This is a genomic window from Pseudomonas taiwanensis (assembly GCF_013393345.1).
GTDB classification, from domain to species: Bacteria; Pseudomonadota; Gammaproteobacteria; order Pseudomonadales; family Pseudomonadaceae; genus Metapseudomonas; species Metapseudomonas resinovorans_C.
Map to the genome: position 1 here is coordinate 1 of NZ_QJRF01000028.1, position 56,554 is coordinate 56,554.

At 62.8% G+C, this 56,554-nt stretch carries 51 protein-coding genes and 1 pseudogene (1 of these 52 cut by a window edge); 23 read left to right on the forward strand and 29 right to left on the reverse strand.

Annotated elements, in window-relative coordinates; all coding sequences use genetic code 11:
- Window positions 1-9: 9 nt before the first annotated feature.
- From DM872_RS00145 to DM872_RS00165, 5 genes are all read right to left on the reverse strand, one after another.
- Entirely contained in the window at window positions 10-1,191 is a 1,182-nt protein-coding gene (locus tag DM872_RS00145) for a CaiB/BaiF CoA transferase family protein (RefSeq protein ID WP_179057558.1), read from the reverse strand.
- Between the two features lie 29 nt (window positions 1,192-1,220).
- The gene (locus DM872_RS00150) at window positions 1,221-2,858 is read right to left on the reverse strand and encodes an AMP-binding protein (protein ID WP_179057559.1); all 1,638 of its coding nucleotides are present in this window, start codon (window positions 2,856-2,858) and stop codon (window positions 1,221-1,223) included.
- Between the two features lie 53 nt (window positions 2,859-2,911).
- Window positions 2,912-3,742, reverse strand: coding sequence for an amidohydrolase family protein (locus tag DM872_RS00155; protein WP_179057560.1), 831 nt, complete (start codon window positions 3,740-3,742; stop codon window positions 2,912-2,914).
- An 82-nt stretch (window positions 3,743-3,824) separates the two neighbouring features.
- Window positions 3,825-4,964: an acyl-CoA dehydrogenase family protein gene (locus DM872_RS00160; RefSeq protein ID WP_179057561.1), complete on the reverse strand. Its 1,140-nt coding sequence runs from the start codon at window positions 4,962-4,964 to the stop codon at window positions 3,825-3,827.
- A gap of 286 nt (window positions 4,965-5,250) precedes the next feature.
- Complete coding sequence (locus DM872_RS00165; protein WP_179057562.1) at window positions 5,251-6,546, reverse strand: dicarboxylate/amino acid:cation symporter; 1,296 nt, start codon at window positions 6,544-6,546, stop codon at window positions 5,251-5,253.
- 323 nt (window positions 6,547-6,869) lie between these two features.
- Between DM872_RS00165 and DM872_RS00170 the strand changes: the two genes are divergently transcribed.
- Window positions 6,870-7,868, forward strand: coding sequence for an AraC family transcriptional regulator (locus DM872_RS00170; protein ID WP_179057563.1), 999 nt, complete (start codon window positions 6,870-6,872; stop codon window positions 7,866-7,868).
- Window positions 7,869-8,050: 182 nt separating this feature from the next.
- Here DM872_RS00170 and DM872_RS00175 read toward each other — a convergent pair whose 3' ends face one another.
- The 3 genes from DM872_RS00175 to DM872_RS00185 form a co-directional block, all read right to left on the reverse strand.
- Entirely contained in the window at window positions 8,051-9,430 is a 1,380-nt protein-coding gene (locus DM872_RS00175) for an ATP-binding protein (protein WP_373273667.1), read from the reverse strand.
- Window positions 9,427-10,104 carry a response regulator gene (locus DM872_RS00180; protein WP_179057564.1) on the reverse strand — a complete coding sequence of 226 codons (678 nt, stop codon included), beginning with the start codon at window positions 10,102-10,104 and terminating at the stop codon, window positions 9,427-9,429. Before DM872_RS00180 ends, DM872_RS00175 begins: the two co-directional genes overlap by 4 nt.
- Before the next feature lie 61 nt (window positions 10,105-10,165).
- Window positions 10,166-10,771 (reverse strand): outer membrane beta-barrel protein, encoded by a 606-nt coding sequence (locus DM872_RS00185; protein ID WP_179057565.1) that lies wholly within the window; start codon window positions 10,769-10,771, stop codon window positions 10,166-10,168.
- Window positions 10,772-11,160: 389 nt separating this feature from the next.
- Here DM872_RS00185 and DM872_RS00190 point away from each other — a divergent pair, with 389 nt between their 5' ends.
- Window positions 11,161-11,877 carry a 4'-phosphopantetheinyl transferase family protein gene (locus DM872_RS00190; RefSeq protein ID WP_179057566.1) on the forward strand — a complete coding sequence of 239 codons (717 nt, stop codon included), beginning with the start codon at window positions 11,161-11,163 and terminating at the stop codon, window positions 11,875-11,877.
- Window positions 11,878-12,200: 323 nt separating this feature from the next.
- Here DM872_RS00190 and DM872_RS00195 read toward each other — a convergent pair whose 3' ends face one another.
- Both DM872_RS00195 and DM872_RS00200 read right to left on the reverse strand, forming a co-directional pair.
- Entirely contained in the window at window positions 12,201-13,817 is a 1,617-nt protein-coding gene (locus tag DM872_RS00195; protein WP_179057567.1) for an ATP-binding protein, read from the reverse strand.
- A 32-nt stretch (window positions 13,818-13,849) separates the two neighbouring features.
- Complete coding sequence (locus DM872_RS00200) at window positions 13,850-14,575, reverse strand: response regulator (RefSeq protein WP_179057568.1); 726 nt, start codon at window positions 14,573-14,575, stop codon at window positions 13,850-13,852.
- 711 nt (window positions 14,576-15,286) lie between these two features.
- Between DM872_RS00200 and DM872_RS00205 the strand changes: the two genes are divergently transcribed.
- From DM872_RS00205 to DM872_RS00225, 5 genes are all read left to right on the forward strand, one after another.
- The gene (locus DM872_RS00205; RefSeq protein WP_179057569.1) at window positions 15,287-18,178 is read left to right on the forward strand and encodes a ribonucleoside-diphosphate reductase subunit alpha; all 2,892 of its coding nucleotides are present in this window, start codon (window positions 15,287-15,289) and stop codon (window positions 18,176-18,178) included.
- A 250-nt stretch (window positions 18,179-18,428) separates the two neighbouring features.
- Complete coding sequence (locus DM872_RS00210; protein WP_077525522.1) at window positions 18,429-19,676, forward strand: ribonucleotide-diphosphate reductase subunit beta; 1,248 nt, start codon at window positions 18,429-18,431, stop codon at window positions 19,674-19,676.
- Between the two features lie 116 nt (window positions 19,677-19,792).
- Window positions 19,793-20,725 carry a 5'-nucleotidase gene (locus DM872_RS00215; protein WP_179057570.1) on the forward strand — a complete coding sequence of 311 codons (933 nt, stop codon included), beginning with the start codon at window positions 19,793-19,795 and terminating at the stop codon, window positions 20,723-20,725.
- A gap of 109 nt (window positions 20,726-20,834) precedes the next feature.
- Window positions 20,835-21,368, forward strand: coding sequence for an REP-associated tyrosine transposase (locus DM872_RS00220; protein WP_179057571.1), 534 nt, complete (start codon window positions 20,835-20,837; stop codon window positions 21,366-21,368).
- 361 nt (window positions 21,369-21,729) lie between these two features.
- On the forward strand, window positions 21,730-22,239 hold the full coding sequence (locus tag DM872_RS00225; RefSeq protein WP_256873257.1) for a BRO-N domain-containing protein: 510 nt from the start codon (window positions 21,730-21,732) through the stop codon (window positions 22,237-22,239).
- Window positions 22,240-22,350: 111 nt separating this feature from the next.
- Here the strand turns inward: DM872_RS00225 and DM872_RS00230 are convergent, their stop codons facing one another.
- The 6 genes from DM872_RS00230 to DM872_RS00255 form a co-directional block, all read right to left on the reverse strand.
- Complete coding sequence (locus DM872_RS00230) at window positions 22,351-22,755, reverse strand: hypothetical protein (RefSeq protein ID WP_179057573.1); 405 nt, start codon at window positions 22,753-22,755, stop codon at window positions 22,351-22,353.
- Between the two features lie 438 nt (window positions 22,756-23,193).
- Complete coding sequence (locus DM872_RS00235; RefSeq protein ID WP_179057574.1) at window positions 23,194-24,759, reverse strand: methyl-accepting chemotaxis protein; 1,566 nt, start codon at window positions 24,757-24,759, stop codon at window positions 23,194-23,196.
- Between the two features lie 268 nt (window positions 24,760-25,027).
- Window positions 25,028-25,693 (reverse strand): thiaminase II, encoded by a 666-nt coding sequence (tenA, locus tag DM872_RS00240; RefSeq protein ID WP_179057575.1) that lies wholly within the window; start codon window positions 25,691-25,693, stop codon window positions 25,028-25,030.
- Between the two features lie 347 nt (window positions 25,694-26,040).
- Window positions 26,041-26,919, reverse strand: coding sequence for an alpha/beta hydrolase family protein (locus DM872_RS00245; RefSeq protein WP_179057576.1), 879 nt, complete (start codon window positions 26,917-26,919; stop codon window positions 26,041-26,043).
- A 268-nt stretch (window positions 26,920-27,187) separates the two neighbouring features.
- Window positions 27,188-27,943 carry a TIGR01458 family HAD-type hydrolase gene (locus tag DM872_RS00250; RefSeq protein ID WP_179057577.1) on the reverse strand — a complete coding sequence of 252 codons (756 nt, stop codon included), beginning with the start codon at window positions 27,941-27,943 and terminating at the stop codon, window positions 27,188-27,190.
- A gap of 3 nt (window positions 27,944-27,946) precedes the next feature.
- On the reverse strand, window positions 27,947-28,606 hold the full coding sequence (locus tag DM872_RS00255; protein WP_179057578.1) for a dioxygenase family protein: 660 nt from the start codon (window positions 28,604-28,606) through the stop codon (window positions 27,947-27,949).
- Window positions 28,607-28,803: 197 nt separating this feature from the next.
- Between DM872_RS00255 and DM872_RS00260 the strand changes: the two genes are divergently transcribed.
- Window positions 28,804-30,570, forward strand: coding sequence for a SulP family inorganic anion transporter (locus DM872_RS00260; protein ID WP_179057579.1), 1,767 nt, complete (start codon window positions 28,804-28,806; stop codon window positions 30,568-30,570).
- 102 nt (window positions 30,571-30,672) lie between these two features.
- A complete protein-coding gene (locus tag DM872_RS00265) occupies window positions 30,673-30,903 on the forward strand; it encodes a hypothetical protein (RefSeq protein WP_077526438.1) in 231 nt (76 codons plus the stop codon).
- On the opposite strand, the gene DM872_RS00270 is transcribed toward DM872_RS00265, so the two are convergent.
- Window positions 30,898-31,629 carry a hypothetical protein gene (locus DM872_RS00270; protein WP_179057580.1) on the reverse strand — a complete coding sequence of 244 codons (732 nt, stop codon included), beginning with the start codon at window positions 31,627-31,629 and terminating at the stop codon, window positions 30,898-30,900. The genes DM872_RS00265 and DM872_RS00270 overlap by 6 nt on opposite strands.
- Window positions 31,630-31,996: 367 nt before the next feature.
- Between DM872_RS00270 and DM872_RS00275 the strand changes: the two genes are divergently transcribed.
- From DM872_RS00275 to DM872_RS00285, 3 genes are all read left to right on the forward strand, one after another.
- Window positions 31,997-32,506 carry a YkgB family protein gene (locus DM872_RS00275; protein ID WP_179057581.1) on the forward strand — a complete coding sequence of 170 codons (510 nt, stop codon included), beginning with the start codon at window positions 31,997-31,999 and terminating at the stop codon, window positions 32,504-32,506.
- Between the two features lie 134 nt (window positions 32,507-32,640).
- Window positions 32,641-33,525 (forward strand): LysR family transcriptional regulator, encoded by an 885-nt coding sequence (locus DM872_RS00280; protein ID WP_179057582.1) that lies wholly within the window; start codon window positions 32,641-32,643, stop codon window positions 33,523-33,525.
- Window positions 33,526-33,711: 186 nt separating this feature from the next.
- Window positions 33,712-34,548, forward strand: coding sequence for a bifunctional allantoicase/(S)-ureidoglycine aminohydrolase (locus tag DM872_RS00285; RefSeq protein ID WP_179057583.1), 837 nt, complete (start codon window positions 33,712-33,714; stop codon window positions 34,546-34,548).
- Between the two features lie 131 nt (window positions 34,549-34,679).
- Here the strand turns inward: DM872_RS00285 and DM872_RS30670 are convergent.
- Window positions 34,680-34,789: pseudogene (locus DM872_RS30670) on the reverse strand (LysR family transcriptional regulator); the annotation flags it as partial.
- A 75-nt stretch (window positions 34,790-34,864) separates the two neighbouring features.
- A complete protein-coding gene (locus DM872_RS00290; protein WP_179057584.1) occupies window positions 34,865-35,758 on the reverse strand; it encodes a LysR family transcriptional regulator in 894 nt (297 codons plus the stop codon).
- Window positions 35,759-35,844: 86 nt separating this feature from the next.
- Between DM872_RS00290 and DM872_RS00295 the strand changes: the two genes are divergently transcribed.
- Together DM872_RS00295 and DM872_RS00300 are read left to right on the forward strand one after the other, a co-directional pair.
- The gene (locus DM872_RS00295) at window positions 35,845-36,627 is read left to right on the forward strand and encodes an NAD(P)H-dependent oxidoreductase (RefSeq protein WP_179057585.1); all 783 of its coding nucleotides are present in this window, start codon (window positions 35,845-35,847) and stop codon (window positions 36,625-36,627) included.
- Between the two features lie 121 nt (window positions 36,628-36,748).
- Complete coding sequence (locus DM872_RS00300; protein ID WP_179057586.1) at window positions 36,749-38,071, forward strand: hypothetical protein; 1,323 nt, start codon at window positions 36,749-36,751, stop codon at window positions 38,069-38,071.
- Between the two features lie 14 nt (window positions 38,072-38,085).
- On the opposite strand, the gene DM872_RS00305 is transcribed toward DM872_RS00300, so the two are convergent.
- A complete protein-coding gene (locus DM872_RS00305) occupies window positions 38,086-38,937 on the reverse strand; it encodes a CAP domain-containing protein (protein WP_179057587.1) in 852 nt (283 codons plus the stop codon).
- 306 nt (window positions 38,938-39,243) lie between these two features.
- Entirely contained in the window at window positions 39,244-41,004 is a 1,761-nt protein-coding gene (locus tag DM872_RS00310; protein WP_179057588.1) for a sensor domain-containing diguanylate cyclase, read from the reverse strand.
- Between the two features lie 194 nt (window positions 41,005-41,198).
- Here DM872_RS00310 and DM872_RS00315 point away from each other — a divergent pair, with 194 nt between their 5' ends.
- On the forward strand, window positions 41,199-41,903 hold the full coding sequence (locus tag DM872_RS00315; RefSeq protein WP_179057589.1) for a YebC/PmpR family DNA-binding transcriptional regulator: 705 nt from the start codon (window positions 41,199-41,201) through the stop codon (window positions 41,901-41,903).
- Window positions 41,881-42,132: a hypothetical protein gene (locus DM872_RS00320; RefSeq protein ID WP_179057590.1), complete on the forward strand. Its 252-nt coding sequence runs from the start codon at window positions 41,881-41,883 to the stop codon at window positions 42,130-42,132. The genes DM872_RS00315 and DM872_RS00320 overlap by 23 nt, the downstream gene beginning before the upstream one ends.
- A gap of 139 nt (window positions 42,133-42,271) precedes the next feature.
- Here DM872_RS00320 and DM872_RS00325 read toward each other — a convergent pair whose 3' ends face one another.
- Complete coding sequence (locus DM872_RS00325) at window positions 42,272-43,171, reverse strand: DMT family transporter (RefSeq protein WP_179057591.1); 900 nt, start codon at window positions 43,169-43,171, stop codon at window positions 42,272-42,274.
- 131 nt (window positions 43,172-43,302) lie between these two features.
- On the opposite strand from DM872_RS00325, the gene DM872_RS00330 reads away from it, so the two are divergent.
- Together DM872_RS00330 and DM872_RS00335 are read left to right on the forward strand one after the other, a co-directional pair.
- On the forward strand, window positions 43,303-43,740 hold the full coding sequence (locus tag DM872_RS00330; protein WP_077526422.1) for an Lrp/AsnC family transcriptional regulator: 438 nt from the start codon (window positions 43,303-43,305) through the stop codon (window positions 43,738-43,740).
- A 123-nt stretch (window positions 43,741-43,863) separates the two neighbouring features.
- Complete coding sequence (locus DM872_RS00335) at window positions 43,864-45,708, forward strand: ABCB family ABC transporter ATP-binding protein/permease (RefSeq protein WP_179057592.1); 1,845 nt, start codon at window positions 43,864-43,866, stop codon at window positions 45,706-45,708.
- A 206-nt stretch (window positions 45,709-45,914) separates the two neighbouring features.
- Here DM872_RS00335 and DM872_RS00340 read toward each other — a convergent pair whose 3' ends face one another.
- A complete protein-coding gene (locus tag DM872_RS00340; protein ID WP_077526420.1) occupies window positions 45,915-46,238 on the reverse strand; it encodes a carboxymuconolactone decarboxylase family protein in 324 nt (107 codons plus the stop codon).
- A 134-nt stretch (window positions 46,239-46,372) separates the two neighbouring features.
- Between DM872_RS00340 and DM872_RS00345 the strand changes: the two genes are divergently transcribed.
- The gene (locus DM872_RS00345) at window positions 46,373-47,137 is read left to right on the forward strand and encodes an alpha/beta hydrolase (RefSeq protein WP_179057593.1); all 765 of its coding nucleotides are present in this window, start codon (window positions 46,373-46,375) and stop codon (window positions 47,135-47,137) included.
- Between the two features lie 139 nt (window positions 47,138-47,276).
- Here the strand turns inward: DM872_RS00345 and DM872_RS00350 are convergent, their stop codons facing one another.
- A complete protein-coding gene (locus DM872_RS00350; protein ID WP_179057594.1) occupies window positions 47,277-47,591 on the reverse strand; it encodes a putative quinol monooxygenase in 315 nt (104 codons plus the stop codon).
- Window positions 47,592-47,750: 159 nt separating this feature from the next.
- Here DM872_RS00350 and DM872_RS00355 point away from each other — a divergent pair, with 159 nt between their 5' ends.
- Window positions 47,751-48,341, forward strand: a complete 591-nt coding sequence (locus tag DM872_RS00355; RefSeq protein ID WP_179057595.1) for an NAD(P)H-dependent oxidoreductase — start codon at window positions 47,751-47,753, stop codon at window positions 48,339-48,341.
- Between the two features lie 134 nt (window positions 48,342-48,475).
- Here DM872_RS00355 and DM872_RS00360 read toward each other — a convergent pair whose 3' ends face one another.
- The 3 genes from DM872_RS00360 to DM872_RS00370 form a co-directional block, all read right to left on the reverse strand.
- On the reverse strand, window positions 48,476-49,318 hold the full coding sequence (locus tag DM872_RS00360; protein ID WP_179057596.1) for an FHA domain-containing protein: 843 nt from the start codon (window positions 49,316-49,318) through the stop codon (window positions 48,476-48,478).
- Between the two features lie 75 nt (window positions 49,319-49,393).
- Complete coding sequence (locus tag DM872_RS00365; protein WP_179057597.1) at window positions 49,394-50,923, reverse strand: serine/threonine-protein kinase; 1,530 nt, start codon at window positions 50,921-50,923, stop codon at window positions 49,394-49,396.
- Window positions 50,924-50,925: 2 nt separating this feature from the next.
- The gene (locus DM872_RS00370) at window positions 50,926-51,693 is read right to left on the reverse strand and encodes a PP2C family protein-serine/threonine phosphatase (RefSeq protein WP_179057598.1); all 768 of its coding nucleotides are present in this window, start codon (window positions 51,691-51,693) and stop codon (window positions 50,926-50,928) included.
- 253 nt (window positions 51,694-51,946) lie between these two features.
- On the opposite strand from DM872_RS00370, the gene DM872_RS30365 reads away from it, so the two are divergent.
- The gene (locus DM872_RS30365) at window positions 51,947-52,078 is read left to right on the forward strand and encodes a hypothetical protein (protein ID WP_256873258.1); all 132 of its coding nucleotides are present in this window, start codon (window positions 51,947-51,949) and stop codon (window positions 52,076-52,078) included.
- Between the two features lie 56 nt (window positions 52,079-52,134).
- Here DM872_RS30365 and DM872_RS00375 read toward each other — a convergent pair whose 3' ends face one another.
- Window positions 52,135-53,007: a universal stress protein gene (locus tag DM872_RS00375; protein WP_179057599.1), complete on the reverse strand. Its 873-nt coding sequence runs from the start codon at window positions 53,005-53,007 to the stop codon at window positions 52,135-52,137.
- A 387-nt stretch (window positions 53,008-53,394) separates the two neighbouring features.
- Window positions 53,395-54,183 (reverse strand): IclR family transcriptional regulator, encoded by a 789-nt coding sequence (locus DM872_RS00380; RefSeq protein ID WP_179057600.1) that lies wholly within the window; start codon window positions 54,181-54,183, stop codon window positions 53,395-53,397.
- A gap of 102 nt (window positions 54,184-54,285) precedes the next feature.
- Here DM872_RS00380 and hmgA point away from each other — a divergent pair, with 102 nt between their 5' ends.
- Complete coding sequence (gene hmgA / locus DM872_RS00385; RefSeq protein ID WP_179057601.1) at window positions 54,286-55,581, forward strand: homogentisate 1,2-dioxygenase; 1,296 nt, start codon at window positions 54,286-54,288, stop codon at window positions 55,579-55,581.
- 1 nt (window position 55,582) lies between these two features.
- Window positions 55,583-56,554, forward strand: the 5' portion of a protein-coding gene (gene fahA, locus DM872_RS00390; RefSeq protein ID WP_179057602.1) for a fumarylacetoacetase. 333 nt of this gene lie beyond the right edge of the window; only the first 972 of its 1,305 coding nucleotides appear in the window; it begins with the start codon at window positions 55,583-55,585; its stop codon lies beyond the right edge, outside the window.

The following is a 56,554-nucleotide window of genomic DNA, read 5'->3' on the forward strand; positions in this document are numbered from 1 at the left end:
CGAGCCCCCCTACCCCACCACCTTCGCCGTCTTCAGTGCCTCGATCTGTTCGGCGCTCAAGCCCAGTTCGGCCAGTACATCCGCCGTATGGGAACCCACCGGCCCACCGACGTGGCGCGGCGCGGGCAGGCCGGCGGAGAACTTGATCGGGCAGGCGATCTGCTTCTGCGGCGGCAGACCATCGCGCGGCACCTCCACCACCAGGTCGCGGGCCTTGATCTGTGGATGATCCACCGCCTCGGACAGCGGCAGCATCGGCTCCACACAAGCATCCAAAGCGGCGAACACTTCAAGCCATTCGGCGAAGTCGCGCTTTTCGAACTCGACTTCGATGGCGCGCTTCAGCTCCTGCTGGTCCGCCGGCTTCGGTGACAGTCCCCGAACTGCCAGCTCGGGATGGCCGATGGCGGCGCAGAACTGCTGCATGAACTGTGGTTCCAGGCTGCCTACCGAGAACCAGCGGCCGTCGCGGGTGCGGTAGTAGTCGTAGAAGCTGCCACCGTTCAGGGCCTGGTTTTCCATGTCCGGCTCCACACCCGCACCGAGATATCCGGCGCCGGCCATACCGTGCAAGGCAAAGGCGCAGTCGGTCATGCTGACGTCCACATGCTGCCCCTCCCCTGTCGCCTGGCGATGGATCACCGCCGCCAGCAGTCCCATCACCCCGTGCAGGGAGCCACCGCCGATATCCGCCAACTGCACGCCCAAGGGCAGCGGCCCGCTGTCGCGGCGTCCGGTATAGCTGGCGATGCCGGCCAGGGCCAGGTAATTAATGTCGTGTCCAGCACGGTCGCGATACGGGCCGGTCTGGCCATAGCCGGTAATGGAGACGTAGATCAGCTTAGGGTTGATCGCCTTCAGCGCTTCATAGCCCAAGCCCAGCCGCTCCATGACGCCGGGCCGGAATTGTTCCAGGACGATGTCGTACTCCTGCACCAGCTGCCGGACCAGCTCCACCGCGTCCGGCTGTTTCAGGTCCAGGGCGATGCTGCGCTTGTTGCGATTGAGGTAGGCATGGCTGGTGGACTGGCCACCGTCGTGGGGCGGCAGCACGCGCACCAGATCCATGCGCGTGGGCGACTCCACCCGCAGCACGTCGGCGCCCATGTCAGCGAGCAGCAACGAGGCGAACGGCCCCGGCAACAGGGTGGAGAAATCGAGGACTTTCAGCGAAGACAGCGGGCCTTTCATGGCAACTCCTGATGCGTGTGTTCTGGCGGTCATTCCCAATGCAGCGACTGACGCGCATCGAGACGGTCGACCGCCGGGGCGTAACGGGCTTCCAGCACGTTACGGCGAATCTTCATGGTTGGGGTCATGCAGCCGTTATCCACCGTCCAGGGCTCGCGCACCAGCAGCAAGTGGCTGATGCGTTCATGGGGCTGCAGCCTGACGTTGAGTTGTTCGAGGGTAACCAGCAGGTCCGCCTCCACCTGGGCACGCGCCTGCTCGCGCGCTGCCGGGCTCAGCTCGATCAGTGCCAGCGGCTGGTCCAGGCCGCTGCCCATCAGGCACACCTGCTCGACCCAGAGATTCTTCGCGATCTCGCCCTCGATGGGGGCCGGCGCCACGTACTTGCCCTTGCTGGTCTTGAAGATGTCCTTCACCCGGCCGGTGATGCGCAGGTAGCCGTCGTCGTCGACCTGTCCCTTGTCGCCGGTGTGCAACCAGCCATCGCGCAGGGTTTCCGCGCTCTTGTCCGGTTCCAGGTAGTAGCCGGTCATGAGCGACGGGCTGCGGTAGAGGATTTCGCCGTCTTCGGCGATGCGCAGGTCATTGTCCGGCATCACACGGCCCACGGTGCCGAAGCGCACCTGTCCCGGCCGGTTGAAGTTGCCGTAGGCGAAATTCTCGGTCATGCCGTAACCCTCGCAGATGGTCAGGCCGATGCGCCGGTACCATTCCAGCAGCGCCACCGGAATGGGCGCGGCACCGCTCACCAGCACCCGCGCGCGGTCAAGTCCCAGGCCGCGACGGATCTTCCAGGCCACCAGAGAGCCCAACAGCGGAATGGCCAGCAGACGATCGAGTCGTCCCTGCGGCAACCGCTCCAGCACGCCCTGCTGGAAGCGCGTCCACAGGCGCGGCACCGAGAAGAACTGGGTGGGCCGCACCTGGCGCAAGTCCTCAGCGAAGGTTTCCAGGGATTCGACGAAGGCGATTTCACCACCGCAATAGAGGCTGTTGGTTTGCACCAGGAAGCGTTCGGCGGCATGGGAAAGCGGCAGGTAGGAGAAGAACTGGTCGTCCGGCCCCAAGCCCATCTCCCTCACCGATCGGCTGGAGGCGAAGGCGAACGCCCGGGCCGTCTGCATTACGCCCTTGGGCTGGCCGGTGGTGCCGGAGGTATAGAGGATGCTGAGCAACTCGTCCGGGCGCTGTTCATGGATTTCGCGCATAGGCTCGTGGCGCGCCAACAGCTCACCCCAGGCATGGTCGGCACGCAGGGTCGGATAGGGCATGGCAACACGCACAACTTCACTGGGAATGCCCGGTTCCATCCGCTCGGCATCATCCAGCTTGCCGAGAATGATTACCTTGCAAGCGGAATGGCGCAGCACATACTCGATGCTCTCGGCCGATTGCAGCGGGTAGAGCGGCACGCTGACCAGCCCGGCGAGCATGATCGCCATGTCGCTCAGAATCCACTCGGCGCAGTTCTTCGCCAGGATCGCCACCCGGTCGCCCGGCTCGCAGCCCAACGCGCGCAGTGCGCTGGCCAGTCGTCGGGCGCGGTCGTCCGCTTCGCGCCAGGTAATGGGATGCCAGGTCCGCGCCACCGGCTGGCGCAGCCAGACGCGGTCCGGCGTGGTCGCCACCCAATGGGTGAAACGTTGCAACGGCAGTGCTTCACTCATCCTTCGCCCCTCTTATTGTTGTTATCGGCTCGCGGCCCGATGGCCCCGTCACTCTAGAGCCTGAATACCTTTCGTGCGTTGGCGTGCAGGAATTTTTCCTTCACGGCCTCCGGCAGCTCCATCTCATCCACTTGCGCCATGCAGCTCGAAAGCGACAACTGCGGGAAGTTGCTGCCGAACAGCACCTTGTCCTGGCCGTAGGTCTTCATGTAGTGGACCAGGGCCTGCGGGTAGTACCGCGGCAGGTAGGCGGAGGTATCGATATAGATGTTGTCGTGCTTCCAGGCGACGCCGATCATTTCCTCGGTCCAGGGGTGGCCAATGTGCCCGGCGACGATGCGCAGCTCGGGGAAGTCCAGCGCCACTTCATCCAGGTAGGGCACGGGCCGGCCGGTTTCCGAAGGCATCAGCGGACCGGTGTGGCCGACCTGGGTGCAGAACGGGATATCCAGTTCGATGCACTTCGCATAGAGCGGGTAGTAGAGCCGGTGGTTGGGCGGCAGCTTCCACAGCCAGGGCACCACCCGAAGCGCCTTGAAGCCCAGTTCGTTCACCGCCCTGTCCAGCTCGCGCAGGGCAGCCATGGGCTTGCTCATGTCCACCGCAGCCACGCCGACGAAACGGTCAGGGAAGGCACGGGTGTATTCGGCCACTTCGTCGTTGGTGCTGACCCAGCGCTCGGGCCGGCACCAGGCGCTGACCATCAGCTTGTCGATGCCGGCGCGATCCATCTCGGCCACGGTTTCCTCGGGACTCAGTCCCTTGTCGAGCAGGGCGGTGGTCCCGGATTTCTCAAACAGCCTCACCGCCTCGGGTATCAGCTCGCGAGTTCGACCAGTAGCAAGCTGGGCCCAGGCATCGATGGCGCCTTGCGCATGAGTCATGACGTTTGCCTCGCGTGAGTCAGTCGAAGGTACGCACGGCGCACCCACAGGTAGGGTGCGCCGCGCGCACCACGTCTCCGCCTCAGAGCTTCATCCCGCGGCTGATGATCTCTTTCATGATTTCCGAGGTGCCGGCGAAGATGCGCTGGATGCGCGCGTTCGCGTACATCTTGCAGATCGGGTACTCCCACATGTAGCCCCAGCCGCCATGCAGCTGCACACCCTCGTCCACCACCTTGCACAGCAGCTCGGTGGTGAACAGCTTGGCCTCGGCCGCTACTTCGGGGGTGAGCTTTTTCTGGTTGTGGTCCATCACGCAGCGGTCCGTAAACACCTGGGCGACGTCGATCTGGGTTCGCATCTCGGCAAGCTTGAAACGGGTGTTCTGGAAGTGCGCCACCGGTCGGTCGAAGGCCTTGCGCTCCTTCACGTAGTCGATGGTGGTGAGCAGCGCGGCCTCAGCGCCGGCCACTGCACCGCAGGCGTTGGTCAGACGCTCCTGGGCGAGCATGTTCATCAGGTAGAAGAAGCCACCCTTGGCATCGCCCAGCAGGTTTTCCTTCGGCACCTTGACGTTATTGAAGAACAGCTCGGCGGTGTCCTGGCTCTTCATGCCCAGTTTCTTCAGGTTGCGACCTCGCTCGAAACCTTCCATGCCCCGCTCCACCAGGAACAGGCCCATGGCGTGCTTGTTCGAAGGGTCGGTCTTGGCGGCGACGATCACCACGTCCGCCAGCAGGCCGTTGGAGATGAACACCTTGGAACCGTTGAGCAGGAAGTGGTCGCCCTTGTCCACCGCCGTGGTGCGCATGCCGGCCAGGTCGGAACCGGCGGAGGGTTCGGTCATGGCCACCGCGAGGATGCTTTCGCCACGGACGATGCCCGGCAGGAAACGCGCCTTCTGCTCGGCGTTGCCGTACTCGGCGATGTAGGGGCCGCAGAGGGCCGAATGCAGCGGAATCATGAAGCCCGGCTCGTTGATGTAGGCCAGCTCCTCGCACATGATCTGCTCGTAGCGGAAGTCCTTGAGACCGGAACCGCCGTATTCCTCATCCACCCAGGGCAGCAGGAAGCCCATCTCCCCCGCTTTCTTCCACACGCTGCGGTCGACCACGCCGGCCGCTTCCCACTCGTCCTGATGCGGAACCACTTCCTTCTGCAGGAAGGCACGGAAAGCCTCGCGAAACAGATTGTGTTCGGTCTCGAAATGAATGCGCTGCATGGGGTTGCCTCCCTGGGCCGAAGTCGTGCCGCAGGTTAGGCGCCAGCGCCCGGCACCCTCAATGACGCAAGCGCTCAGTGCGAATTGACCCATTCGGCCAGGTTGCCGGCGCACGACGAACCCTTGTAGGAGCGAGCTTGCTCGCGAACAGTCCGAGCACGGCATTTCGCGAGCAAGCTCGCTCCTACATAAAAGAATCCGTGAAGAACCAAAAAAAAGCCCGGCTACGGGGGCCGGGCTTGAGAAAGTCTCCTCACAGGGAGGAGAACGCTGTAGCAGTCGTCGATCAGGCAGCGGTCTGCGGAGCGGCTGGAGCTTCGGACTTGCCGCCGGAAGCCAGCTCGCGCTGCAGGGTGTCTTCGTCCAGTTGTTTGCACCACTTGGCGACCACGATGGTGGCAACGCCGTTGCCGATCAGGTTGGTCAGGGCGCGGGCTTCGGACATGAAGCGGTCGATGCCGAGGATCAGTGCCAGGCCGGCAACCGGCAGGTGGCCAACGGCGGACAGGGTGGCAGCCAGCACGATGAAACCGGAACCGGTGACACCGGCGGCGCCCTTGGAGGCGATCAGCAGCACGGCCAGCAGGGTCAGTTGGTGGGTGAGGTCCATGGGGGTGTCAGTGGCCTGGGCGATGAACACCGCCGCCATGGTCAGGTAGATGGAGGTGCCGTCCAGGTTGAAGGAGTAGCCAGTGGGGATTACCAGGCCGACCACGGACTTCTTGGCACCCAGTTTTTCCATCTTGTTCAGCATGCGCGGCAGGGCCGACTCGGACGACGAGGTGCCGAGCACGATCAGCAGTTCTTCGCGGATGTACTTGATGAAGCGCAGGACGCTGAAGCCGTGGGCACGGGCGATGCCGCCCAGGACCACCAGGATGAAGAACACGCAGGTGATGTAGAAGCACAGCATCAGTTGGCCGAGCTGCACCAGAGAACCCACGCCGTACTGGCCGATGGTGAAGGCCATGGCACCGAAGGCACCGATGGGGGCGACCTTCATGATCATGTTGATGATGCCGAACATGACCTGGGCGATGCGGTCGATGAACTCCAGTACCGGCTTGCCGTGGTCACCCATGCGCTGCAGGGCGAAGGCGAAGATCACGGAGAAGAACAGTACCTGCAGGATGTCGCCCGAGGCGAAGGCGCCGACGATGGTGCTGGGGATGACGTTGAGCAGGAAGGCAATGGTGCTCTGCTGTTCGCCGGCAGCGGCGAAGGCGGCAATGCCCTTGGTGTCCAGGGTGGACGGATCGACGTGCATGCCGACGCCAGGCTGGACGATGTTGACCACTACCAGGCCGATGAGCAGGGCAACAGTAGAAACGATTTCGAAATACAGCAGCGCGTAGCCGCCGGTCTTGCCCACTGCCTTCATGTCCTGCATGCCGGCGATGCCGCTGACCACGGTGCAGAAGATGATGGGCGCGATGGCCATCTTGATCAGTTTGACGAAGCCGTCACCCAGAGGTTTGAGCGCAACGCCCGTCTCCGGATAGAAGTGCCCCAGCAGGATGCCGATGGCGATGGCGACGATGACCTGGACGTACAGGCTCTTGTAGAACGGTTGGCGGGACATGGCAGTGTTCCTTTCAAGTGATCCCGACCTGTTCCGTAAGGCCTGGCGTCACTGTGATCGACGGATCTCCCTGTCTGGGAGACTTTTGTTGTTGTGCGGTCCAGTCGAATGGACGGCACTGTCTCCATAGCAGCCGCTGTGCCAAGTCTTTGAATTTTAATAAATCCTTATATTTCAATAACTTATATATACGCCCAATCTTATCCCATGCGCCCATCGGGCGGATTTCCGCCAGGACCCCAGGGGGATTTCCGCCACCTGCGCCCTTGTGGCCGCCTCCAGCCGCGCCCTAACATCGGCCTCCCCGACCACGGATCAGCCTCATGCGTGAGCGCACCATCGCAAGCCATTTCGTCCGGGCCGCCCTGGGCGGCGCCCTGCGCCATGGCGTGGACTGCACCTCCTTGCTGCGTGCCGCGGGTATCCAGCCCGCCGTGCTGGACGAACCACGGGCGCGAGTGGCGCCCGAGCAGTTCGCGCGGCTGATGCAGGTGCTCTGGGAAGCGCTCGACGACGAGTACATGGGTTTTGGCCGGCAACCCAGCAAGCGCGGCACCTTCGCCATGATGTGCCACGCCATCATCCATTGCCGCAGCCTGGAAAAGGCCCTGGTCAGGGGCACGCTTTTCTATGGACTGTTCCCCGATTCGCCGCGAATCCAGCTGGAACGGGAAGGCGACTTCGCCGTCCTGACAGTGGACGACACGTTGCTCCGCGACCCGGACCACTTCCTGGTGGAAAGCCTGCTGGTCATCTGGCATCGGCTGGGCAGCTGGCTGATCGGCCAACGCATCCGGCTGGAGGAAGCCACTTTCAGCTACGCCAAGCCGGCCCACGCCACCGAGTACGAACTGCTCTTCCCTACCAGCCGCCACTTCGAGACGCCACGTATCAGCCTGCGTTTTCATTCGCGCTACCTGGCCATGCCGCTGCTGCAGGACGAACGCACCCTCAAGCACTTCCTCGAACACTCCCCGGCCGACCTGCTCGCTCGCCCCGACGGCGGCGACAGCCTGACCAGCCAGATCCGCCGCCTGCTCGGCCGCGACTGCCGCACCTGGCCGGACCTGGAAGCAGTCGCCCAGCACCTGCACATCAGTCCGCAGACCCTGCGCCGGCATCTGAGGGAAGAAGGTTCGAGTTTCCAGGAACTGAAGGACCACCTGCGCCGCGACCTGGCCATCTACCACCTCGGCCGGGATGAACTCTCGATCCAGGACATCGCCGAGCAGCTCGGCTTCTCCGAACCCTCGGCATTCCATCGTGCGTTCAAGAAGTGGACGGGGCTGACGCCAGGGGCGTACCGGGCGCAAGAGGCGTGAGCCGAAAACGCTTGGGCAACTGGCAGCGACGTAGGATGGGTGGAGCTTGCGATACCCATCAGCCTTGTCCGCATGGGTATCGCTCCGCTCCACCCATCCTACGGCACTGCCCTGCAACCCCATGGGGCAGCTGCGCTGCCCATCGCGAATAAATTCGCCCCCACAAGGAAATCGGACCGCATTTACAACAACGGAAACCGAATCCTGAACTCCGCCCCGCCCAGCGCGGACTCTTCCAGGAACAGCTCGCCGTCGTAGCTCTCGATGATGTCCTTGACCACCGCCGTACCGATGCCCTGCCCCGGGTGCTGGGCATCCAGGCGTTCGCCGCGCTTGAGGATTCGATCTCGCTGGTCTTCCGGTACGCCGGGGCCATCGTCTTCCACCCTGAGTTCGCAGTGTCCGTCACGCACGTGGGCGCTGACCCTGATCTCCCCCAGGCACAGGCGGAAGGCGTTCTCCAGCAGATTGCCGAGCATTTCCAGCAAGGCGCCCTGCTCCATGGGGATCATCAGGTCCTTGTCGAAATCCCGCTCCACCCGCACGCGCTTCTCTCGATAAACCTTGTCCAGGGCATCGCAGAGGGTGTCCAGCAAGGGCGCCAGGTGCACGCGATGGCGTACCAGGCCACTCTTGCGCAGTGACGCTCGTTGCAACTGATAGCTGATCTGCTGGCTCATGCGCTCGATCTGGCTCTGCAGCACCCGCGCCTGCTGGCGGTCATCGGGCTTGGCGGCGATGTTCTCGCTGACGCCCTGCAGCACGGAGAGCGGTGTCTTCAAGCTGTGGGCAAGGTCGTCCAGTGAATTGCGATAGCGCTCGCGCTGGCGGCGCTCGCTGTCCAGCAGGCGGTTGAGTGATTTGGTCAGGCGCAGCAGTTCGCGGGGGTGTTCGTCACTCAGGCTGTCACGGCTGCCGGATTCCACCTGGTCCAGCTCGGCACTGAGGCCGCGCAGGCTGCGAAAGCCCCAGGTCAGGCCGAACCAGAGCAGCGCGAGCAGCACCAGCAACGCGCCCCCCAGCCAGAGATAGAGCTGCTGGAGGAAGCCGTCGTACATGGACTGGTAGTCGCTCACCGGCTGCATGGTGACGACGCTGTAGGCGGCCCGTTGTCCGCGCAACAGGTCCACCTCCACGTCGTAGACGAAGAACTCGCGCCCCCTGGCATCGGCGACCCGGAGAAACTCGTGGCCCTGGCCGTCGTAACGGGGCCGGTAGGTCACCTGCTCGTCCCGTGAAGACAGCGACTGCCAGACCAGGACGCCTTCGCTGTCGTAGATGTAGCCCAACTGGCTGGCTTCCAGGTTGTCGAACTCCTCGTTCGGCAGCTTGTCGGGCATCTCCAGCTGACCGTTTTCCACCCGGGCCGCGGCGATCAGCGCACTGGCATCGGCCGCCAGGCGCTGTTCGATGGACTGGTCGAGGGCGATCACGAAGGCCCCGCGCAGCGCCGGCAGCAGCGCCAGCATGAACAGCACCGCCATCGCCGCGGCACCGAGCATCAGCCGCAGACGCAGGGACCACCCCATGGGGCGGAAGAAGCGTCGCCATCCCTGGGTCATCGGCAGCGCTCGGTGAACAGGTAACCCTGACCGCGCACGGTGTCGATCGGCTTGAATCCGCTGCCGCCCTCCAACTTGCGGCGCAGGCGCCCCACCAGCACTTCGATCACGTTGGGATCGCGCTCTTCGTCATTCGGATACAGCTGCTCCATCAGCCGCTCCTTGGCCACCACTTGCTGGTGATGCCGCATGAGGTATTCGAGGATGCGGTACTCGTAAGCGGTGAGCGCCACCGGCTCGCCCTCCAGCTGTGCCTGCTTGCGGTTCAGGTCCAGCAGCAGCGGGCCCGCCTCTATCGTCGATTGGACGAACCCCGAAGAGCGCCGCAACAGCGCATTCAGCCGCGCCTCCAGTTCCTCGAACTGGAACGGCTTGACCACATAGTCGTCGGCCCCGGCGGCCAGCCCCTCGACCTTGTCCTGCCAATTGCCACGGGCGGTAAGAATGAGGATGGGGAAACTCTTGCCCTGGCTGCGCAGTTGGCGGATCAGGTCCAGCCCGCTCATGCCAGGAAGCCCGAGATCGACCACGGCCAGGTCATGGTTGTACTCCGCAGCACGATAAAGCGCTTCCTCGGCGTCGGGCACTGCATCCACGACGTGTCCCTGCTCGCCGAGGCGGGTGTAGAGGTGATGGCGCAGCAACGCCTCGTCTTCCACAACCAGCAGTTTCATGGGCCGTTCTCCCTTTCAAAGAGGCGGCCGGGCAATTGCCCGGCCTGTTACATGGAACGCATCAGAACTTGTAGTTGGCGCCCAGGTAAGCCTGGCCGCTGCTGTGCAGGTCCAGGGAGCCCAGGCGCGGACCTCCGTGTTCGCCCATGTCGGTGCTGACGTTGGTACGCAGGTAACGGTAGCCGGCCTCGATCGACGCGTTCTTGCTCAGGTCCTGGAGAATACCGGCCTGCAGGCCAGCAGCGTAGTTGATGTTGCTGTCGCGGCTCATGGCCTTGCTTTCCTGCTCCAGCTTGACCAGGCCGAGGGTCGCGCCGCCGAACAGCTTGGTGTTGTAGTCGCCCACCGGCACAAATACGTCGTAGCTGCCGAGCAGGTTCTGCTGACGCAGCTTGTAGCCGCTATCGCTGTCGGAGAAGTTCTCGTAGGTCATGTAGTAGCGGCCGCCGTCAGTCTGCTGGCCGGCACGTACACCCCAGGTGCCGGTCTTGTGGATGACCTTGTCCAGTTCGGGGTTGTTCAGGTTCGCGTTCAGCGAATCGGACTTCTGGATATTGTTGTTGGTCTGACCCCAGGTCAGGCCGACGAAGTTGTCCGCGGCCTGGGCGCCGGCGGCGGCAAGGGCCAGGGCGGATGCGAGGGCGATACGGCTGAAGGTACGGTTCATGATGTGAATCCTCTTCGAGTGATCGAGTAGTTGCTGAACTCGGAGCTAGATTGCCCATCGACCACTGAACCGCTCCTGAACCCTTCTTGAACCTGAGCTGAACGAAACCTCTTACACCGCCCTAAGACACGTTCAGCCTGCCCTCCCCTGAATCGCAGGCAAAAAAAACGGGAGCCCATCCGGGCTCCCGCACTCAATTCAGAGAAAATGTCCGGAACCGGCACTGCCAGGCTTCCAGACTACAACCTCACCTGCGTTCCAGAAGAAACGCCCGGCTAGTCTGGCAAAAACCGGGGCATGGCTTCCGTTTCGCTTTGTTTGCCATTTGCAAACATATGTAAACGGCTGCTCCGCTGGCCGATTCTGACGACGCCGGGCAGAATGCCGCCATGACTTCGAACCACCCCGCTTGTTGCAGCCCTTTCGACGCCAGCTGGCCCTTTCCTGAGGCCCTGCCGGGCGTGGTCATGCGTTCCTGCCGCTTCGACCCGGCCCTGCTCGGCGCCGACGACTTTCCACGCAGTGCCATTGCCGCACCGGCCAATATCCAGCGCTCGGTGGCCAAGCGGCAGACGGAATTCCTCGCCGGCCGCCTCTGCGCCCGCGCGGCCCTCCTCGCCCTGACCTGCCGCGCCGATGTGCCCGCCCTCGGGGAAGACCGTGCACCGGTCTGGCCGGTTGGTATCACCGGTTCCATCAGTCACAGCCACGGCCTGGCCACCGCCCTGGTCGCCCATGGCAAGCAATGGCGCGGCCTCGGCCTTGACCTGGAAGAACCCATGTCCGCCGAACGCGCCCTGCGCCTCGCGGAAGAAATCCTCACCCCTGCCGAACTGCAACGAATGGACGGTCTCACGCCCGACCAGCAGGCCCGGCGCATCACCCTGACCTTCTCCATCAAGGAAAGCCTGTTCAAGGCCCTCTACCCCATCGTGCAGAAGCGCTTCTACTTCCACGATGCGGAGCTGCTGGATTGCGATGACGCCCGAGCGCGTCTGAGGTTGCTGATCGACCTATCGGCGGAGTGGAAGACCGGGAGTGAGCTGGAAGGCTGGCATTGCGACTTCCAGGGGCGGTTGCTGAGCTTGGTGGCAGTCGCCGCCTGAAACTGGTGGAAATACCTGTGGGGGCGATTTCAATCGCTAATAAACTCGCTCCCACAAGGCATTGATGGGTATCGCTCCGCTCGCGGAGCGCCGCCCGACCCATCCTACGAATTGAATCCGCTGGGAACTCCTGTGGGGGCGAATTCATTCGCTGAGGACAGCGCAGCTGTCCCGAACTCTGCAAGACAGACCATCCCCACAAGTACCCAGCCAACGGGGCGCAATGCACAGCGATATCGGAATCACACCGGCGGTTCGCCTGCCCTTGTGGGAGCGATTTCAATCGCGAATGAATTCGCCCCCACAGAGAAGCGAAGCAGAACCTACAGCGTCTCCGCCTCGCTCTGCCGCCGTGGCCACACCAGGCTGAAGCGCGCGCCACCCAGCGTTTCGCTGCGACTGATCTGCGCGCGACCGGCGTGCCAATAGATGATGCGCCGCACGATGGATAGCCCCAGCCCATGACCGCCAGAGGCGCGGGTGCGGCTGTCATCCAGGCGCATGAAGGGTTTGAAGATCTTTTCCCACTGACTTTCCGGCACGCCGGGGCCATCGTCCTCGACATCGATGCGGCAACGCTTGTGGCCGATCTGGTAATTCAGCTGAACCCGCGACTCGGCATGGCGCATGGCGTTGCTCACCAGATTCTGCAGGGCGCGATGCAGGTAACGCGGTTCAGCCTCGACCCAGGCACCGTCAGTGCCGACGTTCAGACACAGGCCGCGCTCGATGCGAACATTGGCGCGCAGATGGGAAAGCTCGGCGATCACCTGGTCGAACAAGGCATCCAGGTCCACGCGCTGGAAATGCAGGGCCGGCGAGCCCTGTTCCAGGCGCGCGTAAGTCAGCATCTCGTCCACCAGCTTGTCCAGCTCCTGGATGTCGCTGTCCATGCCATCCATGTACTTGCGCCGGGCACCCTCGCTTTCGGCGTCGGCGATCATTTCCAGACCGAAGCGCAGCCGCGCCACCGGGGTGCGCAGTTCATGGGATACGGCGCGGATCAGCTCCCGCTGCAGCATCAACAGGCGCTGCAGCTGCTCGGCCATGCCGTTGAACGCCGCCGCCAGACGCCCTACGGAGTCCGCGCCCCTGGCCGGCACCCGCGCATCCAGCTTGCCCTGGGCGATGTCGGTGGCGGCGCTTTCCAGGCCCATCAGGCGATGTTCCAGCTGCCGCACCAGGAAGTAGACGGTCAGACCGATCAAGGTCAGGCCAAGCAAGCCGATCAGCACCAGCATCTGCGGTGGATAAGGGTTCATCTGGTGCAGCGGCCCCATCTCCAGCACCCAGGGCGTGTCCACCATCCCGGCGAATACACGGATGGAGTCGCCATCCTTGCCCAGAGCCATCACCGTATCGCCCTCATCCACCCGGCGGCGCTGGTCGATGTCGAGATCGGCGCTCCTCAACGGGATCAGACGCAGGTCGAAGCCGAACTGCTTGTTCTCCTTGAGCGACGCCAGACGCTGGGGTTGCTCGTTCACCGGGAAGCGCACCAGCTCATCCATCAATAGATAGACGGTGGCCCGCGCCAACTGCTCGCTGATCTGCTCCACCTCGCCGGTAAGCAACAGGCGTTCGCTCATGCTGATGAGGCCATAAACCCGCGCGGCATGCGGACCGGTCTGCTCAACCAGCACCTGGCCACGCACCAGACGGCTGCGTGCGCTGCTGTCCAGCTTCGAGGCGTCCATGGATTCCAGTTTCAGGGGAATGCCCAGCAGGCGCCCCCAGAGCACTACCGCGCGGCGGCGCTCCACTTCGTTCATGGGTTGGAGATTGTCCGCCATCAGGCGGAAGGTGCCGCGAGCGAGGCTCTCGCGGTACTGGTCGGAGCGCACCTCGTTGACCTGGTGAATGGTGAACGCGCCGAGAAGCGCCACCAGCACCAGCGTCACCAGCATGCCGCCATAGATACGCAGGAAGATCGAATTCATGCCCAACTGCTCAAATGGTGACCGTAGGCGGTTCAGACCAGCCCTTCAGCGGCCTCTCTTACAAATAGATAGCCCTTGCTGCGCACTGTCTTGATCAGGCGCGGGTGCATGGGGTCGTCCCCGATCTTCGGGCGGATGCGCGAAATGCGCACGTCGATGGAGCGGTCCTGGCCGTCGTACTCGATGCCGCGCAGGGAGTTGAAGATCTCCTCGCGGGACAGGATGCGGCCGGCATTCACCGCCAGCAGCCAGAGCAGGTCGAACTCGGCGCTGGTCAGCTCGATGCTGCGCTCACTGAGCCAGGCCTCGCGCATGGCGTTGTCGATGACCAGCGGGCCGAACTCCAGCCGCCGTTGGTTCTCCGCCACCGGCGCTTCGGCCACCACCTCGGTGCGCCGCAACAGCGCACGGATGCGCGCCAACAGCACACGCGGGCGGACCGGCTTGCAGACGTAGTCGTCGGCGCCGAGCTCCAACCCGAGAATCTGGTCCATGTCATCGGTGCGCGCGGTGAGCATCAGGATCGGCCCCTCGTACTGGCCGCGCAGCTTGCGGCAGATGGACAGGCCATCTTCGCCCGGCAGCATCAGGTCCAGCACCACCAGATCGGGGCGTTCCTTGAGAATGCGCGCCACCGCCTGCCCGCCATCGGACTCGATGGCCACCTGCAGGCCGTTGCCTTCCAGGTACTCGCGCGTCAGATCGGCCAGACGCTGATCGTCTTCGACTATGAGGATTCGCCAGGCTTCTTGCTCCACCACACACTCCCGTAGACAGCATCCAGACCATCATGAAAAGGGTCGCATTGTATCAATGCCGGACCGATAGCACAGCGCATGCCAACCAGATACGAAAACACAAGATATTGTGTTAGCTTGCGACGCCATCGACAGCGCCGCCGCACCCCGAAAAACGTCCTTTCGGCGGCGACGAACGGCAGAGCCTAGAGCCACCGGGCCTTTGCTTCCGTTACTCCGCAGTCACCCACAAATCACCCACAAGTTATCCACAGGCTAGATGTTGTGGGTCGCCTTGCAATACCCCCAACAGCGCATTATCTTGTACCCCCATCAAGCCCAGCCCCTACATATTGGGGTGAGGGCGTACCACCGGACACAATTAGAATCAAGCGCTAAAGGCTTTTTCAGGGCCTGACCACCGGTGTGTAACTTGCAGGAATTCACCCACCATCCGCCCCAGGCGAATGGTGCCGGCCCAGGACACAAAGAACGTGACTGGGGGCCGGAAGCCGGTGCGGCGTGAACAGCGCCCACCACTAGGTATTGTGTTTGTCACGGCGCTTTAACACCGTGACGTTTGACTTGTAGGGCCAGGAAGGCACTTGAGTCCTGTCCTTCAGCCTCGTAGCTCCACGTTTCGCGTCCGGCGCATCGCCGTGCGTATCGCGTTGTGAAAAGGAATGAAGGCGACTCGGGCGCCCTTACATAAATCAGAACATGGAGAACCCCATGCAGACCGACACCACTCGCGAGAACCCGCAGGCCGCAGCGCCGCAGGCAGCAGATTCCAATCAGGATCTGGCCGCCACTGCGCCCGGCCAGCTGCGCGTGATCAAACGCAACGGCACCGTCGTCCCGTACACTGACGACAAGATCACCGTTGCCATCACCAAGGCGTTCCTCGCTGTGGAAGGCGGTACTGCCGCAGCTTCTTCGCGTATCCATGAAACCGTCGCCCGCCTGACCGAACAGGTCACCGCGACCTTCAAGCGCCGCATGCCCTCCGGCGGCACCATCCACATCGAAGAAATCCAGGACCAGGTCGAACTGGCCCTGATGCGCGCCGGCGAGCAGAAAGTCGCCCGCGACTACGTGATCTACCGCGAGTCCCGCGCCCAGGAGCGCTCCAAGCGCAGCGCCTCCAGCGACGTCGCCCAACCGCACCCGAGCATCCGCATCACCCGCGCCGATGGCAGCCAGCAGCCGCTGGACATGGGTCGCCTGAACACCATCATCAGCGAAGCCTGCGAAGCCCTGGCCGAAGTCGACGGCTCGCTGATCGAGCGTGAAACCCTGAAGAACCTCTACGACGGCGTAGCCGAGAAGGACGTCAACACCGCCCTGGTGATGACTGCCCGTACCCTGGTAGAGCGCGAGCCGAACTACTCCTACGTCACCGCCCGCCTGCTGATGGACACCCTGCGCGCCGAAGCGCTGGGCTTCCTCGGTGTTGCCGAGAGCGCCACTCACCACGAGATGGCCGATCTCTACGCCAAGGCCCTGCCGGCCTACGTGGAAAAAGGCGTCGAGTTCGAACTGCTCGACCCGCAACTGAAGACCTTCGACCTGGAAAAACTGGGCAAGGCCATCAACCACGAGCGTGACCAGCAGTTCACCTACCTCGGCCTGCAGACCCTGTACGACCGCTACTTCATCCACAAGGACGGCATCCGCTTCGAACTGCCGCAGGTCTTCTTCATGCGCGTGGCCATGGGCCTGGCCATCGAAGAGAAGCAGAAAGAAGAACGCGCCATCGAGTTCTACAACCTGCTGTCCTCCTTCGACTACATGTCGTCGACCCCGACCCTGTTCAACGCCGGCACCCTGCGTCCGCAGCTGTCGTCCTGCTACCTGACCACCGTGCCGGACGACCTGTCGGGCATCTACAGCGCGATCCACGACAACGCCATGCTGTCGAAATTCGCCGGTGGCCTGGGCAACGACTGGACCCCGGTCCGTGCGCTGGGCTCCTACATCAAGGGCACCAACGGCAAGTCCCAGGGCGTGGTTCCGTTCCTGAAAGTGGTGAACGACACCGCCGTCGCCGTTAACCAGGGTGGCAAGCGCAAGGGCGCTGTCTGTGCCTACCTGGAAACCTGGCACCTGGACATCGAAGAGTTCATCGAACTCCGCAAGAACACCGGTGACGACCGCCGCCGTACCCACGACATGAACACCGCGAACTGGATTCCGGACCTGTTCATGAAGCGCGTGTTCGACGATGGCCAGTGGACCCTGTTCTCGCCGTCCGAAGTACCGGACCTGCACGACCTGACCGGCAAGGCCTTCGAAGAGCGCTACGAGTACTACGAAGCCCTGACCCAGTACGGCAAGATCAAGCTGTTCAAGACCATCCAGGCCAAAGACCTGTGGCGCAAGATGCTCTCGATGCTCTTCGAGACCGGCCACCCGTGGCTGACCTTCAAGGACCCGTGCAACCTGCGCAGCCCGCAGCAGCACGTGGGCGTGGTCCACAGCTCGAACCTGTGCACCGAGATCACCCTGAACACCAACAAGGACGAGATCGCGGTCTGCAACCTGGGCTCGATCAACCTGGTCAACCACATCGTCGATGGCAAGCTGGACACCGCCAAGCTCGAGAAGACCGTCAAGACCGCAGTGCGCATGCTCGATAACGTTATCGACATCAACTACTACTCGGTTCCGCAGGCTCGCAACTCGAACCTCAAGCACCGTCCGGTCGGACTCGGCATCATGGGCTTCCAGGACGCTCTGTACCTGCAGCACATCGCCTACGGCTCCGACGCGGCCATCGAGTTCGCCGACAAGTCCATGGAAGCGGTGAGCTACTTCGCCATCCAGGCTTCCTGTGACCTGGCTGACGAGCGCGGCGCCTACGAGACCTTCGACGGCTCCCTGTGGTCCAAAGGCATCCTGCCGCTGGACTCCCAGCAGATCCTGATCGAGGCCCGTGGCCAGAAGTACATCGACGTCGACCTGACCGAGTCCCTGGACTGGGCCCCGGTTCGCGACCGCGTCAAGAAAGGTATTCGTAACTCGAACATCATGGCCATCGCGCCGACCGCGACCATCGCCAACATCACCGGCGTATCGCAGTCCATCGAGCCGACCTACCAGAACCTCTACGTGAAATCGAACCTCTCCGGCGAGTTCACCGTGATCAACCCCTACCTGGTACACGACCTCAAGGCTCGTGGCCTGTGGGACCCGGTCATGGTCAACGACCTGAAGTACTACGACGGTTCCGTGCAGCAGATCGAGCGCATCCCGCAAGACCTGAAAGACCTGTACGCCACCGCGTTCGAAGTCGAAACCAAGTGGATCGTCGACGCCGCCAGCCGCCGTCAGAAGTGGATCGATCAGGCCCAGTCCCTGAACCTCTACATCGCCGGCGCCTCGGGCAAGAAACTGGACGTGACCTACCGCATGGCTTGGTACCGTGGCCTGAAAACCACCTACTACCTCCGCGCCCTGGCCGCTACCAGCACCGAGAAGTCGACCATCAACACCGGCAAGCTGAACGCCGTATCGGCAGGTGGCAGCGACACCCTGCAAGCCGCTCCGGCTGCAGCGCCGGCACCGGCTCCAGTGCCCAGCGCGTGCTCCATCGACAACCCGGATTGCGAAGCCTGCCAATAAGGCATCGCACGGGCCGCCCCCTCTCCCCTGGGAGAGGGCTTTTCCCTCCCCTCTCCCGCTTGCGGGAGAGGGGCCGGGGGAGAGGGTAAAAAGGCAGCACCCAGTTTCAACAAGCCCACCCACAAACCGGGTGTGCACAGGCCAGGGCAATCCACCGCCCCGTCCTTGATCCAACGCTTTCGCGTGCATCCATCCACGCACCCAAACACCCAGGCCGGCACAGACCGGTCCGCAGACCAGGAGAGGAACAATGCTCAGCTGGGACGAATTCGACAAAGAAGACCCCACCGAAGCCAAGGCAGCCACCGCCGTTGCCCAGGCCGCAGCCAAGACCATCGACAAGCTCGACGACGAAGCCGCCGGCTCCGTTGAAGACGCCCGCGCCGTATCGGCCAACGACTCCGACGCCGTCGCCCGCGCCAAGAAGGCCCTGGACGCCCTCGACATCCAGGAAGGCCTGGACGACCTCGAAGGCTCCGCCGCGCGCGTGCAGGTTGGCGACAAGCAGATGATCAACGCCCGCGCCGACCTCAACCAGCTCGTACCCTTCAAGTACGACTGGGCCTGGCAGAAGTATCTGGATGGTTGCGCCAACCACTGGATGCCGCAGGAAGTGAACATGAACGCCGACATTGCTCTGTGGAAGAGCAAGGACGGTCTGTCCGAAGACGAGCGCCGCATCGTGATGCGCAACCTCGGCTTCTTCTCCACCGCCGACTCCCTGGTTGCCAACAACCTGGTGCTGGCCGTGTACCGCCTGATCACCAACCCCGAGTGCCGCCAGTACATCCTGCGCCAGGCCTTCGAAGAGGCGATCCACACCCACGCCTACCAGTACTGCATCGAGTCGCTGGGCATGGATGAAGGCGAGATCTTCAACATGTACCACGAGATCCCGAGCGTCGCGAAAAAAGCGTCCTGGGGCCTCAAGTACACCCGCTCGATCTCCGACCCCGAGTTCAAGACCGGCACCCCGGAGACCGACCGCCAGTTCCTGCGCAACCTGATCGCCTACTACTGCGTTCTGGAAGGCATCTTCTTCTACTGCGGCTTCACCCAGATCCTCTCCATGGGCCGCCGCAACAAGATGACCGGCACTGCCGAGCAGTTCCAGTACATCCTGCGTGACGAGTCCATGCACCTGAACTTCGGCATCGACGTGATCAACCAGATCAAGATCGAGAACCCGCACCTGTGGGATGCCCAGATGAAGGACGAAGCCACCCAGATGATCCTGCAGGGCACCCAGCTGGAAATCGAATACGCTCGCGACACCATGCCGCGCGGCGTACTGGGCATGAACGCCGCGATGATGGAGGACTACCTCAAATTCATCGCCAACCGCCGCCTGACCCAGATCGGCCTGAAAGAGGAATACCCGGGCACCAGCAACCCGTTCCCGTGGATGTCCGAAATCATGGACCTGAAAAAAGAGAAGAACTTCTTCGAAACTCGCGTTATTGAATACCAGACCGGCGGCGCGCTGAGCTGGGATTGAATCCGGGTCAAGACATTAGGAAAACATAAACGCTTTGCCTGAAATGGAAGTTCGGGGTAGCGATAGAAAGACAAAAGCCCCGCCTAGTGCGGGGTTTTTTATTGGAATATCAACACATGCCATATGATCTGGAGAAGCGACTTGTTATTGGACTCGCCTCAAGCGCACTGTTCAACCTAGAGGAGTCTGATGAAGTATTCAGAACAAAGGGAGAAGAAGCATATAGAAAATACCAAAGAGAGAATCAAAATGTTCCACTACCACACGGCGTTGCCTTTTCCTTCATTAGAAGACTCCTATCCCTCAATCAGCTAAATCCATCCGACCCTCCGGTGGAAGTCATACTACTTTCTCGAAACGACCCCGACACTGGGCTCAGAGTGATGAAATCAATTCAGCACAATAGCCTTCCCATGACCAGAGCAGTCTTTCTCCAAGGAAGATCGCCGCAAGCATATATTCCAGCTCTAAAGATCAGTTTGTTCTTGTCCGCTAACGAACTAGATGTCAGGCAGGCGATGCTTGCTGGCTACCCTGCAGGTCAGGTACTCAAGACCTCCGCGTACGATGACCCCCTTGACTCAGAGCTCAGAATAGCCTTCGACTTTGATGGAGTATTAGCAGACGACGAGGCGGAGGCGATATATCAAGAAACTAGGAACCTCACAGACTTCCACGAGCACGAAATAAACTTAGTGGATACGCCGCACAACCCAGGCCCTCTTGCAGAGTTCTTAAAGAAAATTTCAAAAATACAAAAATTGGAGCAGGACAAGAAAAATTCAGAATCATCGTACCAACCAATTCTCAATATCAGCATCGTGACAGCGAGAAATGCCCCCTCCCACGAAAGAGTTATCAATACAATGCGCAATTGGGACATAACGGTAAATGAAGCGTTTTTTCTTGGTGGTGTAGAAAAGAAGTCAGTCTTGGAAGTCCTAAACCCTCACATTTTCTTCGACGATCAGAGGCTACACCTAGACCCCGCAGCATCTACCTTACCGTCGGTGCATATTCCTTTTGGCGTGACGAACCTCAGACAATAACGCACGCGGCTGCTTAGTTGCTTCCCATGCCCAGGCTTGTGTAGGGTGGATGACGCTCTTTTCATCCACCACCCTTCAAGGCACAAGACCCAAAGACTCAGGAGGAGTCATGTCCAACTACCGCCGTGCACGGATGCCGGGCGGCACGTACTTCTTTACCGTCAACCTGCGCGACCGCCGCGACAATCTACTGGTACGTGAAATAGACCTGCTGCGCACCGTGGTCCGCTCGGTCAAACAACGTCACCCGTTCCATATCGATGCCTGGGTTGTGCTGCCCGAACATATGCACTGCCTCTGGACGCTGCCTCCCGGAGACATGGCATTTGCGAATCGTTGGAAGGCAATCAAATTCGCTTTCTCGAAACGCTTGTCGAATGCCGAATCACGCACCTCTCCCCAACACGCCCGTGGTGAACGGGGAATCTGGCAGCGCCGCTATTGGGAACACCTGATTCGTGACGATTTCGATTACCAGCGGCACTTCGATTACATCCACTTCAATCCGGTCAAACATGGTCATGTGCAATGCGTGCGGGATTGGCCGTATTCGAGTTTTCACCGAGCGGTGAGGGATGGGATTTATCCGGCGGATTGGGCGGGGAATGCATTGGAGAACGAGGCAGGGAATTGGGGCGAGTGAGTAGGGGATTGACTCTGCTTGGTGGATGAATAGAGCGTCATCCACCCTACGTGACTTCATGCCTCCCAATCAGCCAAATCCCACGCTGCAACTGCATTGCCGCTTCCCTGCTCCGCCCATAGCCTCTGTCCCCGGCGCCTAAGAAACGCTTACTCACCTAGCGGCCAGACCGCTCCCGAAAGCTCAGCGGCTTTTTTGTGCCTGCGGCATACTCGCGCCCGCACAAAACCTCTGTTCTGCCGGGAGTGGGCTAATACAAAACCCGAAAGGGAAATACGTCCGGCCCTCTAGGTGGGGTTTCTTAACTCCCGGCGCCACAGCCTTAAGAAAGCTGATTGAGACCTAGCAGAGGTAAATGGATATGCCCGAGTTCCCCCAGTTTCACCCCGCCCCTCCCCCGCACGTCGAAGTCCTCCTGCCCGCCACCTTCATCCGCCACAAGCGCCAGTTGCGTGCGGTGCTGCTGGATGAAGAGCCCTGGTTTTCCGCCAGCGATCTGGCCCGGCTGATCAACCACGCGCCGTTGCCCGAACGGGTGTCGCGTAACCTGGATGAAGACCAGCTGCAACGCGTCTGGATGCGCAACAGCCATGGCGATTTCGAGCAGGAATTGCTGATCAGCGAGTCCGGCGTCTACGCCGTGTTGATCCTCTACTACCACCCGGAAAATCGCTGCATCCGGCAATGGCTGACTCGCGAGGTGATTCCTCGCCTGCGGGAAGAGGAACTCTTCGACGGCAGAGGCCCTTACCGGGAAGTGATCCAGTGGCAGGAGCGGGATATCGAAGTGCTGCACTGGCAGGGCAAGGCATGGCTGTATCTGGGCGATTGCCCGGACCTGCTCCAGCGCCCGCCGATTGTGATCGGCTGATGTGAAGCGGTGCTCAGCAAGCGGAGCGATGCCCACCGCGACAAGATTGATGGGTTTCGCTCCGCTCTACCCATCCTACGAATCTGTAGAGCAACCTGCAGGCCACAAGGATCAGAGTGTGATAGTGGCAGCCGGATAGAACAAGACATTGAGCACGAAGAGGATCATCCAAAAGCCTATCTCCAATGTTTCGGTGATCGGCTGGATGCGTTTTATTGCGCCATATACATGCACGACAAACATCAGCGTGAACACCAGAAAAAGAATATCGAAGGCATAGCTGTAACTGGTGCCCGTGGTAACAGAGCGCAACATGGTTATTTCAACGATGAGGATAAAGGCGCCAAGGCATCGGCCGAAATAGATAGCCAGGTGCTGATGCTCCGGAATGGTCCAGCGCATGGCTCTTGCCCAGGCTAGCGGGGCAACGAATATCGGCAGGAAAAAAAACAGCGTGGTCACGATCATCAGGGTGGTGATGTATTCCTTGCTGTATTGCGCGTAGTAACCAAGCATCACAGAACTCCTTGTTCCGCAGCCACAGGAGGGCATTGCTGGATAGTTATTGTTATTTCCGATGGGTTTGCGGCGGCAAGAATTGTAATGGCAGGTCACTTGCGTCAAGCGCACGAAGTAAAACCGCTACCAAAGAACGCAATAGGAGCAATAAGGATTACTACACAAGTTCAACTTGCTGGCGACAGTCGAACGCTGAATGACCGGCAAGGCCGGTTTAGGAGATTGCCCTGCCTGGGGGATGAATAAGCGTCATCCCCCAGGCAGGGCGAGACTGCACCTGGGCGATTGCCCGAGCCTGCTCCAGCGTCCACTGATTCACCTGTAGGTTGGTCCGAGCTAAGCGAGGCCCAACGGTGATGGCAAATCGTTGGGTTTCGTGCCTCTACCCAACCTACGTCAGCGCACGTGCCAGCGGCCCATGCGCAGTCCGTACCGTCAGGTATTGAAGCGCGCAACCAGCGCGTGCAGGGAATGCGCGGTAGTTGCCAACTCGCTGCCCAACTGGGAGGAGCGCGAGGTGATGACAGCATTGTGCTCGGCAGCCTGGGAGATGGTGCCGATCTGCCGCGAGATATCCTCGGCCACCTGGCTCTGCTCCCCGGCTGCGCTGGCCATCTGCTCGGCCATCAGGTGAATGCGCTCGACCGCAGTGGTGATGCCATCCAGGGCGGCTTCCGTCTCGATTACCCGCTCTACCCCGCTACGCGCCTCACTGCTGCCCTGCCGTGCGACCGTCACGGCCTTACCGGCCACATTCTGCAAGTTAACGATAATGCGCTGGATGGCCTCGGTGGACTCCTGGGTCTTGGACGCCAGGGCGCGCACTTCATCGGCGACCACGGCGAAGCCACGTCCCTGCTCGCCGGCACGTGCGGCTTCGATGGCCGCATTCAAGGCCAGCAGGTTGGTCTGTTCGGCGATGGCGCGAATCATGTCCGCCGCCTGCTGGATCGACTCGGCTTCGGTGGCCAGCCCAGTTACCGATGTGCTGATCTGGTCCACGGTTTGTGCCAGTTTCTCTACCACTATTCGGCTCTGCTGCGCTTGTCGCGAGCCCTCCAGCGAAAGCTGGCTGACCTGTTGGGCTTCCTGGGCGGTCTGCTGCACATGGCTGGAGACCTGGGAGATCGAGGTGGCCATCTCGTGCATGGCAGTGGCCGCCATTTCCGCTTCGACCCGCTGCGCTTGCAGCGCCTGTTCGGCCTGTTGCACCAACTGGCCATTCTGCGAGGCCTGGCTGGCGGTCAAGTCAGCAAAATCGCCCAGCCGGCAAAGCGCGGAACGAATCCGCGCCCCCTCGCTGATCAACGCCAGCTGCAGGCTGGCCACAGCACCGGTGTCATCGGTATAGGTGCGCGCCACCAAGTCACTGGCGAATGCCTTGGGCGCGGCCTGCGCCACCCGCGACAAGGCACGCTTCACGAAACCCAGGGTGGCCAGGGTTTGCGCGAAGGTAAGCAACAACACGCTGGCGATGCCGAACCCCGCATGCCCGTTGGCGTATAGGGTCACGCCCAGCAGCGCGCCGAGCACGGGCAGCAGCAGGAAGCGCGCAGCCACGCCCAGTCGCTCCCCCACGGAATTTGCCGCCCGCCCACCATTCAGTCGTGCATAGAGCAACTCCGCGCGGCGCACCTGACTGGCATCGGGTCGGGTTCTAACCGACTCGTAGCCCACCACCTGCCCCGCCTCGAGAATCGGCGTGACATAGGCGTTGACCCAATAGAAATCGCCATTGCTGCAGCGGTTCTTGACGATGCCCATCCAGCTTTTGCCAGCCTTGAGGTAGTCCCACATTTGCCTGAATACCTGTTCGGGCATGTCCGGGTGGCGTATCAGGTTGTGTGGGCTGCCGATCAGTTGCTCGCGGCTGAAGCCGCTGACAGCGCAGAACTCGTCATTGCAGTAGGTGATGATGCCACGGCAGTCGGTGGCCGAAGTCAGATGCTGGTGATCGGGAACGCTGCGCTCCCGTTGGGTGATCGGCATGTTCTGGCGCATCTGTATTCCTGATTCGAGCAACGCTGCGGATTATGGGAACCAGGGAATCCCGGCCTCGACAGGCGCCAAGGGATACTGGTGTGCAGAGGCAAGGTGGCTGCGTGATGCAGCCCCGGCCTGGTGCTCGATCCTAGGAACGACGGTTCGTCCCGACTTCGCTTTGGCTGTCAGGCACTTTTCATTTCGCGACAGGGGTTTGAGGGGAGGTTCGTCGGAGCGATTGAAACTGCTTGGATGGCAGCCGCACCAGCGGCTGCCATTTCTCTGATCAGGCTTGCGCGCTTGCCAAGCCCATCTGCCAGAAGTCCGCTTCCAGGCGCGACGCCTTCGCGAATACGTCTACCAGTTCCTCGAAACGACGCTCCGTCATGCTGCGCGCCGCCAGGTCATCGAGGTGTTTGCGTGCCGCTGCGGCTACGCCCTGATACGCCTCGCCTGCGTACTCGCCAATCCACTCGCGATAGGGATGATCACCCAGCGCTGCAACGCCGTCGGGCGTGAGGTTGCGGCCGATCTCGGCATAGCCGATCACGCAGGGTGCCAGGGCCACGTGAAGTTCCAGCAGGTCTCCTGCAGCGCCGCAATCCAGCACGAAGCGGGTATAGGCCACGGTCGCCTGGTGCTCCGGTGCCGACTCGATGTCTTCCTGCGAAAGCCCCCACCGCGCGCACAACCGCACATGCAGGTCGGTCTCATCGAGGATCGCCGCCAGCCCCGCCTGCGCCGCCCGAATATCCGCCGGAGTGCGGCTCTTGTAGGCAGCCAGCGCCCAGGCCCGGGCGAACTGGATCAGGAACAGATAGTCCTGAACCAGATACGTCTGAAACGCAGCTTGCGGCAGCGCCCCGGCGGCCATCTGGCGCACGAATGCATGATCGACATAGCTGTTCCAGTCGGCAGGTGCGGCGGCCTTCAAACGGTCGAAGATATCCATTGCTCAACTCTCGATTACATAAACGGCGTAAAGCTACTCGAGTTCGAGCGCCACGTTTACGTAATTGTGTGACAGCCCGCGACGGTTTCATGTTGGGTTTCGCTTCGCTCTAGCGGAACGCCGCCCACGCAAGCCTGATCACGCTCCACGTAGGATGGGTTGAGGTACGAAACCCATCGCGTCGAAGGTGAAAAGATTCGCGAATCTCTACCCAGCCCAGCCCAGGTAGCGATGTGGATTTCTCAATGAAATACTCCATCCAGCCTACGTTTCGACCATAGGCTGGGTGGAGCAAAGTGCTCAATCTGGCTAGCAGTGCCCAGACAGCGATTCATGGCCACGAGCGATCAGTGCCGGATACCACCAAGCCATTCAGGTGCGGAGGTGAGGCTCTTGTGGATCAGTGGCCAGAGGGTCTCCGCAGCAGCGCGGGAAAACATCTTGAAGTGCCCAATCTCACTCATACCCGTGTCTTCAGGGGAGATGCTTTGCAACGATGAGTGGGAAGCGTGGCTGTAGTAGTCAACGACCTCGACGACGGTACTCAAGGGCGCCATCTGATCGTCGTTGAATGCCAGCGCGGCCAAGGTACCCTTGAACTTCCTGTACCCCTCGCGATTCAGACTTGGATCATCCTGAACATACCCAGGCGCCCGCACCCATTGCCGCCACCGGTGAATTACCCTGCGTGGAATGTTCTCACCGGCTCCAATTTTCTTGGCAGGAAAGTAGCCACGCAATGGAACGAGCAACGGGATCAGGACATACACATACATTCCTAGCAGTGCCCTGATACGGAGCCCAAAGTTACCCATGTAACCGCTTTGCGCCGACACCAGCACAATGCGATCTACGACACCGATGGCAGGACATGCTCCCAGGGTCGCGCCACCGAAACTGTGCCCAATGCAACAAAGAGATAGATCGGGATACTTCAGACGCAACCGGTACAGGATGGTGCTCAGATCCTGGCTGAACCAGGTTTCCACATCTATTCGATCCATCTCCGCCTCGGGTACCGCGTTGAGACCCAGACCACGATGGTCGAACGTCACGACGCAAGAACCTCGCTCAGCAAGCCAGCGTGCGAACGATTGATAGAAAACGGCGTTAATCCCAAGACCACCACAAATGACGACCACATTCCTCACGGGCTCATCAGCAGGGAGAAACTGGCGGACGAAAAAGTTGCCATTGCCATAGAGGTCAATTTTCTCGACTTTCATCAGGCAGGCTCCTCTTTGTGGGCGAACATTCGAGAAGACCGCACAGATTTTGTGCCTTGCAGCACGGGCCGAAATCGTTTCAGAGGTTTCTCTCGACGATTCATCGCTCTGGCTCCATTCCAAGAGCGAATGAATATGAGCACCCGAAATAGGCCGAACAAGAACCAGAAATCTCACCTTACTTCATGAATTTTCTGACCTATTATCCAGAAAGAATGAATAGGAATTCCAACCGGTAGCTCCGTGATAGCAAGACCCAACCTGCCCCTCAGCAATACCGCGCCACCGCCTCCGCCAGGTCGGCGGCCACCCAGGCTTCCGGAGCTTGGGACTCATCCCCTTGCCGATACTTGCCAGTTCGCACCAGACAAGCGTGCAGGCCGGCAGCCTGGGCGCCGATGATGTCAGCCACCACATCGTCACCAATCATCAACGCCTGATCGGCACGCACGCCCATATCGTCCAGCGCGCTGGCGAAGAAGTCCGCAGATGGCTTGCCCAGCACCAGCGCCGTGGTACCTGCGGCGTATTCCAGGGCCCGCACGAAAGGCCCGGCATCCAGATGCAAGGCGCCGTGGGCACGGAAGTAGCGGTTGTCGCCCATGCAGATCAGTGGCACCCCGCCAATCAGCAACTGGAAGGCGCGGTTCAGGTGTTCATAGTCGAAGCGCATTTCTGCATCGCCCACGACCACGGCATCCGGGTCTGCCTGATCGAGCCATTGGGCGAATTCCTCTTCCAGCCCCGGATGGATCAGACAGAACGGACGCAGCCCGTGGTCCTGCAGGTAACGACGCACGGCCCTGGGCGCAGTGAAGAGTTGCTCCGGCTGCACCTCGAAGCCCATGGCCTTGAGTTGCCTTTGGATGCTGGTCAGGCCCTGGCGCGAGGTATTGGTGATCAGCCGCAGGGGATAGCCTCTGTCCTGCAACTGGCGCACGGCCTGCACGGCGCCGGGAATGGGCTGGTCGCCATCGCACAGCACACCGCTGATATCGAGCAATACCGCCTGCAAGTGGGGCATGACTCAGCCGAAGCCACGGGCCAGAACGATATCGAACAGGCCCCGGCGCAACTCGCCGTCCTGCTCCAGCTCGATGGTGTTGGTGAAGCGATCATGGGCCCACGGATCGCCAGCGATGAAGGGGTCGCCCTTGAAGTAGAGCTGTAGCGTGACCGGCACATGGAGCGCTTCCATGATCCGGAAGTGGATATGGGCGGGGCGCATGATCCCGCCGTACTTTTCCAGTCCCGGCAGATTCGGCGGAACGGGGTAGCGGCCAGGCATGACGGTCTCAATGCGGTACTTGCCCTGAGCGTCGGTGTAGAGCATGCCGCGCAGCTTGAAGTTGCCCTTGTCGGTGTAGTTGCCGGGTGTTTCGGTGTCGTACAGGCCGGCACCATTGGCCTGCCAGACCTCCACCAGCGCGTTCGCGACAGGCGTGCGGCAATCGGAGCTGAACACGGTGCCCGTCACCACCAGACGCTCACCCGGTTCCTCGGGCCCGGCCAGCCGCGACTGGAATGGCGCACCGAAGCGGTAGTACGGGCCGAGAATATCGCCTTGGGTCACCGAGCAGGCTTGCTGCGCGAAGGCGGACCTTGCCAGCAACCCGCCACCCAGCAGCACCACGCCGCCGCCGAGGAAATGCCGCCGTGAGATGCCTGCCATTGGATGCTTGTTCACGCCCGCCTCCTCCCGGTGGCCCGGTTGTAGTGACGACGGCACGCCAGACTGCCCGCCGTGGATACGACGAGGCGTGTGCCTGATGAGTCTAGGCACTCCCCATCGCATCGTCAGGTGCGACTGATCCCGCGGGTCTACCTTTGCATGCGTGACATATCGCTTTTCGTCAGCAGGCCAACACGAGGCAGGAACGGTTCATGAACCAGCCCCCATCCAGCAACACCGCCGAGCCGGAGCCGCCGCCGGGCACCTCAGCGCCTGAACCCGAGGGATGGCGTCGCTGGGTGCCGGGATTGCAGCTCCTGCACGACTACCAACTCGGCTGGCTACCGAAGGACTTGCTGGCCGGCCTGGTCCTCACGGCCATGCTGATTCCCGTCGGCATTGCCTATGCCGAGGCCTCGGGCGTTCCCGGTATCTACGGTCTGTATGCCACCATCGTTCCCCTGCTCGCCTATGCGCTGTTCGGCCCCAGCCGCTACATGGTGCTCGGGCCGGACTCGGCACTGGTCGCCATCATTCTTGCGGTCGTGCTGCCGCTCTCCGGAGGCGACCCGCAGCGCGCCATCGTCCTGGCCAGTGCCATGGCGCTGGTGTCAGGCGTGGTCTGCATCGGTGCGGGCCTGTTGCGACTCGGGTTCGTGACGGAATTGCTGTCCAAACCGATTCGCTACGGCTACATGAACGGCATCGCACTGACGGTGCTGATAAGCCAGACACCGAAGCTGTTCGGTATCTCCATTGAAAGTGCCGGTCCGCTGCGTGATGTGGTGAGCCTGTTCCAGGCGGTGTTCGACGGCAAGGCCAATTGGTACGCCTTTGCGGTGGGCGCCGGCAGCCTGGTCGTCATCCTGTTGCTCAAGCGTTTCGAGCGCGTACCCGGCATTCTCATTGCGGTCGTGGCGGCCACCCTGATAGTGGGCGCATTCGGCCTGGAAGCCAGCCACCAAGTGAAGGTGGTCGGTGAGGTTCCCCAGGGATTACCGAGCTTCGCCCTGCCTCTCATCGAGATGAAAGACCTGACCGCCGTGCTGATCGGCGGCTTCACCGTGGCGCTGGTGGCCTTCGCCGATACCAGCGTGCTTTCTCGTACCTACGCGGCAAAAACCAAGACCCGCGTGAACCCGAACCAGGAAATGATCGGCCTGGGCGTGGCGAACCTGGCGACCGGACTGTTCCAGGGTATTCCCATCAGCAGTAGCTCCTCACGCACGCCCGTGGCCGAGTCCGCAGGTGCCAAATCCCAGCTGACCGGGGTATTCGGCGCCCTGGGCGTGGCCCTGCTGTTGCTGCTCGGCCCCAACTTGTTGCAGCACCTGCCGGAAAGCGCGCTCGCGGCCGTGGTCATTGCTTCCGCCATCGGACTGTTCGAATTCAAGGATCTACGCCGTATCCACCGCATCCAGCGTTGGGAGTTCTGGCTGTCCATCGTTTGCCTGATAGGCGTGGTCGTGCTCGGTGCGGTCCCCGGCATCGGCCTGGCCGTGCTGATTGCGGTGATCGAATTTCTCTGGGACGGCTGGCGCCCTCATCACGCCACCCTTGGACGCGTGGACGGCATCCGTGGCTACCACGACATCTCGCGCTATCCAGACGCGCGTCAGGTGCCGGGGTTGTTGCTGTTCCGCTGGGATGCGCCGCTGTTCTTTGCCAACGCTGAGCAGTTCCAGCGCTGCATAGAAGAAGCTATCGCCCAGTCCCCGACCCCGGTTCGCCGCGTGGTGGTGGCTGCCGAACCGGTCACCAGCGTCGACGTCACCTCGGCGGACATGCTGGTGGAGTTGGAGCGGAGGCTAAGCAAAGGGGGGATCGAGCTGCGCTTTGCCGAGATGAAGGACCCGGTCAAGGACAAGATGCACCGCCTGGGCGTACTGGATGAGATCGGGACCGAGGTGTTCCACCCGACCATAGGGTCGGCAGTCGATGCGTATCTCGTCGAGCACAATGTCGACTGGACCGAATAGGCGACGAATAGGCGCCCCAATCGCCCGTTCATTCCATCCCCCACGTGTGGGGGCGATCCCCGATCTACCCTCTGGTAGTTGGCGTCCCACCGGAGTGAAGCGATGAATACGAACGACAAACCGAACCTCGACAAGCTCAGCATGAAGCCCATCGATCCCTCGGAACCGTCCGCCCGGGGCAAGGCGAAGTTCCAGATCGAAACACGTCAAGGCGGTGATCGGCGAAAGATGGGGGATCGCCGCGAGACCATCCGCTTCGAAGAGGATCGTCGGCAAGTCAACAGACGCGGCAAGAGCAGCGACCCCTGGGACCAAAGCATCGATTTTTCATGAGTAGCGCAACTCGCTGATATCGATGGCGACCAGCAGCTGCGCTTCAATGGCGTGGTTTTTCGCATCGCGGCGGTACGCCCGTCGCTTGCCCGGCGTGCGCAGCCCCTGGGCCTCGATGTAATCGTGGACGTACTGGGCGGCGGGCAATCCGCCACTCACGTCGACGCTGTAGTCATGGCGACGCAGTAGAAAGTCCTCGCCGAAATAGAACTCCTGTTGCGGGCAATGCGTCGCGACGTCCTCCGGAAACTGAACCCGCAAACGCCGCCATGGCTGACCGCCCTCATCCCACGGCGCGACCTCTTCAACTTTCACGCCCGGCAGCGTGAAGAGGAACGGCATGGTCAGGTATGACCACAGCGCGTAGCCGTTGAAGTAGGCGCGGTGAAGCGGGTCCCAGGGTGTCGTTTCCCCGTGGCCCTGGAAAGACGTCCGCGGGTCGAGCCGTTCTGCCCGCAACTGCCCATCGGTGGTTTCGATCGCGATCCGGCCGGGCGTGTACGCCGTGCGCTGATTCGGCGCGCCAAACGGCATCACCGAAGCCCTCTGCTCATGCAACCAGACGGTCATGCGGCGCGGTTCGCTGTCCTGGGTCAGGCCCTTCATGCCCCAGAGCGATCCGCCCGTCACGATGCTGGCATCCACCCGGGTGAACGCGTTCCAACGCTCTCGCCCACCATGCGCCAGCAGTACCCGCTCCAGCAGTTCGCTACCGTGCCCGCTCATGGCAATGCTCCTCTCAAGGCAGGACCGATCTGCCGGTCCCATTACTGGAAAGCGAAGCCCAGGGCTGGGCACTGCGCCAGCGGCGCTGGCCGGCAGGGGATTCCCGTTCGCTTTGGACGATCTGCACCATACCTCATACGTTCTGTGCCCAAACGCTTGGCTTACCCGGCAACACTATCTCCACACCCCACGCAGTCTGCGGGGGATCAGGAGAGATGACTCATCGGAAACTGATGGCCCCAGGCGTGAGGGGCACGGAACGACCCCTCGGTCGCTCCCACGCAGGTTGCACGTTGAACCTTCGTCCCAAGGGCACTCAACCAGATTGCCGGGACACCCCTTAGCCAAGTTACGGGAAGCCAGAATCATGAAAACGCTCGATATCACCAGCCAAGCCAACCCCACCCAAACGAACAGACTGTCGCTCGGTGCCTACACCACCGCTGTCGGAACCTACGGCGCCTACTTCGCCCTCGCTGTCATTTACTTCTGGTTCGGCGGCATGAAATTCACCCAGTACGAAGCAGAAGGGTTGGTCCCGCTCGTGAGCAACAGTCCGCTGCTGGGTTGGCTCTATGACCTGTTCAGCGTGCGAACCTTCTCCACCCTGCTCGGGTTCCTGGAGGTGTCCATCGGCCTTCTGATTGCGGGACGCTTGCTGTCGCCGAAGTTTTCGCTGGTGGGAGGTGCCCTTTCCGCCGGGCTGTTCTTCACCACGCTGAGCTTCATGTTCTCGACCCCCGGTGTGATCGAGCCCAGTGTCGGATTCCCCGGCATCAGCGTTGCGCCTGGCCAGTTCCTCCTCAAGGACCTGGGATTGCTCGCCGCGTCCATCTTCGTCGCCGGCCACTCGCTGAGCAGGATCGAATCCCGCTGAGCTTGCCGGAACCCAGGCCTGGGGCACTGCGGTGCCCCAGGCCTGGTCGTTCCGGGCACTCAATGCGGTCTGGATTGCCGGGACGAGGGTGAGCTGCTAAAAGCTGAAAGATCATTCACAAACCAGATACCGCCATGAGTGAAAGTGAGAAATCGAATAGCCGCCTGTTCGACCTCGACCTGCTGAGAGCCATCGTCACGGTGGCCGACTGCGGCAGCTTCACCACCGCCGCCACCCGCCTGCATTCAACCCAATCCACCATCAGCCAGAAGATTCGCCGCCTGGAAGAAATGGCCGGGCATCGCCTGCTGGAGCGCGGCAACCGCGATGTGCTGCCCACCGATGCTGGCGACACCTTGCTGGGTTACGCACGACGCCTGCTGGCCCTCAATGACGAAATGGCCGAGGCGCTCTCCGGTGCCACCGTGGCGCTGACCGTACGCATCGGCGTGCCGGACGACTTCGCCACCGGGCGCACCACCGAGCAACTGGCCGCCTTCAACCGGCGCTACCCGCAGGTGAAGCTGGAGGTCACCAGCGGTCTCAGCCGCGACCTCAGTGCCAGCTACGACCGTGGCGAACTGGATCTGGTGCTGCTCAAGCAGCGCCAGAACAGCCGCGAGGCAGTGGCCTGCTGGCCGGAGAAGACGCGCTGGGTGGACAGCGCCAACAACCCCTGCATCGACCTCGACCCGCTACCGATCGTCACTTTCCCGCCGCGCGGGGTGTACCGCGACGAGATGATCAGCGCCCTGGAGTCCGTGGGCCGGCGCTGGCATATCAGCTTCACCAGTTCGAGCCTGTCCGGCATCCAGTCGGCCATCGCCGATGGCATGGGCATCGGCCTGCTGCCCCTGCGCGCGGTTACGGCGGGCCACGCGGTCGTACCGAAGAACACCGGACTGCCCGCTGTGGATATGTTCGAAGTGGCCCTGCTCCATCGCCCTGCGGCGGACCCGATGGTGCAGGAGCTTGCGCGCGTGCTGACACGGGTCCTGGCCCAAGACACTCGGAGCTGAGCTGCGCCAGTGACCACATTCGAAAAATGAATACGGTGGATTCCAACATTTAATTTGTGCATGAAATCGCCGCTGGATATCGTGGCTTTCAGCGACGGCAGCGCCCCCTTGGCGCTCCGATCTGCACGGTTTGTAGCCTCGGCGCCACGCGCGACAGGCAGCAAGACAACAATGAGGAAATACCCCATGGCCAAATCCACCTATTACGCGCCGCACGGCGGGCACCCGGCACAGACCGAGCTGCTCACCGACCGCGCCATGTTCACCGAAGCCTATGCCGTTATCCCCAAGGGCGTGATGCGTGACATCGTCACCAGCCACCTGCCCTTCTGGGACAACATGCGCATGTGGGTCATCGCCCGCCCGCTGTCCGGCTTCGCCGAAACCTTCTCCCAGTACATTGTCGAACTCGCCCCCAACGGCGGCAGCGACAAGCCTGAGCAGGACGTCAACGCTGAAGCGGTGCTGTTCATCGTGGAAGGCGAGCTGACCCTGACCCTGCAAGGCCAGGTCCACACCATGCTGCCGGGCGGCTACGCCTTCATCCCGCCGGGTGCCGACTACAAGGTGCGCAACACCTCCGGTCAGCACACCCGCTTCCACTGGATTCGCAAGCACTACCAGAAAGTCGACGGCGTACCACTGCCGGAAGCCTTCGTCACCAACGAGCAGGACATCGAGCCGAAGGTGATGCCGGATACCGAAGGCCGCTGGAGCACCACCCGCTTCGTCGACATGGCCGACATGCGTCATGACATGCACGTCAACATCGTCAACTTCGAGCCGGGCGGCGTGATTCCCTTCGCTGAAACCCACGTGATGGAACACGGCCTGTACGTGCTGGAAGGCAAGGCGGTGTATCGCCTGAACCAGGACTGGGTCGAAGTGGAAGCCGGTGACTTCATGTGGCTGCGCGCCTTCTGCCCGCAAGCCTGCTACTCCGGTGGCCCTGGCCGCTTCCGCTACCTGCTGTACAAGGATGTGAACCGCCAGATGCGACTGACCCTGAACCAGCCGCACTGATGATTCACCTCGACGGGAGCCTTAGGGCTCCCGTTGTCGTTTCTGACTTCCATGCGGACTTTGTGTAGGAGCGAGCTTGCTCGCGAAAGGTCGGCTCGAAAGGTTCGCGAGCAAGCTCGCTCCTACAAACCTCACACCGCCTGAACGATCTGCTCCCGCAACCACTGGTGCGCCGGGTCGCGGTGGGAGCGTTCGTGCCAGAGCAGCCCGGTATCTCCAACGGGGCCTCCACCATGTTGAGGACTTTGTGTAGGAGCGAGCTTGCTCGCGAAAGATCGGCTCGAAAGGTTCGCGAGCAAGCTCGCTCCTACAAACCTCACACCGCCTGAATAATCTGCTCGCGCAACCACTGGTGCGCCGGATCGCGGTGGGAGCGTTCATGCCAGAGCATGGCCATCTCGTAGCCCGGTATCTCCAGCGGAGCCTCCACCACTTGCAGGGAGGCGCTGCCGCGTACCAGTCGCTCAGGCAACATGGCCACCAGGTCGGTGCTCTCCAGCACCGATCGGAGGAAGAGGAAATGCGGCACGGACAGCACCACCCGCCGCTCCAGCCCGTGCTCCGCCAAGGTCTCGTCGGTGATGCCATGGAAGCCGCCGCCATCGGGCGAGACGATCACCTGTTCCAGCGCGCAGAACTGCTTCAAGGTCGGCCGCTTCTTCAGTCCCGGATGGCCGATGCGACCCGCCAGCACGTAGCGCTCGGCAAACAGGGTGCGGCGCCGCAGGTTGTGGGGAGAGCCTTCGACAGTGTGGAAGGCCAGGTCGATTTCCCCCTGCTCCGCCTGCCGGGCGATGCGTGCTGGCGCCATCTCCACGACGGCCAGCCGCGTGCCCGGAGCCCGTGCCCGCAGTCCAGCCAGGGCCGGCAGGAGAATGGATGACTCGCCGTAGTCGGTGGCAGCGATGCGCCAGGTCTGTTGCGCCTCGGCCGGGTCGAAGGCACTGGCCGGCGCCACCGCCCGCTCAAGCGCTTCGAGTGCCTGGCGCAGGGGCTCGCGCAACTCCTCGGCGCGCGCGGTTGGGCGCATGCCGCGTGGTCCCGGCAACAGCAGCGGGTCGTCGAAGACGTCGCGCAACTTCGCCAGGTGCACACTCACCGAAGGCTGGGAGAAGTTCAGCCGCTCCGCCGCACGCGTCACGTTGTGCTCGGCCAGCAGCACGTCCAGGGTCACCAGCAGGTTGAGGTCCAGCCGCCTGAGATTATTCATTGCAATACCTGGAATATTGGATATTCATTTCCAATATACCTGGCGGAATTCCATCCTGCGCCCATCCCGCACTGGAGGTGTTCCCCATGAATGTCCTGATCGTATTCGCCCACCCCGAACCCCGCTCCCTAAACGGCGCCCTTCGGGATTTCGCCGTGCAACGCCTGGAAGCCGCCGGCCATCAGGTTCAGGTCAGCGACCTCTATGCGATGGGCTGGAAGGCCACGCTGGATGCCGATGACCACCTCGACTACCGGCCGGGCGTGCCTTTCTCTCCGTCCGGCGATTCGAAGCAAGCCTTCGCCAATGGCCGGCAGAGCGATGACATTGCCCGCGAGCAGGAAAAGCTGCGCTGGGCCGATGCGCTGATCCTGCAATTCCCGATGTGGTGGTTCACCATGCCGGCGATCCTCAAGGGCTGGGTCGAGCGCGTTTACGCCTATGGTTTCGCCTACGGCGTGGGCGAGCACTCCGACAGTCGCTGGGGCAACCGCTACGGCGAAGGCAACCTGGCCGGCAAGCGCGCCATGCTGATCGTCACCACCGGCGGCTGGGACTCCCACTACAGTTCGCGCGGCATCAACGGTCCCATTGATGATCTGCTGTTCCCCATCCAGCGCGGCATCCTGCATTACCCCGGCTTTGACGTGTTACCGCCCTTCCTGGTCTATCGCACCAGCCGCATGGACGAAGCCCGCTTCGCCGCCGTGCGCGAAGAACTTGGCCAGCGCCTGGACAGCTTCTGGCAGACGCCGCCCATCCCCTATCGCAAGCAGAACGCCGGCGACTACGAAATTCCCGCCCTCACCCTGCGCCCTGACCTCGCCCCGAGCGAAAGCGGCTTCGCAGCGCATCTCGTCCAGGACTGAAGCGCGGCAATGGGGCGCTTACTGCGCCCCGAATAGCCCCTGTCCAACCACTGGTGCTTCCGGTAAAAACACTCGAGTTGCGTGGAGCACGACCGATAAAGGACAGGAGCGAATAACAACAATGAAGACCACGATATCGCCATGGACCGGCCGCCGGTCCCATGCTGCGTCCAGCCTTGCCCTCATGGCCAGCCTGTTGGCCGGCTGTGTGCCCGTGCCGCCCCCGTCCGGCTATACGCAAGTGGTGCCGCCAGCGGACTTCAGTATCCGCTTCAACGCAGACCCGGCCGTATGGGGGGCTTACGCCTCGCTCGTGGGTCATCGCTTCACGCCCCAACAGCAGGACGTGCCCGGATACGACATTTCCTGGAGCACACCGGGCCAGGAAATCCGCGAAACGGCTCGAAGCCACGCCGGCGACGTGCTGTTCAGCCGCACCATTCGCCGCGGCGCTCGTCCGGGCCAACTGATCAGCAACCTGAACGGCGTCGAATGGGTGGGCACGCTCGAAGCCGATGGTTCCGTGCTCTTTCTCGGCATCGCACCCTACCGCATCCGCCAGTCCCCCGATGGCGCCTATGTGCACGAGATTGTCGAAGCGAGCGCTGATGGCAAGGTGACGAAAGTCCTGTTCTCCACGCCCTATCCGCAAGAGAACGCCCCTACGCAGACGATTGCCCAAACCGCTCCGCCGGCACCTGCCACGCAGCAACCCACCGCTGAGCAAGCTGCCCTGTCACCGGCCGTGACCGCCACAGGCCAATCGGCACCTTCCGCTGAGCACGTCCATTCGGCGCTGACCGCCACGACAGCCGTCGTCGAATCCGCTCCGTCGGTATCGGCCGAGCCTCAGGACAATCCTCCCTCCGCCAGCCCGGACAGCGCAGCACAAGACGCTCAGGTGGAGGCCTTGATGGCCCAGCACAAGGCCATGATCCAGGAGGCGGGAATCGAGGAGGAAGTGAACGCTCAGGCGGCCGAGATATTGGCCCAGATCGAGCGAGAGAACGCCGCCAGCCAACCCGCGCCTGCGAGCACTGAAGCCTCGGCCCCGGCAGCCAATGGCCTGCTCACCAAAACGGTCAATGGTGTGGGTTACAACGTGAGCCCCAGCCTTCCGGCGCCGATCACGGGTACCTACGAGTACGAGGGTAACGGCGAGCCGGTGGTCCGCATCCATGACGGCGATATGGCGAGTGCATTCCAACCCCACGGCGACCCGGAAATTCCGATCACCGCCTGGATAGCCAAGGCGCCCGATGGCTCGGATCTGAAAGAGGACGGCGTGAACGGCCGTTACCAGTTGATGCTGGTCATTCAGTACGGCGCCGGTGGCGGTGGCAACTATCCGGAAGGCAGTTATTCACTGCTTCCGGTCGTGGTCGCCCCCGATCTGGGCAAGGCCTTCATTCTTGGCGAGCGAGTCAAGAACAGCCTGGACTGATTCCTCCGCCGTGCTTACTGCGCCCCGAACATCGTCGTCCAGTAGATGCCCGCATCGCTCTTCGGGTCCACCGCGTAGGCGGCGCCCAATTCACGGAACTGCGGGTTCATGAGATTGGCGCAGTGGCCAGGGCTGGCCAGCCAGCCATCCACCACTTTGCTGGAGGTGTCCAGGCCGGCAGCGATGTTCTCGCCGATCAGTTGCGCGGAGTAACCGGCCAGCTCGGCACGGTCGCCGGGGGTACGGCCGTCGCGGTCCTTGTGGTCGAAGAAGTTCTGGTTCGCCATGGCGCGGGTATGCTCCAGGGCGGCGCCTGCCAAGGTGGCATTCCAGGTCAGCGGTGCTGCTGCGGGGAACGACTGGGTACCGCATTGGCGGGCCTGGTTGCGGGCGCTGTTGATCTGCGCCAGCAGTTTCTGCCCTTCCGCCTGCCAGTCGCCCAGGCCGCCAGCCAGAAGCGGCCGGGCCAGCACGATGCGCCAGTCCTGCCCCTCGCGGCTCACGCCGACATCGACGAACTGCGGGTCGAGCACCACCTGGCAGAAGCTTTCCTGCAGGGCCTTCATGGCCGCCTGAGCGTCACGCGGACCGGAGAGGTTGATGGCCTGCACGTTCACCAGCGGATAAGCCGTTCGAGAAAGCGCTTGCTGGAGGTCGCCAATACTCCCCGCCGGCAGGATCAGCCGAGGGTCGGCCTTGAGCGGGGGCAACTCCATCGACGCCTGGCCGGCACAAGGCTGCACCTGGCCGCGATAGGTGTTGATGGAATCGACCAGTTGCGTCTCCTCGCTCGCCACCGCGACGCTGGCCACCGCCAGTCCCAGTGACAGCGCGCCAAGGCGCAGAACGGATGACATGACCTCCATGGAAACCTCCCTCAAGCTGATTGCGCTCAATGATGCGCGATTCCGCCCCATCCTGTGCACTCTCCGTGGCAATTTGCGGCGCGCAGGTGAAAGAAAATCCGCCGCACGGCGCTTCACCCTGCAAGACCCTGGATAAAGTTTTGTTATCAGCTACCGCCGTCCGGTTCCCCATTTCCACTCAGTCGCGCGTCAGCGCCGGATCGTGGGCGTGGTCGCTGCCGGGAATTGTCGGGCTGGGGAGACGAACTCAGGAGGGTGGTTTTGGCGGTCAGCCAGGATCATGGCCGCCGCCTCGACCTCGCTCACTCAATGGCATTCGATGCGATTGCGACCGCCGCGCTTGGCGCGATACAGCGCCATATCACTGCGTGACAGGGTGACCTCGGCGCTGGAATCGGTGGGATGGAGGGTGGCGATACCGACGCTGACGGCCAGCGCCAGGTGCTCGTCGCCGTGGGGCAGTGGTGTGCTGCTCAGTTCCTGCTGGACACGCTGGGCGAAGATCGTGGCCTCCTCGACTGAAGCATTGCTCAGCGCCACCGCGAACTCTTCGCCGCCCATGCGCCCGGCGGCGTCGGTCCGACGCAGCTGAGCGCAGAGGATCGACGAGAAGTGCCGCAGCGCGAGGTCCCCCACGGAATGGCCCCAGCGATCGTTGATGGCCTTGAAGTGATCAAGGTCGAACATCAGGATTGCCACGCAGTAGCCGGTCGAGCGTTGCACACGTGCCAGTTCGCCCTCGAGCTGCTGCATGAAATGCCGGCGGTTGGACAGCTGGGTCAGTGAGTCGGTGGTGGCGAACACCTGCAGTTCCGCTTCGATCAGCTTGCGCTCGGTGATATCCGTGATGAAGCCGTGCCAGAGCACGCTGCCGTCCGCCAGCGGCCTGGGCCGCGCATCACCCTGTCGCCAGGACGCGCCGCAACCCGGCAACAGCACCCGGTATTCCAGATGCCAGGGTTTGAGGTCACGGGCGGAGGATTCGAGGGAGCCGAGGTACAGCGCGAGGTCGTCCGGGTGGATGATCGCGTGCAACGCGTCGGCGCTCTGCTCCAGCCGTTCCGGCGTCAGCCCGTAGATGTCACGGACCCCGGCGCTGACATAGGAAAAGTACGAGTGTCCATCCAACCGTCGCCGGTACTGGAAGACCATGCCCGGAATCTCGTTGGTGAGGTCGGTCATCAGCGCGGCGGTCTGCTGCATCTTCTCCGACAGTGCCCGCATGGCGGTGATGTCGGTGGTGGTGCCCACCATGCGCAGCGGTTTCCCGTTCTCATCGCGCTCAACTACCTTGCCGCGACTGCACACCCACTTGTAGCTGCCGTCCCGGCAACGCAGCCGGTGTTCCACTTCGTAGGCTTCGGTGCGCCGCTCGAAATGGGCCTGGATAGTCGCCTGCACGTACGCCAGGTCATCCGGGTGGACGCGGGTGTAACTCTCCTCGATGCGATTGCCGACCTCGTGGTCGGCGTACCCCAGCAGCGCTTTCCAGCCTGTGGAGTAATGGATTTCGCCCGTCACTGTGTTGCGGTCCCAGATGCCGGTTCCGCTCCCGGCAATGGCGGGGGCCAGGCGGCGCTCGCTTTCGCGCAGGCGCTCGAGTTCCCGCCGATCCGACTCCTCCCGCGCCAGCACGCCGGCCGCCAGTTCGGCGAAGTCACGCAGCCCCTGCTGCTGATCGATATCCAGATCCCGGGGCTGGTCGTGCAGCAGGTAGAGCATGCCGAATGGGGCGCCATCCTCCCCGGGCAAGGGGCAGGCGGCGAGAAAGCGCAGATCGGGCAGGGCCTTCACCAGGCCGTGATTGCGCAGGCCCTCATCTGTGCTGATATCAGATACCACGAGCAGGGCATCACCCTGGGCAGCGAAGGAAGGGAGAAGGTGGCCATCCGGCAACTGGGCTGCCAGTGTCCAGCCGTCACAGGCGCGGACCGGCTGGAGGTCACTGTCGCCAATGGTCAGGAGGGCGGCCCTGACATCGAAGTGTCGTCTGGCCATACGGACCAGGCCGTTGAATCGCTCATCTCTGGCGCCTTCCGGCGCGTTGGAACTGCTGGGCAACTGCATTCGGACTCCACTTCGCAGGGGCGATTACGCCGCCTGGCGCCTGTTGGCCTGGTGAGATGCAATCTAACCATAATGGCCAATTGGCGCCAGATTCTCCGCACGGCCTGGCGGGCTGACGAGTTGGCTGGCAGCCTCCCCCGCCGCCCCAGTAGAATCTCCACCCGTTTCCCCAATGAACCAGCGAGAGAGCCGCCATGGGCGCCCAGTGGAAAGCCAAACCGAAAGAAGCCGCCGCCAACGCCCGAGGAAAGATCTTCGGCAAACTGGTGAAAGAGATCATGATCGCCGCGCGTAACGGCGCCGATCCGGACATGAACCCCAAGCTGCGTCTCGCCGTACACCAGGCCAAGAAGGCCTCCATGCCGAAAGACACGCTGGAGCGCGCCATCAAGAAAGGCGCTGGCCTTTCCGGTGAAGTGGTCAACTACGAGCGCACCCTCTATGAAGGTTTCGCCCCGCACCGCGTGCCGGTGATCGTCGAGTGCCTGACCGACAACGTGAACCGCACCGTGGCTGAAGTGCGCGTGCTGTTCCGCAAGGGCCAGTTGGGCACCTCCGGCTCGGTTTCCTGGGACTTCGACCACCTGGGCATGATCGAGGCGGAACCGGCCAGCGCCGATGCCGATGTGGAACTGGCCGCCATCGAGGCCGGCGCCCAGGACTTCGAAGCCGACGACGAAGGCACCGCGCTGTTCTACACCGAAGCGACCGACCTGGACGCCGTGTGCAAGGCGCTGCCGGACTTCGGCTTCACCGTGCAGTCGGCCAACCTGGGTTACAAGGCGAAGAACCCGGTCAGCCTGTCCGGTGCCGAACTGGAAGAAGTGGAAGCCTTCCTCGAGGCCCTGGACAACCACGACGACGTGCAGAACGTCTATGTCGGCCTGCAAGCCAACTGATCCCGCGAGCCGCCGGCAGTTCCACGAGGAGCATGCCGGTCAGGCCCGTGACGAAGCGCTACGCCTCTTGGCGCAGCGCGAAGCCATGGGCCCGCGCTGGCTCGCCTGGGTCGCCACCGAGCTGTATCACCTCAAGCCGTCGGCCTTCGCCAACATGGTGCGCCGTGAACTGGAACGCCTGAATACGGCAGACCTCCAGTTCGGCCAGGCATCGAAAGAAGTGCATTGAGGCGCGAACTCCCCCCGGAGCTCGTGTAGGGTGGATCACGCTTCATCGATCCACCATCGGGACTGCGGCAGGGTGCAGATGGTGGAAATAAAAAGCGATTTCCACCCTACGTAACTGAGCGCCAACCTACGGATGGTGCCTACGACTGAGTTTGAACTGCCCGGCGCAGGTTGAATCCCCACCCCTGCTGCATGCCCAACGCCGCAACCAGGATCGCCGCCACGCCCGCCCACTGCAGCAGTTCGAGCTGTCGGCCGAAGGCGAACCAGTCGACGAAAATCGCCGCGATCGGGTAGATGAACGACAGCGCGCCGGTCATGGCGGTCGGCAGTTTCTGGATGGCGCCATAGAGCAGCACGTACATCACGCCGGTGTGGATCACCCCAAGGGTCAGCAGGATGGACCAGGTATCGCTGCCCTGCGGCAGGCTGGACAGGTTCGCCATGGGCGCCAGCAACAGCACCCCGGTAGTGACCTGAATCAGCGCGATCAGGTGCGGAGGCACCCCACTCAGCCGCTTGATGATCAGCGCTGCAATCGCATAAAGCAGCGCCGCGCCTAGGGCCAGGGCAATGCCCGCCAGGTAATCGCTGCCACTTTCGCCCTGCCCGCCGTGGGCGCTGACGATGGCCAACATCCCCGCGAATGACACCGCCAGCCATGCCAGCTTCTGCGCGGTGATCTTCTCGCCGAGGAACAGTGCTGCCAGCCCCACCAGCATGAACGGCTGGACGTTGTAGATCGCTGTGCCGATGGAGATGGACGCCCGCGAATAAGAGGCGAACAGCAGTACCCAGTTGCCGACGATGGCCACGCCGCTGAGTACCGCCAGAAGGAAGGTGGCACGGGTCAGGATGCCGGGACGCAGGAAGCCCATCGCCGCGCAGATGACCAGCAAGGTCAGTGCGCCGAACAGGCAGCGCCAGAACACCACATCCAGCACCGACTGCCCCGACAGCATCACCAACCAGCCAATGGTGCCGGAGATGAGCATGGCGGCGACCATTTCCAGCGAACCGCGTTGAATCGATTTGTCCATGATGTGGCTCCTCTGCATGGGGCACAGTATGCCGAGCCACATCGGGACGATTCCATGCGAAAGCGAAGGCTTGAATAACGATCTACCTTTACTATCAAGGCACTTTCGTCCGTTCACCTAACGAGGCATCCATGACCGACGACATCGACCAGTTGCTGCTTGCCGCACTGATGGAAGACTCCCGCCGCTCCCTCAAGGCCCTCGCGCAAATCAGCGGCCTCTCCTCCCCCAGCGTCGCCGAACGCCTGCGCAAGCTGGAGGAACGCGGCGTGCTCAAGGGCTACACGGTGGACGTGGACCCGAAAGCTTTCGGCTACCAGTTCCAGGCCATCGTTCGCGTCCGCCCCCTGCCCGGCCAGCTGCAGGAGGTGGAACGCCGCATCCAGGACATTCCGGAGTTCACCGAGTGCGACAAGGTGACCGGCGAAGACTGCTTCATCGCCCGGCTGTGCGTTCGCTCGATGGAGCAACTCGACACCCTGCTGGACCGGATCAACGTCTACGCCGAAACCAACACCGCCATCGTCAAGAAGACGCCGGTGAAACGCCGGCTGCCGCCAATGGCGTGAGGCGCCCGCCTGGGCTCCCCGATATCGACTGCGCCAATGAGTTGTATCGCCCAGGAAACGTCGCGATGCGTCCGCCGCTGGAGTATGGTCGCCACATCTCGATAAACAGAAGGCAGGTGGGCGATGGCAGCCCTGGATCACAACCCGGCACCGCAGGATGCGGCTGACAAACAAGACGGCGCGGCCCCCATCGCGCGAAAGGCCGACTCTCGTGGCGATGTTGCCGTGATCACGACGCTGCTTCCCTACCTGCGGCCGTACGTGGGCCGCATCGCCCTGGCCCTGGGGCTGATCGTCGCGGCCAAGCTGGCCAACCTCTACATTCCCATCGCCCTCAAGCAGATCGTCGACCAGCTCAACGTCGAACCGAGCCTGGTGGTACTGCCGGTAGCCCTGCTGGTGGCCTACGGCGCTTCGCGTATCGGCGTCACCCTGTTCACCGAACTGCGCCAGGTGGTGTTCGCCCGGGTGATGGCCCGTGCCTCGCGGCAGATCACCCTGAAGGTGTTCCAGCACCTGCATGGACTGAGCTTGAAGTTCCACCTCAGCCGTCGCACCGGCGGCGTCGCCCGCGATGTGGAGCGTGGCGGCAGCGCCATTTCCGATCTGCTGGACTGGACCCTCTACACCATCGTCCCGACCCTGCTGGAGGTGCTGCTGGTGACGGCGGTGCTGGTCTGGGCCTATGACTGGGGCTTCGCCTTCATCACCCTCGGCACCCTGGTGGCCTACGGTCTGTGGACCTTCGCCGTCACCGAATGGCGCACCCGCTTCTACCGCGCATCCGTGGAAGCGGACACCCGCGCCAACGAGCGCGCGGTGGATTCGCTGCTCAACTACGAGACGGTGAAGTACTTCAACAACGAGGCCCACGAGTCGGCGCGCTACGACGAGAACCTGCGCTTCCTGGAGAACGCACGGGTCAAGGCCACCAAGTCCCTGGCGCTGCTCAACCTGGGCCAGACCGCCATCGTCGCCATCGGCGTCACCGCCATGATGTGGCGCGCTGCCGCCGGGGTGGTCGCGGGCGAACTCACCATCGGCGACCTGGTGCTGGTGAACACCTACCTGCTGCAGCTTTCCGCCCCCCTGTTCATGCTCGGCATGATGTACCGCGAGGTGAAGCAGGCGCTGACCAACATGGAACGGCTGTTCGGCCTGCTGGACGAACGCCAGGACGTGCGGGATGCAGCGGATGCCGTTCCCTTGCAGACCACCCAACCTCGCGTGCGCTTCGAGAACGTGCATTTCGGCTACGACCCACGCCGGGAAATCCTCCACGGCGTGGACTTCGAGATTCCGCCGGGCGGGACGGTAGCAGTGGTCGGCCATTCCGGCTCGGGCAAGTCCACCCTCGCCCGCCTGCTCTATCGCTTCTACGACATCGACTCCGGGCACATCCGCATCGATGGCAAGGACCTGCGCGAGCTGACCCAAGGCTCGGTACGCAGCGCCATCGGCATCGTTCCGCAGGACACCGTGCTGTTCAACGACAGCATCTACTACAACATCAGCTACGGCCGCCCCGGTGCCAGCCGCGAGGAGGTGGAAGCCGCCGCCCGCGCCGCGCACATCCACGACTTCATCCTGCGCCTGCCCGACGGCTACGAGACTCCGGTGGGCGAGCGCGGCCTCAAGCTGTCCGGCGGCGAAAAGCAGCGCGTGGCCATCGCCCGCGCCCTGCTGAAGAACCCGGCCATCCTGATCTTCGACGAAGCCACCTCGGCGCTGGACTCCAAATCGGAAAAGGCCATTCAGACTGCCCTGGACCGCATCCAGGTCGGCCGCACCACGCTGGTCATCGCCCACCGCCTATCGACCGTGATGGATGCCGACCAGATCCTCGTCATCGATGCCGGCCGCGTGCTCGAGAAAGGCACACACCGCGAGCTGCTGGAAGCCGGCGGCACCTATGCGCAGATGTGGATGCTGCAGCAGCAGGAGCCGGAGGTATCACCCTCAACTTGACAGGGTGACCTGTGGGGGCGATTTCAATCGCGAATTTCGGCAGGTCTTCGACCTGCTTCTTTCCCCCGTTAACGGGACAGGCACCCACCTTCGCATCTGGCGCATGATCTCTCCGCCTAGCTCATGGCCCGTGTAGGAGCGAGCTTGCTCGCGAAAGAGCAACGCAGAAGTTTCGCGAGCAAGCTCGCTCCTACATGAAACGCGCCCTACTCCTCACTCTCCAGCACATCGCCCGCCCAGCTCAGGGCGGCGACAACCGTGGGAAAGCCGATGGTGCTGGTCAGCGCGAGCAACGCATGGTGGATATGCGCAGGACTGGCTCCGGCCTCCAGCGCCCGCCGCGTATGGCTGTGGACAGCCCCTTCGGAATGGCTCGCCGCCGCCGCGGCGAGCTGGATCAATTGCAGGCTGAGTTCATCCAGAGGGCCGGCCTGGCGTACCACAGCGCCGAGGGTCTCCACCGCCTGGAAATACGCCGGGTGCTGCTTCTTCAGGTGCTTGTAGGTTTCAAGAGCGTGTTTGCGTTCCATGGGGACACCTCGCGTGGGCATGCCCTTTCAGCTTAGGCAAGCTTGCCTCGACTAAGGTGAATGAACCGCTCCCCGGCAAAGAGGGCACCCGCCGTGTTCGAGAGCCGCCTCGCCAACCGCTGCCCGACCTCAGCATGACCCGCAGCCTGATCGGCGTCGCCGTGCTGGCGCTGGCGCTCTACCTGGGAGCGGGCGCACTGCTTTTCGCATTCCAGCGCTCGTTGCTCTATTTTCCGCAGCCCCGCGCCATCGGCGGCCCTGACCGGCTCCTGATGTTGCCGGTGACGGACCAGCAGATCGCCGTCACGGTACGACCGCTGGCCAGTTCCAAGGCGCTCATCTACTTCGGCGGCAATGCAGAGGATGTGTCCCGCAGCCTGCCGGACTTCGCCAAGGCCTTTCCCGATCATGCGCTCTACCTGCTGCATTACCGGGGGTTCGGCGACAGCACCGGCCAACCCACCGAAACCGCCATCCTCGACGATGCCCTGGAGCTGTTCGACAAGGTCAGCGCCCTGCACAGCGAAGTGGCCGTGGTCGGCCGCAGCCTGGGCAGCGGCGTGGCCATTCACCTCGCCAGCCAGCGCCAGGTTGCGCGGTTGGTGCTGGTCACGCCCTACAACAGCATCCTCGAACTGGCCCAGCGGCAGTTCCCCATGTTCCCGGTGCGCTGGATGCTTCAAGACAAGTACGAGTCCTGGCGCTACGCCCCGGTCATTTCCGTGCCCACCCTGCTGATCGTCGCGGAGCATGACGAGGTGATCCCACGCTGGAGCAGCGAGAAGCTCTTCGCCCAGTTCCGCTCGGGCGTGGCGCGGCGGGAGGTGATCCCCGGGACCGGCCACAACGACATTGGCGGCCGCCCGGAGTACCTGAATTTGCTTCGAAGCGGAATCTAGGATCTGCACGAAAAGTGCCTGCGCTCGGTGATGCTGCGTTGAAATCGCCCTCAGAATGCTCATTTACAACACGTAAACTGCGCTTCTTCGGCCGATTTCGCCTTGCCTGACCTTCGCTCGACGACTTTTCGTACAAATCCTACGCTCTGGCGGACGAGGGGCTGAGCATGTGGATTTCGCGGACATCGAAGTCCCGCAGCAGGTAATCCATGCGGCTCTCGTGGAAGCGACGCATGTGCGGCAGCGCGCAATGGCTCTCGAAAGCGGCGCGGCTCTGCCAGACCTCATAGAAGATGAACAGGCTCGGGTCCTGGGCGTCGCGCAGCATGTGGTACTCGACGCAGCCCTCCTCGGCCCGGCTGGGTTCGACATAGCCGCGGAACAGCGCTTCGAACTCGTTGGTTTTCTCGGGACGGGTGTGGGCATGCAGGATGAAGCCGTAGGGCTGGGTCATGGAATTGCCTCGCAGCTGAAGTGAGTTTTATCAACCCTATCGCAAAGCAAGCTCATCAATTCATGACTTTCCAGCAAGTATCAATTGCGCCCCGACCGGTGTTTCCGCGAGGGCGCGACCGGTAGTCTGCCGCCACATCGACTTACGGAGGCTACTGCCATGAAAAAGGTCCTTCTGCTCAACGGCGGCAAGAAATTCGCCCACTCGGACGGCCGCTACAACGCCACCCTGCACGATGCCGCGCTGGCCTTCTTCGACCGCGCAGGCTTCGACATCAAGGAAACCCAGATCGACGCCGGCTACGACATTGCCGAAGAGGTGCAGAAAATTCTCTGGGCCGACGTGGTGATCTACCAGATGCCCGGCTGGTGGATGGGCGCGCCCTGGACCGTGAAGCGCTATCTGGACGAGGTCTTCACCGAAGGTCACGGCAGCCTCTACGCCAACGACGGCCGCACCCGCTCGGATGCCTCGCAAAAATACGGTAGCGGCGGCCTGATCCACGGCAAGCAGTACATGCTGTCGCTGACCTGGAACGCGCCGCAGCAGGCCTTCGACGACCCCACCGACTTCTTCGAGGCCAAGGGTGTGGATGCCGTGTATTTCCCCTTCCACAAGGCCAACCAGTTCCTCGGCATGAGCGCCCTGCCCACCTTCCTCTGCGTGGACGTGATGAAGCAGCCGAACATCGAGGCGGATGTGAAGCGCTATGAAGCGCACCTGGCCGAGGTGTTCGGCATTACCGCCTGATCCGCGCAGACATCCGTAGGTTGGGTAGAGGAACGAAACCCAACGTTTCGTAGCCGATGCCGGAAACGTTGGCCTCGCTGCGCTCGGACCAACCTACGAGGCTGCTACGCAGCCCTTGGCGAATGAATTCGCCCCTACAGCAGGGTTTTGCCGGCGAAGGCGGCTGCTACGGTCACGACCAATAGCAACGCGCCGATCAGGACCTTGTTCGGCGATTGTCGCGCGGCTTCCGTGGGCGCGACCTGTTGCTGTGCCGCTGCGCGAAGCGGATTGGCCACAGGCTGGCGCGTCGCCGGGCGAGGCACCGCGGCCTTGGGAATCTGCGCGACGGGCATGAACAGCGTGGCGTCCTCGTCCACCGCCTGGGGTGCCGCCACTTTGGGACCGATCACCAGCAGGGTTACCGAACCCATGCGAATCTGGTCACCCGGTTGCAACACGGCGGTGCTGACCTTCTGCTGGTTGACGAAAACGCCGTTGGCGGAGGCCAGGTCCTTGACCTCCAGCACATCGTCCTTGAGGAAGAACTCGCAGTGCCGGCGCGACAGCTCCTGGTCGCTGAAGCACAGCTCGCATTTCACCGAGCGCCCGAAGGTCAGCGAGCCGGTGACGTGGTACTTCTGCCCTTCGTGTTCGCCCTTGATCACCTGCAGGAACCAGCGCGCCGAGGCTTGTGCCTTGGGGCGAGCCTTGGCCGGGTCCACCAGCAGGAGTTCGAGCTGGCCAATGCGCACGACGTCATCGGAGCGCAGCTGGAAGCGTGCACCGATGCGCTCGCCATTGACGAAGGTGCCGCCGGGTGTACCGCAATCGCTCAGGTAATACTGGCCATGATCCTGGCGGATTTCCGCGTGGAACAGGCTGATCTCCGGTTCCGCCAGGACCAGGCTGTTGCGGCTGTCCTGGCCGATGGTGAAGCGCTCGTCCACCAGCCAGATGGGCGCCTGGCGGTTATCCGCGAAGTGAATCCGTAGCATTTGGGGTCCTTGGAGGCAGGGCACACGGCAATGATAGCTATGTGCCTGCAACCCTGACCTTGCTGGAGTTGGCAGTTAATTGAAGAGACGGTTCCAGAACTTCTTGATGGGATTGCTCTCTTCCTGCTGCCGTGTCTGCTGTTGCGGTCGAGTCTGACGGGTCGCCGCCACCCGCGCGGCCTTGGCCTTGCTTACGCGCTGTTCGTGGACCGCGCGAAGTTCGAGCAGGGTCGGGTTCGATGGCGAAACTTGCAGGCCGGCATCGATGAATTCCAGCGCGAGGGAAAATTCGCGGCGGCCATAAGCCTCCTCGCTGTGCTCGACGAAGCGCTGCGCCACCTTCTCCAGTCCGGCCAGCGCCTGTTCGTTGCCCGGTTCCAGGATCAGCGCCTGCTGGTAGTGGAACACCGCACTGTCCTGCTCCGGCTGGATCAACTGGTCCTCGGCGAGGCGCTGTTCAGCCAGGGCCAGGATGCGCGCGACCCGCGCAGCAAGCACACGCTGCAAGCCATCACCGGCCTTGGCATTGTCATTGTCCAGGCGCAGCACTTCATGGAAATAGAAGTCGGCATTGTCGGCTGACGGCTCCATCAGCTTGCCTTCGGCCAGGCGCTGTTCCCCCAGTTCCAGCAGGTCGGCGATCTTCATGCGCAGCACCACGTAGTAGCCGCCGCCGCTGGAGACTGCCAGTAGCATCAGGCCGGCCAGGCCCCAGAGCAGACCACGGTAGCTACGGCCCGCCGCTGAGCGTTTCGCAGGCGCGTCAAGCTTCACGGCGGGTGCGATGCGAGTGAAATCGAGGTCGAGATCGCACAGCTCCGTCAGACTTTCCAGCAGCACGCGGCAATCGGCGAAGCGCTCTTCCGGCTCCTTGGCGAGCATGCGATCGATCAGGTGCTGGTAGTCGGACAAACCGCGGCGCAGCAAGGGCGGGTCCATCTGCACATGGTTGAGCACGGTATCGGCGTAGCTGGCACCGCGATAAGGGTTCTCCCCGGTCAGCAGCTCCAGCAGGATCACGCCAAGGCTGTAGATATCGCTGCGGGCATCCAGCGGCTGGCACTGGGCCTGCTCCGGGCTGCTGTAGGCAGGGCTGCCGACGGCGACGTTGAACTGGGTCAGCTCCGTGTCCAGGTCGAGGTCCTTGGCGATGCCGAAATCAGTGAGCACCGCCGTGCCATCATCGCGGAAGAGAATGTTGGCCGGTTTGATGTCGCGGTGTATCAGGCCCTTGTCGTGGACCACGGCCAGGGCGCTGGCGATCTGCCGGACAATGCGCAAGGCCTCCAGCGGCTCCAGGACGTGGCCCTTGTGGCGGCCGAGGTCGCCACCGGGAAGAAACTCCATGGCGAGATAAGGCCGTCCGTCGGGCAAACGGTCGATCGCGTGGATGGTGACGATGGACGGATGGTGCAGGGAGGCCAGCGTGCGCGCCTCCCTGACGAAGCGGTCGACCAGCGTTTCGTCGTCCAGCCGGTCCAGCACCTTCACCGCGACCTTGCGATTGAGGGACTCCTGGGTGGCGAGGTAGACCTCGGCCATCCCGCCTTTGCCCAGGCGTCCGTGCACGAGATAGCCGGGAATTTCGAGAAGGTTGTCGTTCATGTTCAGGGTCTTCGGGATTTGAGCAGCCGGCTCAGGAACGAATTGGACCTGCTTGCCGGCAAAGAGGTTTCCGGCTGCATCAGGCCGATCACGATGCAGGAGATGTTGTCCCGACCGCCGGCATCACAAGCCTGTTCCAGTAATTGTGCGACCAGGTCGTCGAGGGTTTCCGCGCCAGCGCACTGGGCCTGGATCTGTTCGTCGTCCAGCTCGCCACTCAGGCCGTCGCTGCAGAGCAGCAGCAATTCGCCCGGTGCCAGCCTGCCATGCACGCGCCCGACTTCAAGGTCCTGATGGACCTGGCCGAGGCACTGGGTCACGACATTGCGCCGCGGATGCTTGCGAGCCTGCTGCGGTGTCAGCTCGCCAGCATCTATCAGGGCTTGTACCAGACTGTGGTCATGGCTGAGGCGCACGATGCCAGCGGCGCTCACCTGATAGGCGCGGCTGTCGCCGGCCCAGACCAGGTCGAATGCGGGTCCGTCCAACTTCACCGCGACCAGGGTGGTGCCCATGCCGGAGCCGCCTGCCGCCGCGACGACGGCCGCGTGGGCGAGCTGCACAGCAGCCTCGAGGTCCTGCCCGGCGGCGGTCGCGTCCCGCAGCGTGGAAACCGCCACCGCGCTGGCCACTTCGCCGCGCTGGTGGCCGCCCATGCCGTCCGCCACGGCCCAGAGCCCCAGCTGCGGGGCGCAGAGCAGTGCGTCTTCGTTGTGTTCACGCACGCAGCCGGTGATGGACTGCGCGGCGTATCCCAGTCGTTCGGGCATTGGGCTCTCGGTTGCCGGCCAGCATTGGTCCCGCATGATGCGGCGACGGCCGATCGATGTCACCGCCCGGTGGATGAAGTGTTAAGCAGTCGAGCATATTTGCCCGGCCATGCAATGGCACGCCAGGCGGCTATGCTGACTTCATCGGTTCCGTAAACCAACAGGCACGTGCAGCCCAGGAGGTGGTAATGGCCATTGAGCGCTTCAAGGCAGGGATGCGCTGATCCATTCACCCCCTAGCGGAGTAACCATCATGAGCAAAGGTCTCGATGCAAAACGCGCGGCGAAGAAAAAGCCGCAGAAGACCCTCCTGGAAAAACGCACGGCCAAGCGCAGCAAGAAAGCCGGTGGTGGCCTGCTCGGCGCCCATGCACCGAATCCTTGAGTCTTCCAACGCAATGAAGACGCCCTCCTGATGGAGGGCGTCGTCTTTTCGGGGCGTCAGGCAGCGCGATGACCGTCGGGCGCTGCTTCCTCCTGTGATGCGGCCTCTGGCTTGATCACCAGCAAATCGCCTTCCAGCCGATCCAGCACGGCCTCCGCCGTATTGCCCACCAACGCGCCCGCCAGACCCTGACGGGCAACGGTACCCAATACGGTCAGCCCCGCCTCGAGCTGGTGGGCGATCTGCGGAATCAAGGCTCTGGCCGGTCCTTCACCCAGGTGCAGGCGATGCTCCGGCAGTTCGTATTCCTCCATGAACCAGCGGCACTGCTCATGGCAATGACGGGCGACGATCTGGTCGAGCGTCTGCTCCGGATCGGCCTGGGGCAGCCGACCTGGCGAATAGGCACTCACCACATGCAAGGTCGCGCCAAAGAGGCCGCCGAGGAAATTGGCGTGCTCCATGACATTGCCCTGCAAGGTGATGTGCGCCGCGTCCTGGTGTTCGACATCCATGGCGGCGAGAACGGTGCCGCCTTCCCAGACGCGGCCACCCCGGATCAGCAGCAGCGGCGTCGGAACCTGGCGCAACAGGTGCCAGTCGTCGGGGGTCATCAGCAGTTGGCTCAGGCGCCCAGCGGCACGGTGCTGCTTGATCACCAGGTCGCAGGACTGGGCGCGGCAGGCCTCCAGGATGGCATTGCTCGCGCGGTCGAAATCCACCCGCGCCACCGCCCCCCGCGCGTGCACACCCGAACGCAGGAGTCCGACCAGGTACTGGTCGAGCACGCCGGAGGAGCTATCGCTGGGATCACACAGCAGAACGTTGAGGGTAGCGCCGAGCTTCTGGGCGATCTGCAATCCCCGTTCGAGGGCTTCGGACTCGGAGTCCAGCGGGATGACGACCAGGATCTTCTTGACCGAACGCATGGCAACCGTCCTCCGGTTGATGAAGCCCCAGTGCCCGCCGATCGCTATTGCCGGGGTGTGGGACGAGCGTGCGGCAGCGGGCGCTGCCGTCGTCGCCAAGGAGTATGACCGCCCTCCCTCACCCGGCAAGGCAGGTCATCGCAGCGCAAAGTCCGATTGGTTCCTGATCAAGTCCGGGAAGGAATAAGCCTTTCAGGTGGCAAACTTAAAGGCTATGTCTGCGTTAGTTGCCAGAGATGGGCCATCGGTCCAGGAGCCTTGTAGGAGCTAGCTTGCTAGCGAAACGGGGCCATTCGCTGGCAAGCCAGCTCCTACGGGCAATGCAGCTACTTGCAACACTTAATGCAGACATAGCCAACTTAAATGCCCGAAGAAACAAAGATCGCTTTACTCCGGCTGCTGACCACCCATCCGCCGGCTGATGGCCTCGGCAGCCTGGTGCAGACGCCCGGCGGCTGAGCTGTCGGTGTCGGCGCGGAACACGCTGGCGGCACCGACTACGGTGATCACACCTGCAAGCTTGTTGCCGGTGGCGAACAGGGGCGCCGACAGGGCGTTCACTCCCGGCATCAGCAGGCCGTGTACCGGGTGCATCCCGGTGGCGCGGATTTGCATCATCTGATCCTGCAGTTCGGCAGTGGCGGGCGCATCCGGCAGGGCCATTTCCTCATCGCGCAGGAAGGCGGTTTCACCCTCCGGCAGGTAGGTGTTGAACACCATGCCGGTGGACGAACCGAGCAACGGCAGCACCGAGCCCACCTGGGTGACCAGCGTCACCGCACGCAGCGCCTGCTCGACATGCACGACGGTCGGCCCCTTGTTGCCCCATACGGCGAGGAAGCAGGTCTCATTGAGTGCATCGCGCAATTCCACCAAGTGCGGCATGGAGACCTTCACCACGTCCAGCCGTCCGATGGCAGCCAGCCCTACCAGCAGCGCTTCGCGGCCGAGGCCATAGTGGTTGGTGGTGGCATCCTGCTCGGCGAAACCGCTGGCGATCAGCGCCTGCAGGTAACGGTGCACCTTGCTCGCCGGCATCCCAACGTGCTCGGCCAGTTTCGACAGCGAGGTGGCCGGTGCCAGCTCCGCCAGCCCCTTGAGGATGTCGGTCCCCACTTCCGCGGCCTGCACCTTCTGCCGGCGTGGTGCGCCTGCGCTGTCGTTGTCGTTCGTCATGTCCTGGCCTTGGTCGGTGTGGAGGGCGCTGTTATAGCTTGACCCCTTTTGCCTTTCAAATTACGTTATGCGTAATCAAATTACAAAAACCGCGAGGTCGCCATGGTCTCCCCCACGCAGCTCACTTACCAATCCGGTTTCGATAACGAGTTCAGCAGCGAAGCGCTGCCGGGGGCCCTGCCCGTTGGCCAGAACTCGCCGCAGAAAGTGCCCTATGGCCTCTATGCCGAACTGCTTTCCGGCACCGCCTTCACCGTTCCGCGCAGCGAAGCCCGGCGCACCTGGATGTACCGCATCAAGCCTTCGGCCAACCACCCGCAGTACCAGCGCCTGGAGCGCCAGATCGCCGGCAACCGCCTGGGGCCGGTGACGCCCAATCGCCTGCGCTGGAACCCGCAGGACATCCCCGCCGTGGCCACCGACTTCATCGACGGCCTGCTGACCATCGCCGCCACCAGCGATGCCGAACAGGCTTCGGGCGTCAGCGTGCACCTGTTCCGCGCCAACACCTCGATGCAGCGGGTGTTCTTCAATGCCGACGGCGAGTGGCTGATCGTTCCCGAGCACGGCCGCCTGCGCATCGCCACCGAGCTGGGCTTACTGGAAGTGGAGCCGCTGGAAATCGCGGTGATCCCCCGTGGCATGAAATTCCGCGTGGAACTGCTGGACGCCACCGCTCGTGGCTACATCTGCGAGAACCACGGCGCCGCGCTGCGCCTGCCGGACCTCGGCCCCATCGGCAGCAATGGCCTGGCCAACCCGCGCGACTTCCTCGCCCCGGTGGCGCACTACGAAGACATGGACACGCCGGTCACCCTGGTGCAGAAATTCCTCGGTGAACTCTGGTCCACCGAGCTCGACCACTCGCCGCTGGACGTGGTCGCCTGGCACGGCAACAACGTGCCCTACAAGTACGACCTGCGCCGCTTCAACACCATTGGCACCGTGAGCTACGACCACCCGGACCCGTCGATCTTCACCGTGCTCACCTCGCCCGGCGAAACCCATGGGCAGGCCAACGTCGACTTCGTGATCTTCCCGCCGCGCTGGATGGTGGCCGAGAAGACCTTCCGTCCGCCGTGGTTCCACCGCAACCTGATGAACGAATTCATGGGCCTGATCCAGGGCGCCTACGACGCCAAGGCCGAGGGCTTCTCCCCCGGCGGCGCCTCCCTGCACAACTGCATGAGCGCCCACGGCCCGGACAACGCCACCACCACCGGTGCCATCGCCGCCGATCTGAAACCGCACAAGATCGACAACACCATGGCCTTCATGTTCGAGACCAGCCGCGTGCTGCGCCCCAGCCAGTACGCGCTGGAATGCCCGCAGCTGCAGAGCGACTACGATGCATGCTGGGCCGGCATGGCCAAGACCTTCGATAAGGGCAGGATTTGATATGACCCAAGCAGACAACCGCCGTAGCTGGATCGCCTCCGCCAACGGCCACCCGGACTTCCCCCTGCAGAACCTGCCACTTGGCATCTTCAGCCCGGCCGGCGCCTCGCCGCGCGGTGGCGTTGCCATCGGCGACGCGATCTTCGACCTCAAGGTCGCCGCCGATGCCGGCCTGTTCAGCGGCGAAGCGGCCGAAGCCGCGCAGTCCGCCTGCGGCGACAGCCTCAACGCCTTCTTCGCCCTCGGTGAGTCTGCCCGCCGCGCCCTGCGCACCCAGTTGCAAGACCTGCTGGCCGAAGGCAGCAGCGCCCAGGAGCGCCTGGAAGCCATGGGCCAGGCCCTGATGCCGTCCGCCGCTACCTGCCAGCTGCACCTGCCGGCCAAGGTGGGCGACTACACCGACTTCTATGTGGGCATCCACCACGCCAACAACGTCGGCCGCCTGTTCCGTCCGGACAACCCGCTGCTGCCCAACTACAAGTACGTGCCCATCGGCTACCACGGCCGCGCGTCCACCGTCTGCGTGTCCGGCACCCCGGTGCGCCGTCCCATCGGCCAGACCATGCCGCCGGGCCAGGAAGTGCCGAACTTCGGCCCAAGCAAGCGCCTGGACTACGAACTGGAACTGGGCATCTGGATCGGCCAGGGCAACGAGATGGGCGACTCCATCGCGATTGCCGACGCCCAGCAGCACATCGCCGGCTATTGCCTGCTCAACGACTGGTCCGCCCGCGACGTGCAGGCCTGGGAATACCAGCCGCTCGGCCCCTTCCTGGCGAAGAACTTCGGCACCACGGTTTCCCCCTGGGTGGTCACGGCTGAAGCCCTGGAACCCTTCCGCGCCGCCCAGCCGGCACGCCCGGAAGGCGATCCGCAGCCTCTGCCCTACCTGCTGGACGAAGCGGACCAGGCCAAAGGCGCCTTCGACATCCAGCTGGAAGTGCTGATCCTCACCGCGACCATGCGCGAGCAG

What these genes read in the sequence shown, in the direction of transcription:
- DM872_RS00145 (WP_179057558.1), bottom strand. Translation starts at nt 1,191, where the DNA reads ATGAAAGGCCCGCTGTCTTCGCTGAAAGTCCTCGATTTCTCCACCCTG.
- DM872_RS00150 (WP_179057559.1), bottom strand. Translation starts at nt 2,858, where the DNA reads ATGAGTGAAGCACTGCCGTTGCAACGTTTCACCCATTGGGTGGCGACC.
- DM872_RS00155 (WP_179057560.1), bottom strand. Translation starts at nt 3,742, where the DNA reads ATGACTCATGCGCAAGGCGCCATCGATGCCTGGGCCCAGCTTGCTACT.
- DM872_RS00160 (WP_179057561.1), bottom strand. Translation starts at nt 4,964, where the DNA reads ATGCAGCGCATTCATTTCGAGACCGAACACAATCTGTTTCGCGAGGCT.
- DM872_RS00165 (WP_179057562.1), bottom strand. Translation starts at nt 6,546, where the DNA reads ATGTCCCGCCAACCGTTCTACAAGAGCCTGTACGTCCAGGTCATCGTC.
- DM872_RS00170 (WP_179057563.1), top strand. Translation starts at nt 6,870, where the DNA reads ATGCGTGAGCGCACCATCGCAAGCCATTTCGTCCGGGCCGCCCTGGGC.
- DM872_RS00175 (WP_373273667.1), bottom strand. Translation starts at nt 9,430, where the DNA reads ATGACCCAGGGATGGCGACGCTTCTTCCGCCCCATGGGGTGGTCCCTG.
- DM872_RS00180 (WP_179057564.1), bottom strand. Translation starts at nt 10,104, where the DNA reads ATGAAACTGCTGGTTGTGGAAGACGAGGCGTTGCTGCGCCATCACCTC.
- DM872_RS00185 (WP_179057565.1), bottom strand. Translation starts at nt 10,771, where the DNA reads ATGAACCGTACCTTCAGCCGTATCGCCCTCGCATCCGCCCTGGCCCTT.
- DM872_RS00190 (WP_179057566.1), top strand. Translation starts at nt 11,161, where the DNA reads ATGACTTCGAACCACCCCGCTTGTTGCAGCCCTTTCGACGCCAGCTGG.
- DM872_RS00195 (WP_179057567.1), bottom strand. Translation starts at nt 13,817, where the DNA reads ATGAATTCGATCTTCCTGCGTATCTATGGCGGCATGCTGGTGACGCTG.
- DM872_RS00205 (WP_179057569.1), top strand. Translation starts at nt 15,287, where the DNA reads ATGCAGACCGACACCACTCGCGAGAACCCGCAGGCCGCAGCGCCGCAG.
- DM872_RS00210 (WP_077525522.1), top strand. Translation starts at nt 18,429, where the DNA reads ATGCTCAGCTGGGACGAATTCGACAAAGAAGACCCCACCGAAGCCAAG.
- DM872_RS00215 (WP_179057570.1), top strand. Translation starts at nt 19,793, where the DNA reads ATGCCATATGATCTGGAGAAGCGACTTGTTATTGGACTCGCCTCAAGC.
- DM872_RS00220 (WP_179057571.1), top strand. Translation starts at nt 20,835, where the DNA reads ATGTCCAACTACCGCCGTGCACGGATGCCGGGCGGCACGTACTTCTTT.
- DM872_RS00225 (WP_256873257.1), top strand. Translation starts at nt 21,730, where the DNA reads ATGCCCGAGTTCCCCCAGTTTCACCCCGCCCCTCCCCCGCACGTCGAA.
- DM872_RS00230 (WP_179057573.1), bottom strand. Translation starts at nt 22,755, where the DNA reads ATGCTTGGTTACTACGCGCAATACAGCAAGGAATACATCACCACCCTG.
- DM872_RS00235 (WP_179057574.1), bottom strand. Translation starts at nt 24,759, where the DNA reads ATGCGCCAGAACATGCCGATCACCCAACGGGAGCGCAGCGTTCCCGAT.
- tenA (WP_179057575.1), bottom strand. Translation starts at nt 25,693, where the DNA reads ATGGATATCTTCGACCGTTTGAAGGCCGCCGCACCTGCCGACTGGAAC.
- DM872_RS00245 (WP_179057576.1), bottom strand. Translation starts at nt 26,919, where the DNA reads ATGAAAGTCGAGAAAATTGACCTCTATGGCAATGGCAACTTTTTCGTC.
- DM872_RS00250 (WP_179057577.1), bottom strand. Translation starts at nt 27,943, where the DNA reads ATGCCCCACTTGCAGGCGGTATTGCTCGATATCAGCGGTGTGCTGTGC.
- DM872_RS00260 (WP_179057579.1), top strand. Translation starts at nt 28,804, where the DNA reads ATGAACCAGCCCCCATCCAGCAACACCGCCGAGCCGGAGCCGCCGCCG.
- DM872_RS00265 (WP_077526438.1), top strand. Translation starts at nt 30,673, where the DNA reads ATGAATACGAACGACAAACCGAACCTCGACAAGCTCAGCATGAAGCCC.
- DM872_RS00270 (WP_179057580.1), bottom strand. Translation starts at nt 31,629, where the DNA reads ATGAGCGGGCACGGTAGCGAACTGCTGGAGCGGGTACTGCTGGCGCAT.
- DM872_RS00275 (WP_179057581.1), top strand. Translation starts at nt 31,997, where the DNA reads ATGAAAACGCTCGATATCACCAGCCAAGCCAACCCCACCCAAACGAAC.
- DM872_RS00280 (WP_179057582.1), top strand. Translation starts at nt 32,641, where the DNA reads ATGAGTGAAAGTGAGAAATCGAATAGCCGCCTGTTCGACCTCGACCTG.
- DM872_RS00285 (WP_179057583.1), top strand. Translation starts at nt 33,712, where the DNA reads ATGGCCAAATCCACCTATTACGCGCCGCACGGCGGGCACCCGGCACAG.
- DM872_RS00290 (WP_179057584.1), bottom strand. Translation starts at nt 35,758, where the DNA reads ATGAATAATCTCAGGCGGCTGGACCTCAACCTGCTGGTGACCCTGGAC.
- DM872_RS00295 (WP_179057585.1), top strand. Translation starts at nt 35,845, where the DNA reads ATGAATGTCCTGATCGTATTCGCCCACCCCGAACCCCGCTCCCTAAAC.
- DM872_RS00300 (WP_179057586.1), top strand. Translation starts at nt 36,749, where the DNA reads ATGAAGACCACGATATCGCCATGGACCGGCCGCCGGTCCCATGCTGCG.
- DM872_RS00305 (WP_179057587.1), bottom strand. Translation starts at nt 38,937, where the DNA reads ATGGAGGTCATGTCATCCGTTCTGCGCCTTGGCGCGCTGTCACTGGGA.
- DM872_RS00310 (WP_179057588.1), bottom strand. Translation starts at nt 41,004, where the DNA reads ATGCAGTTGCCCAGCAGTTCCAACGCGCCGGAAGGCGCCAGAGATGAG.
- DM872_RS00315 (WP_179057589.1), top strand. Translation starts at nt 41,199, where the DNA reads ATGGGCGCCCAGTGGAAAGCCAAACCGAAAGAAGCCGCCGCCAACGCC.
- DM872_RS00320 (WP_179057590.1), top strand. Translation starts at nt 41,881, where the DNA reads ATGTCGGCCTGCAAGCCAACTGATCCCGCGAGCCGCCGGCAGTTCCAC.
- DM872_RS00325 (WP_179057591.1), bottom strand. Translation starts at nt 43,171, where the DNA reads ATGGACAAATCGATTCAACGCGGTTCGCTGGAAATGGTCGCCGCCATG.
- DM872_RS00330 (WP_077526422.1), top strand. Translation starts at nt 43,303, where the DNA reads ATGACCGACGACATCGACCAGTTGCTGCTTGCCGCACTGATGGAAGAC.
- DM872_RS00335 (WP_179057592.1), top strand. Translation starts at nt 43,864, where the DNA reads ATGGCAGCCCTGGATCACAACCCGGCACCGCAGGATGCGGCTGACAAA.
- DM872_RS00340 (WP_077526420.1), bottom strand. Translation starts at nt 46,238, where the DNA reads ATGGAACGCAAACACGCTCTTGAAACCTACAAGCACCTGAAGAAGCAG.
- DM872_RS00345 (WP_179057593.1), top strand. Translation starts at nt 46,373, where the DNA reads ATGACCCGCAGCCTGATCGGCGTCGCCGTGCTGGCGCTGGCGCTCTAC.
- DM872_RS00350 (WP_179057594.1), bottom strand. Translation starts at nt 47,591, where the DNA reads ATGACCCAGCCCTACGGCTTCATCCTGCATGCCCACACCCGTCCCGAG.
- DM872_RS00355 (WP_179057595.1), top strand. Translation starts at nt 47,751, where the DNA reads ATGAAAAAGGTCCTTCTGCTCAACGGCGGCAAGAAATTCGCCCACTCG.
- DM872_RS00360 (WP_179057596.1), bottom strand. Translation starts at nt 49,318, where the DNA reads ATGCTACGGATTCACTTCGCGGATAACCGCCAGGCGCCCATCTGGCTG.
- DM872_RS00365 (WP_179057597.1), bottom strand. Translation starts at nt 50,923, where the DNA reads ATGAACGACAACCTTCTCGAAATTCCCGGCTATCTCGTGCACGGACGC.
- DM872_RS00370 (WP_179057598.1), bottom strand. Translation starts at nt 51,693, where the DNA reads ATGCCCGAACGACTGGGATACGCCGCGCAGTCCATCACCGGCTGCGTG.
- DM872_RS30365 (WP_256873258.1), top strand. Translation starts at nt 51,947, where the DNA reads ATGAGCAAAGGTCTCGATGCAAAACGCGCGGCGAAGAAAAAGCCGCAG.
- DM872_RS00375 (WP_179057599.1), bottom strand. Translation starts at nt 53,007, where the DNA reads ATGCGTTCGGTCAAGAAGATCCTGGTCGTCATCCCGCTGGACTCCGAG.
- DM872_RS00380 (WP_179057600.1), bottom strand. Translation starts at nt 54,183, where the DNA reads ATGACGAACGACAACGACAGCGCAGGCGCACCACGCCGGCAGAAGGTG.
- hmgA (WP_179057601.1), top strand. Translation starts at nt 54,286, where the DNA reads ATGGTCTCCCCCACGCAGCTCACTTACCAATCCGGTTTCGATAACGAG.